This is a genomic window from Streptomyces bikiniensis (assembly GCF_000716625.1).
Classification (GTDB): domain Bacteria; phylum Actinomycetota; class Actinomycetes; order Streptomycetales; family Streptomycetaceae; genus Streptomyces; species Streptomyces bikiniensis.
The window spans coordinates 1-56,383 of the sequence record NZ_JNXJ01000025.1 but is presented as its reverse complement, the minus strand read 5'-3'; the positions used below and the strand labels follow the sequence as shown (position 1 = coordinate 56,383).

51 protein-coding genes and 4 pseudogenes (1 of these 55 cut by a window edge) are annotated in these 56,383 nt (G+C 72.4%); 33 read left to right on the top strand and 22 right to left on the bottom strand.

Annotated elements, in window-relative coordinates; all coding sequences use genetic code 11:
• From OO47_RS20645 to OO47_RS34045, 3 genes are all read left to right on the top strand, one after another.
• A protein-coding gene (locus OO47_RS20645; RefSeq protein ID WP_199812319.1) for a hypothetical protein crosses the window boundary here: on the top strand, positions 1 to 711 show its 3' portion. Its footprint begins 51 nt before the window's first position; the window shows 711 of its 762 coding nt (coding positions 52-762); its start codon lies off the left edge, out of view; it ends in the stop codon at positions 709 to 711.
• A gap of 256 nt (positions 712 to 967) precedes the next feature.
• Entirely contained in the window at positions 968 to 1,099 is a 132-nt protein-coding gene (locus tag OO47_RS38490; RefSeq protein ID WP_267883712.1) for a hypothetical protein, read from the top strand.
• Positions 1,100 to 1,367: 268 nt separating this feature from the next.
• Entirely contained in the window at positions 1,368 to 1,733 is a 366-nt protein-coding gene (locus OO47_RS34045; protein WP_051716269.1) for a hypothetical protein, read from the top strand.
• Positions 1,734 to 1,937: 204 nt separating this feature from the next.
• On the opposite strand, the gene OO47_RS36925 is transcribed toward OO47_RS34045, so the two are convergent.
• Complete coding sequence (locus OO47_RS36925; protein ID WP_158708679.1) at positions 1,938 to 2,111, bottom strand: hypothetical protein; 174 nt, start codon at positions 2,109 to 2,111, stop codon at positions 1,938 to 1,940.
• Between the two features lie 11 nt (positions 2,112 to 2,122).
• Entirely contained in the window at positions 2,123 to 3,409 is a 1,287-nt protein-coding gene (locus tag OO47_RS20635) for an NAD(P)H-dependent oxidoreductase (RefSeq protein ID WP_030220122.1), read from the bottom strand.
• Between the two features lie 474 nt (positions 3,410 to 3,883).
• Between OO47_RS20635 and OO47_RS20630 the strand changes: the two genes are divergently transcribed.
• From OO47_RS20630 to OO47_RS20605, 6 genes are all read left to right on the top strand, one after another.
• Entirely contained in the window at positions 3,884 to 5,644 is a 1,761-nt protein-coding gene (locus OO47_RS20630; protein WP_030220119.1) for an ABC transporter ATP-binding protein, read from the top strand.
• Positions 5,641 to 7,383, top strand: a complete 1,743-nt coding sequence (locus tag OO47_RS20625) for an ABC transporter ATP-binding protein (protein WP_030220116.1) — start codon at positions 5,641 to 5,643, stop codon at positions 7,381 to 7,383. Before OO47_RS20630 ends, OO47_RS20625 begins: the two co-directional genes overlap by 4 nt.
• A 179-nt stretch (positions 7,384 to 7,562) precedes the next feature.
• Positions 7,563 to 8,213 (top strand): SAM-dependent methyltransferase, encoded by a 651-nt coding sequence (locus OO47_RS20620; RefSeq protein ID WP_234323251.1) that lies wholly within the window; start codon positions 7,563 to 7,565, stop codon positions 8,211 to 8,213.
• A gap of 131 nt (positions 8,214 to 8,344) precedes the next feature.
• Positions 8,345 to 9,055, top strand: a complete 711-nt coding sequence (locus OO47_RS20615; RefSeq protein WP_030220110.1) for a hypothetical protein — start codon at positions 8,345 to 8,347, stop codon at positions 9,053 to 9,055.
• Positions 9,055 to 10,047, top strand: a complete 993-nt coding sequence (locus OO47_RS20610; protein WP_030220107.1) for an ATP--scyllo-inosamine phosphotransferase — start codon at positions 9,055 to 9,057, stop codon at positions 10,045 to 10,047. The genes OO47_RS20615 and OO47_RS20610 overlap by 1 nt, the downstream gene beginning before the upstream one ends.
• A gap of 37 nt (positions 10,048 to 10,084) precedes the next feature.
• A complete protein-coding gene (locus OO47_RS20605) occupies positions 10,085 to 10,729 on the top strand; it encodes an HAD family hydrolase (RefSeq protein ID WP_030220104.1) in 645 nt (214 codons plus the stop codon).
• Positions 10,730 to 10,763: 34 nt separating this feature from the next.
• Here OO47_RS20605 and OO47_RS20600 read toward each other — a convergent pair whose 3' ends face one another.
• Entirely contained in the window at positions 10,764 to 12,038 is a 1,275-nt protein-coding gene (locus OO47_RS20600) for a DegT/DnrJ/EryC1/StrS aminotransferase family protein (protein ID WP_030220101.1), read from the bottom strand.
• 233 nt (positions 12,039 to 12,271) lie between these two features.
• On the opposite strand from OO47_RS20600, the gene OO47_RS20595 reads away from it, so the two are divergent.
• Together OO47_RS20595 and OO47_RS20590 are read left to right on the top strand one after the other, a co-directional pair.
• Complete coding sequence (locus OO47_RS20595; protein WP_033209761.1) at positions 12,272 to 13,804, top strand: GMC family oxidoreductase; 1,533 nt, start codon at positions 12,272 to 12,274, stop codon at positions 13,802 to 13,804.
• A gap of 90 nt (positions 13,805 to 13,894) precedes the next feature.
• Positions 13,895 to 15,130 carry a DegT/DnrJ/EryC1/StrS aminotransferase family protein gene (locus tag OO47_RS20590; RefSeq protein ID WP_030220095.1) on the top strand — a complete coding sequence of 412 codons (1,236 nt, stop codon included), beginning with the start codon at positions 13,895 to 13,897 and terminating at the stop codon, positions 15,128 to 15,130.
• 29 nt (positions 15,131 to 15,159) lie between these two features.
• Here the strand turns inward: OO47_RS20590 and OO47_RS20585 are convergent, their stop codons facing one another.
• Entirely contained in the window at positions 15,160 to 15,948 is a 789-nt protein-coding gene (locus OO47_RS20585; protein ID WP_030220093.1) for an inositol monophosphatase family protein, read from the bottom strand.
• Positions 15,949 to 16,161: 213 nt separating this feature from the next.
• On the opposite strand from OO47_RS20585, the gene OO47_RS20580 reads away from it, so the two are divergent.
• From OO47_RS20580 to OO47_RS20570, 3 genes are all read left to right on the top strand, one after another.
• Positions 16,162 to 17,004 (top strand): phosphotransferase, encoded by an 843-nt coding sequence (locus tag OO47_RS20580; RefSeq protein ID WP_234323246.1) that lies wholly within the window; start codon positions 16,162 to 16,164, stop codon positions 17,002 to 17,004.
• Positions 17,005 to 17,067: 63 nt separating this feature from the next.
• Complete coding sequence (locus OO47_RS20575) at positions 17,068 to 18,111, top strand: hypothetical protein (protein ID WP_030220089.1); 1,044 nt, start codon at positions 17,068 to 17,070, stop codon at positions 18,109 to 18,111.
• 53 nt (positions 18,112 to 18,164) lie between these two features.
• The gene (locus OO47_RS20570) at positions 18,165 to 18,767 is read left to right on the top strand and encodes a dTDP-4-dehydrorhamnose 3,5-epimerase family protein (RefSeq protein ID WP_030220084.1); all 603 of its coding nucleotides are present in this window, start codon (positions 18,165 to 18,167) and stop codon (positions 18,765 to 18,767) included.
• Positions 18,768 to 18,844: 77 nt separating this feature from the next.
• On the opposite strand, the gene rfbD is transcribed toward OO47_RS20570, so the two are convergent.
• The 3 genes from rfbD to OO47_RS20555 all read right to left on the bottom strand — a co-directional run bounded on the left by rfbD (position 18,845) and on the right by OO47_RS20555 (position 21,953).
• Positions 18,845 to 19,759, bottom strand: a complete 915-nt coding sequence (rfbD, locus tag OO47_RS20565; protein WP_030220081.1) for a dTDP-4-dehydrorhamnose reductase — start codon at positions 19,757 to 19,759, stop codon at positions 18,845 to 18,847.
• Positions 19,760 to 19,846: 87 nt separating this feature from the next.
• Positions 19,847 to 20,833, bottom strand: a complete 987-nt coding sequence (gene rfbB, locus OO47_RS20560) for a dTDP-glucose 4,6-dehydratase (RefSeq protein WP_030220078.1) — start codon at positions 20,831 to 20,833, stop codon at positions 19,847 to 19,849.
• 52 nt (positions 20,834 to 20,885) lie between these two features.
• Positions 20,886 to 21,953 carry a glucose-1-phosphate thymidylyltransferase gene (locus OO47_RS20555; protein WP_030220075.1) on the bottom strand — a complete coding sequence of 356 codons (1,068 nt, stop codon included), beginning with the start codon at positions 21,951 to 21,953 and terminating at the stop codon, positions 20,886 to 20,888.
• A 611-nt stretch (positions 21,954 to 22,564) separates the two neighbouring features.
• On the opposite strand from OO47_RS20555, the gene OO47_RS38485 reads away from it, so the two are divergent.
• The 11 genes from OO47_RS38485 to OO47_RS20500 all read left to right on the top strand — a co-directional run bounded on the left by OO47_RS38485 (position 22,565) and on the right by OO47_RS20500 (position 35,296).
• On the top strand, positions 22,565 to 23,467 hold the full coding sequence (locus tag OO47_RS38485) for a streptomycin biosynthesis protein (protein WP_456114901.1): 903 nt from the start codon (positions 22,565 to 22,567) through the stop codon (positions 23,465 to 23,467).
• A gap of 106 nt (positions 23,468 to 23,573) precedes the next feature.
• The gene (locus OO47_RS20545; protein WP_030220070.1) at positions 23,574 to 24,497 is read left to right on the top strand and encodes an aminoglycoside phosphotransferase family protein; all 924 of its coding nucleotides are present in this window, start codon (positions 23,574 to 23,576) and stop codon (positions 24,495 to 24,497) included.
• A gap of 533 nt (positions 24,498 to 25,030) precedes the next feature.
• Entirely contained in the window at positions 25,031 to 26,077 is a 1,047-nt protein-coding gene (locus tag OO47_RS20540) for an inosamine-phosphate amidinotransferase (RefSeq protein ID WP_030220066.1), read from the top strand.
• Positions 26,078 to 26,117: 40 nt separating this feature from the next.
• Entirely contained in the window at positions 26,118 to 26,963 is an 846-nt protein-coding gene (locus tag OO47_RS20535) for a glycosyltransferase (protein WP_030220064.1), read from the top strand.
• 9 nt (positions 26,964 to 26,972) lie between these two features.
• Positions 26,973 to 27,572 carry a streptomycin biosynthesis protein StrG gene (locus OO47_RS20530; protein WP_030220061.1) on the top strand — a complete coding sequence of 200 codons (600 nt, stop codon included), beginning with the start codon at positions 26,973 to 26,975 and terminating at the stop codon, positions 27,570 to 27,572.
• A 40-nt stretch (positions 27,573 to 27,612) separates the two neighbouring features.
• A complete protein-coding gene (locus OO47_RS20525) occupies positions 27,613 to 28,770 on the top strand; it encodes a dTDP-dihydrostreptose--streptidine-6-phosphate dihydrostreptosyltransferase (RefSeq protein WP_030220058.1) in 1,158 nt (385 codons plus the stop codon).
• Between the two features lie 67 nt (positions 28,771 to 28,837).
• A complete protein-coding gene (locus OO47_RS20520) occupies positions 28,838 to 29,884 on the top strand; it encodes a Gfo/Idh/MocA family protein (protein WP_030220055.1) in 1,047 nt (348 codons plus the stop codon).
• Positions 29,881 to 31,299, top strand: coding sequence for an alkaline phosphatase (locus OO47_RS20515; RefSeq protein WP_030220053.1), 1,419 nt, complete (start codon positions 29,881 to 29,883; stop codon positions 31,297 to 31,299). Before OO47_RS20520 ends, OO47_RS20515 begins: the two co-directional genes overlap by 4 nt.
• Positions 31,300 to 31,369: 70 nt before the next feature.
• Entirely contained in the window at positions 31,370 to 32,512 is a 1,143-nt protein-coding gene (locus OO47_RS20510; RefSeq protein ID WP_030220050.1) for a DegT/DnrJ/EryC1/StrS family aminotransferase, read from the top strand.
• A gap of 150 nt (positions 32,513 to 32,662) precedes the next feature.
• Entirely contained in the window at positions 32,663 to 33,616 is a 954-nt protein-coding gene (locus OO47_RS20505) for an aldo/keto reductase (protein ID WP_030220046.1), read from the top strand.
• Positions 33,617 to 33,619: 3 nt separating this feature from the next.
• Positions 33,620 to 35,296 (top strand): glycosyltransferase family 39 protein, encoded by a 1,677-nt coding sequence (locus OO47_RS20500; protein WP_078489758.1) that lies wholly within the window; start codon positions 33,620 to 33,622, stop codon positions 35,294 to 35,296.
• A 650-nt stretch (positions 35,297 to 35,946) separates the two neighbouring features.
• On the opposite strand, the pseudogene OO47_RS37895 reads toward OO47_RS20500, so the two are convergent.
• The 4 genes and pseudogenes from OO47_RS37895 to OO47_RS20490 all read right to left on the bottom strand — a co-directional run.
• A pseudogene (locus tag OO47_RS37895) lies at positions 35,947 to 36,138 on the bottom strand (IS5/IS1182 family transposase); the annotation flags it as partial.
• 168 nt (positions 36,139 to 36,306) lie between these two features.
• A pseudogene (locus OO47_RS37325) lies at positions 36,307 to 36,393 on the bottom strand (transposase); the annotation flags it as partial.
• 798 nt (positions 36,394 to 37,191) lie between these two features.
• Complete coding sequence (locus tag OO47_RS20495) at positions 37,192 to 37,992, bottom strand: YqjF family protein (protein ID WP_106969427.1); 801 nt, start codon at positions 37,990 to 37,992, stop codon at positions 37,192 to 37,194.
• Between the two features lie 6 nt (positions 37,993 to 37,998).
• Entirely contained in the window at positions 37,999 to 38,700 is a 702-nt protein-coding gene (locus OO47_RS20490) for an SDR family NAD(P)-dependent oxidoreductase (protein WP_030220038.1), read from the bottom strand.
• Between the two features lie 66 nt (positions 38,701 to 38,766).
• Between OO47_RS20490 and OO47_RS20485 the strand changes: the two genes are divergently transcribed.
• The gene (locus tag OO47_RS20485; protein WP_030220035.1) at positions 38,767 to 38,991 is read left to right on the top strand and encodes a hypothetical protein; all 225 of its coding nucleotides are present in this window, start codon (positions 38,767 to 38,769) and stop codon (positions 38,989 to 38,991) included.
• 6 nt (positions 38,992 to 38,997) lie between these two features.
• Here OO47_RS20485 and OO47_RS33470 read toward each other — a convergent pair whose 3' ends face one another.
• The 5 genes from OO47_RS33470 to OO47_RS36915 all read right to left on the bottom strand — a co-directional run bounded on the left by OO47_RS33470 (position 38,998) and on the right by OO47_RS36915 (position 42,527).
• The gene (locus OO47_RS33470) at positions 38,998 to 39,255 is read right to left on the bottom strand and encodes a hypothetical protein (protein WP_234323245.1); all 258 of its coding nucleotides are present in this window, start codon (positions 39,253 to 39,255) and stop codon (positions 38,998 to 39,000) included.
• Positions 39,256 to 39,473: 218 nt separating this feature from the next.
• Entirely contained in the window at positions 39,474 to 40,214 is a 741-nt protein-coding gene (locus OO47_RS33465) for a helix-turn-helix domain-containing protein (protein ID WP_234323244.1), read from the bottom strand.
• 112 nt (positions 40,215 to 40,326) lie between these two features.
• Positions 40,327 to 41,100: a TIGR03943 family putative permease subunit gene (locus OO47_RS20470; protein ID WP_030220032.1), complete on the bottom strand. Its 774-nt coding sequence runs from the start codon at positions 41,098 to 41,100 to the stop codon at positions 40,327 to 40,329.
• Complete coding sequence (locus tag OO47_RS20465) at positions 41,097 to 42,143, bottom strand: permease (RefSeq protein WP_407696328.1); 1,047 nt, start codon at positions 42,141 to 42,143, stop codon at positions 41,097 to 41,099. Before OO47_RS20465 ends, OO47_RS20470 begins: the two co-directional genes overlap by 4 nt.
• A 231-nt stretch (positions 42,144 to 42,374) precedes the next feature.
• On the bottom strand, positions 42,375 to 42,527 hold the full coding sequence (locus tag OO47_RS36915) for a hypothetical protein (protein ID WP_158708677.1): 153 nt from the start codon (positions 42,525 to 42,527) through the stop codon (positions 42,375 to 42,377).
• A gap of 158 nt (positions 42,528 to 42,685) precedes the next feature.
• Between OO47_RS36915 and OO47_RS35235 the strand changes: the two are divergent.
• A pseudogene (locus tag OO47_RS35235) lies at positions 42,686 to 43,063 on the top strand (helix-turn-helix domain-containing protein); the annotation flags it as partial.
• A 581-nt stretch (positions 43,064 to 43,644) separates the two neighbouring features.
• Positions 43,645 to 45,048, top strand: a complete 1,404-nt coding sequence (locus OO47_RS20450; RefSeq protein ID WP_030220024.1) for an aspartate ammonia-lyase — start codon at positions 43,645 to 43,647, stop codon at positions 45,046 to 45,048.
• Between the two features lie 113 nt (positions 45,049 to 45,161).
• Here the strand turns inward: OO47_RS20450 and OO47_RS20445 are convergent, their stop codons facing one another.
• Positions 45,162 to 46,595 carry a pre-peptidase C-terminal domain-containing protein gene (locus OO47_RS20445; protein ID WP_234323243.1) on the bottom strand — a complete coding sequence of 478 codons (1,434 nt, stop codon included), beginning with the start codon at positions 46,593 to 46,595 and terminating at the stop codon, positions 45,162 to 45,164.
• A gap of 306 nt (positions 46,596 to 46,901) precedes the next feature.
• Between OO47_RS20445 and OO47_RS20440 the strand changes: the two genes are divergently transcribed.
• The 5 genes from OO47_RS20440 (at position 46,902) to OO47_RS20420 (ending at position 52,176) form a co-directional block, all read left to right on the top strand.
• Positions 46,902 to 47,843, top strand: coding sequence for an ABC transporter substrate-binding protein (locus OO47_RS20440; protein ID WP_030220018.1), 942 nt, complete (start codon positions 46,902 to 46,904; stop codon positions 47,841 to 47,843).
• 2 nt (positions 47,844 to 47,845) lie between these two features.
• Positions 47,846 to 48,811, top strand: a complete 966-nt coding sequence (locus tag OO47_RS20435) for an amino acid ABC transporter permease (RefSeq protein ID WP_033209744.1) — start codon at positions 47,846 to 47,848, stop codon at positions 48,809 to 48,811.
• Positions 48,808 to 49,572, top strand: coding sequence for an amino acid ABC transporter ATP-binding protein (locus OO47_RS20430; protein ID WP_030220014.1), 765 nt, complete (start codon positions 48,808 to 48,810; stop codon positions 49,570 to 49,572). The genes OO47_RS20435 and OO47_RS20430 overlap by 4 nt, the downstream gene beginning before the upstream one ends.
• On the top strand, positions 49,569 to 50,786 hold the full coding sequence (locus OO47_RS20425) for a M20 family metallopeptidase (RefSeq protein WP_030220012.1): 1,218 nt from the start codon (positions 49,569 to 49,571) through the stop codon (positions 50,784 to 50,786). Before OO47_RS20430 ends, OO47_RS20425 begins: the two co-directional genes overlap by 4 nt.
• Before the next feature lie 100 nt (positions 50,787 to 50,886).
• A complete protein-coding gene (locus OO47_RS20420) occupies positions 50,887 to 52,176 on the top strand; it encodes a cyanophycinase (protein WP_030220010.1) in 1,290 nt (429 codons plus the stop codon).
• A gap of 81 nt (positions 52,177 to 52,257) precedes the next feature.
• On the opposite strand, the gene OO47_RS20415 is transcribed toward OO47_RS20420, so the two are convergent.
• The 5 genes and pseudogenes from OO47_RS20415 to OO47_RS20395 all read right to left on the bottom strand — a co-directional run.
• Positions 52,258 to 53,136 (bottom strand): MurR/RpiR family transcriptional regulator, encoded by an 879-nt coding sequence (locus OO47_RS20415; RefSeq protein WP_030220009.1) that lies wholly within the window; start codon positions 53,134 to 53,136, stop codon positions 52,258 to 52,260.
• 243 nt (positions 53,137 to 53,379) lie between these two features.
• Positions 53,380 to 54,246 (bottom strand): S1 family peptidase, encoded by an 867-nt coding sequence (locus tag OO47_RS20410; RefSeq protein ID WP_051736400.1) that lies wholly within the window; start codon positions 54,244 to 54,246, stop codon positions 53,380 to 53,382.
• Positions 54,247 to 55,056: 810 nt separating this feature from the next.
• Positions 55,057 to 55,797 (bottom strand): peptidoglycan recognition protein family protein, encoded by a 741-nt coding sequence (locus tag OO47_RS20405; protein ID WP_030220003.1) that lies wholly within the window; start codon positions 55,795 to 55,797, stop codon positions 55,057 to 55,059.
• Complete coding sequence (locus tag OO47_RS20400) at positions 55,797 to 56,042, bottom strand: hypothetical protein (protein ID WP_030220000.1); 246 nt, start codon at positions 56,040 to 56,042, stop codon at positions 55,797 to 55,799. The genes OO47_RS20405 and OO47_RS20400 overlap by 1 nt, the downstream gene beginning before the upstream one ends.
• A gap of 83 nt (positions 56,043 to 56,125) precedes the next feature.
• Positions 56,126 to 56,383, bottom strand: a pseudogene (locus tag OO47_RS20395) (hypothetical protein); the annotation flags it as partial.

Sequence of the window (56,383 nt, the reverse complement as noted above, 5' to 3'; positions counted from 1 at the left end):
GCCGCGGTGACCAACCACCTCTCCATGCACCAGGAGCGCCGGCATCTGCGGGCGGCGGTCATGCAGCAGGTACTCCGCGTCACCGCCGTGCGCGAGGGGGTGTACGACGTCGTGCCGGGTCGGAGGGGAAGCCCGCCGCGGCACCCGGCCGGAGGGTCGAGAACGCTCGCCGCGGCCCGGCTCGGCGTCATGGCGGTCCTGGAGGACGGCCGCGACGCCGAGCGGGCCCAGCAGGAAGCGGTCTCGGACCTCGTGGTGGCCGCGCTCTCAGCCGGTGTGCCCCGCAAGATCCTGGACTTCGCCGGCGGCGGCGAGGAGTACGCACTGCGGTGCGAGGTTGTCGCAGCGGTCGACCTGCGCCTGGGCGGGGTGCTCGGCGAACCGCTCGACGACCTCGTGACGCGCTGCGAGGAGTACCGGCAGGCAACGGCCCAGCTCCTCCTCCGGGCACTGTGGCACCCATGGCGGACGCGGCTGTGGATACGCGTCCGCCTGCGCGCCCTGCGCCGGGAGGCCGCCGCGCTGCACCGCGGCCAGGAGGAGGCGATGTCCGTCCTGGCCCGGCCGGAGCACCTCGCCGCTCTCGACGGGCGCCTCGGCGACCCCCCTCCGCACCAGGACCCGCCCCACACCGAGGAGCCGGGGGCACGGTATAGGCGAGGTCCGGTGGACGGACCGGCCGGGCCGTCCGGCCGGGAACGCGCCGGTTGACCGGTGCGATCCGGGGCGGGCGACGGCTGTACCGGGCCCCGCCCGCACCGTCCTCGGCACCGGGAACGGGCAGCTCCGTGGACTTCCTCAGCTCCATGCCCGCGAGGGGCACGCGCGCGACGCTGCCGGAACTCCGCCCGACCCCGGGCCCGCTGCGGCAGCGTTCCTCGCTGCAATCGCCCCCGCGCTGCACCGCCCGGCCGGTCACCAGGGCGCCCAAGTCCCCGAACCCGCCCCCGAAAAACGCACCGGGACCATGACCGAGCCCGGGAAGCTCTACGGGGTGCACCCTTCCACGATCCGCGCGCTGCGCTCCCGCGGCCTGGCCTGGGAAGCGATCGGCGCCGAGGTGGGCCCGTCGGTGAAGACGGTCCGCGCCCGCGCGTGAACACCGTGCTCCGTACTCCGCTCACCGCCTGAAGACGGTGCGTCTTCGCAGGTCGCGCGATCAGTCGGCCTTACGCGAGCGCAAGTGGGACGGCAGCGGGACGTTAGCGCGGAGGCCGAGCATGTTGATGCGCCAGGTACGTCAGCCCATTGACACCTCCCTGCCTGGCGCCACCGGCACCTTTCAGCAGACAGGGATGTGCATGCGTAGATTCAGAAGCGTTTTCGCGACGGTCGCGGCTCTGGCCGCTTTCGCGGGAGCGAGTGCCGTGGCGGCGCCGGCACAGGCGGCGACCTACTGCACGACCAAGGGACAGAAGTACTTCTGCGAGTACGGCATCTCGACCACGAAGTTCCTCAACGGAACGAAGGAGGAGTTCGTCGTCGGCCCCGACCACGCGGTGTGGACGAACTGGACCAACCCCGACGGCTCCTGGAACGGATGGGTCTCCATGGGCGGCTGGGTCAAAAGCCGCATCGAGGTCACCGCTCAGGAGCAGCCCAACTCCATCATCCAGATGTCGGCCATCGGCAAGGACGACGGCCTGTGGCTCCGGTTCCGCTACAGCAATGGTGTGTGGACGGACTGGCAGCCGACCTGCTGGGTCAACCCCAACGGCCACTTCTGCCCGTAACCGCCCTCGGCAAGCGACACCGGCTTGGAGCGCACGAGCCGACGAAACACCACCAGCGGCCCGGACACCCTGCGGCCGCGCGGAAGCCCGGGCTTGCCGGCTCCGGCTCCGGTCGTACCGCGGCGCACCCCCCGTCCACGGTTCGTGTCGTGCCCCACACCCGGGCGATCCTGGTGCTGGGCAGGCCGCTTCCCCGCCGCTGAGCTACGGCGCGGGGTCGTAGGGGACGACGGTGGTCTCGCAGGCCTCGGCGTACACCTTCAGCGCCTCGGCCCCGGTTCGTCGAGCGGGAACGCCGACCTGCGCCGGCAGGCGTTCCCGCGCGGGTTCGAGAACCTCCGGTGCCGTGCCGTGCCGAGCGCGATCGGGTCGGATCACGAGAAACGGGCTCAGGCCGCGAACAGTTTGTCCTGCTCGGCGCGCAGCACGTCGACGAGTCGATCCGGCGGCAGGATCACGTCCCCGTAGCCGAGCACGGTGTCCTTGGCGACGGCGTGGCGGAGCACGCACCCCTCGGAGATGCCCATCGGCAACAGGTCGTCGGCGCGTGTCACCGCGTGCGACTCGGCCACCCCGAAGGTGTCGTAGCCGCCTATCCCGTCCAGCACCGTGCCGGCGGGCAGGTCACGCTTGGCGGTGGCCACCACGTCGACCCGGGGGCCGGCGGGCGGGGTCAGCGCGGCGTCGCCGAAGTCGACGGCGCGCACCACGGTGTGCGGCACCTCGAAGTGACACAGGTGGTAGGGCGTGTAGAAGCTGTACAGCGGGCCGCGCCCGAGCTTGTACAGCTCCAGGTACGTGTGCTGCGCCGGGTCGTCGTGGGTCCCCAGCACGTACACGCCGGGCGCGGGCTTGGCGCCCACCACGTAGTCCACGATGCCGCCGAGCTCCCGCAGTTCGTCCACGTCGTACATCTCGACCAGCTGGTCCACGTGTCCGGTGTGGTCGCGCCCGTACATGCCGCGCTTGGGTACGGTGAAGCCGAAGGCGTTGGCCACGATCGCCTGTTCGAAGGAGACCTTCGTCCCGTCGGTGAAGCTGGTGATCATGTGGACGTTCTGCCCCCACCGGTCGGCGAACGGCTGCTGGGTCGTGGGGGTGCGGTACTCGTCCTGGAACCCCTTGACGTTGCCGGCCACCAGGGGAGTGACGCCCAGACTGCGCACGAAGCGCAGCAGATTGGCCTGCACCGCAGGCTGGTCGCCGTCGGCCCCGGTGAGCACCACTCCGGCCGCGCGGGCGCGGTGCGCCAGCAGCGGTCCGACCGTGCAGTCGAGTTCGGCGTTCATCGTCACCACCGGAAGACCGCGCTCGATGGCGGCGACGGTGATCCTGGCACCGAACTCCACCGCACCGGTGACGTCCACCAGGCAGTCGATGCCCTCCGCCTCGATCAGGGCGAACGCGTCCTCCGTGACGACCGGCCGTCCGGCGGCCACGGCCGCCGAGATCGCGTCCCGGCTCCCCGCCAGGACGGGCTTCAGACCCGCCTCCCGGTACGCGCGTTCCGCGTTGTCCGGGTTCCGGTTGGAGATGGCGGCCACCCGCATGCCGGGCACCGAGGTGGTGATGTGCCGCACCAGTCCCCGCCCCATGTAACCGGCGCCCACCATGCCGACCCGGATCGGCCGGCGCTCTTCCGCGCGACGGCGCAGCGCGGCGTCGACGATGATCATCGACGGCCCACCGGGGCTCCGGCCGACCGGGACCGACGCGGAGCCGGCGCCGTCGGGAGCCGGAACGGACGGCGGGAACGGGCGGACGGTGCGCGGTCGTCCTCCCACCGTTTCCGGCCCGGGAGTGCCGCACTCCTCGGCGAGGTGGCGTGAACCAGCATGGCGATCTCCGATGCCTGTCGGTGCGTCATGGATTTGCGAGGCTAGGTCGCTGGCACGAGGCCGGGCAACAGCCGTCCCGCCGACCGCTTACGCACGGCGCACCGGAAGACCTTCCGGGACGTGCGACGGGCTTTCCCTCGTGGTGGCCTCTTCCGGGCGGGTAGTAGAGGGGTTCCTCGCGGCGGAGAGCCCGCCGCCGGTGTGCCGCGGCTCCCGGGTTTCGACTGCGGACGATCGGCAGTCGAACAGGGGAACCGGTCTTTGCGGAGGAGGATTTGACGACCCGGCCGGAACGCTCGATATGTTCGCGCAATGCGCCCGCTTCCCGTCGCAGACCCGGGTCACCCCGACATCCGATCGGCCTTCAGGTACCTGCTCTGGCTCGCGGGCCGGATGGCCCGCCCCCTGAGCGCCGCGGCGTTCCTCGGCCTCCTGTGGCTCGGTTCGCAGGCGCTCGTGCCGGTCGTCATCCGCGAGGCCGTCGACGAGGGACTGGTCCCCGGCGACATGGGCACCGTCCTGGTGTGGTCCGCCGTGCTCCTCGGCCTCGGCCTGGTGCAGGCGGTGTCCGGCATGTTCCGCCGCCGACTGAGCATGCACAACGCGCTGTCCGCCGGTTTCCGCACGGTCCAGCTGGTGACCGCCCACGCGGACCGGCTCGGCGCCGGCCTCGAACGGCGCGTCGACGACGGGGAACTGGTCAGCGTCGGCACCTCGGACATGACCACCATCGGCAACGCCTTCGACGTCGTCGGCCGGGCCTTCGGCGCCGTCGTCTCGACGATCCTGGTGGCCGCGATACTCCTCGACCAGTCGCCCTGGCTCGGCCTCCTCCTGATCGTCCTCCTGCCCGCGATCATCCTCACCATGGGCTACACCCTGCGCCCCCTGCACCGCAGGCAGAGCGCCTACCGCGACCTCCAGGGCGAGCTGACTTCCCGGCTCACCGACGTGGTGACCGGACTGCGGGTCCTGCGCGGCGTCGGCGGCGAGACCTCCTTCGCCCGTTCCTACCGCGAGCGCTCGCAGCGCGTGCGCGCCGCCGGCTCCGAGGTGGCCGGGGCGGAGGCCCTGATCCGCGCCGCCCAGGTGCTGCTGCCCGGCCTGCTGGTCGGCGTCGTCACCTGGATCGGCGCCCGCGCCGCCCTGAACGGCACGGTCACGCCCGGCGAACTCGTCGCCTTCTACGCGTACGCCGCCTTCCTCGTCGAACCGCTCGCCATCTTCACCGACACCGCCGACCGTTTCGCCCGGGCCCATGTCGCCGCCCGCCGCGTGATCGCCGTACTGGCCCTGCCCACCACCTCCCCGGACGCCGGAGGGGGGGACACGCCGGTGCCCGTCGGCGCGCACGACCTGGTCGACGAGCACACCGGACTGGTCGTTCCCGCCGGCTCCTTCCTGGTGGTGGTGGCACCGCCGGCCGAGGGCGTGCGCCTGGCCGACCGCCTGGGCGGTTACGCCGGCGGGTCCGTCCGCTACGCCGGACTGCCGCTGCGGGAAATGCGCACCGAGCAGGTCCGCCGCCACATCCTCGTGGTCGACAACCGCTCCCGGCTCTTCCGCGGCAGCCTGCGCGACAACCTCGACCCGCACCGCGCCGCCGGGGACGACGACGTGCTCGCCGCGCTGCGGGTGGCGGCCGCCGAGGACGTCGTCGAGTCGCTGCCCGAAGGACTGGACGCCGCCGTCACCGCCGACGGGAGCCGGTTCTCGGGAGGCCAGCGGCAACGGCTCGTCCTCGCCCGCGCGGTGCTGGCCGACCCCGACGTCCTCGTCGTGGTCGACCCCACGTCGGCCGTCGACGCCCACACCGAGAACCGGGTGGGGCACCGGCTGCGCGCCGCCAGGGCGGGCCGCACCACCGTCCTGGTCAGCTCCAGCCCCCTGCTCCTCGAACGGGCCGAACGGGTCGCCTTCGTCCACGACGGTTCGGTCGTCGCCACCGGCAGCCACCGCGATCTGCTGGCCGCCGACCCCCGGTACCGCCTGGCCATCCAGCGCGAGACCGGCGAAGACCCCGCCGGGGACGCGTCCCCCACCGCCCCCTTCGCCCGCAGGAGTGCGGAATGAGCAGAGTCGCACTGCCGGTCGCCGACACGGCGGAAGTGCGCGCGCACGCCCGCGTCCTGGCGCGCGGCCATCGCCGCGACCTCACCTGGCTCCTGTCCCTGCACGGACTGGCCGCGGTGTGCGGGCTGGTCGCGCCCTGGCTGATCGGCCGGCTCATCGACGAGGTGGCCGAAGGAACCACGAGCGGCGCCGTCGACCTGCTCGCCCTCGGCCTGCTGGCCTCCCTGGTCGGCCAGGCCGTGCTCACCTACGCCGCGGTCCAGCGGTCCTGCCGGTTCGGCGAGAAGATCACCGCGGAGGTGCGGGAGGACTTCGTCGACCGGGTGGTGACGCTGCCGCTGTCCACCGTGGAGGACGCCGAGCCCGGCGATCTGATCACCCGTGCCTCACGCGACACCGACGCCCTCACCAACACCGTCCGCTACGCCGCGCCCGAGACCCTGATCGCCACGCTCACCTGCCTGTTCACCTTCGGCGCCCTGCTGCTCGTCGGCCCGCTCACCGCGCTGCCCAGCCTGCTCGTCGTCCCCCTGCTGTGGGCCGGCACCCGCTGGTACCTGCGCCGCTCCGGCGTGGCGTACCGCCGGCGCGCCGCCGGTTACGTGGCACTCGGCGACACCCTTGCCGAGACCGTGCCCGGCGCCCGCACCGCGGAGGCGTTCGGCCTCCGGGACCGGCGCCGCCGGGCGCTCGACCACGACCTGGGGGAGGCGTACCGCGCCGAGCACCGCACGATGTGGTTGCGCAGCTCCTGGTACCTGACGGTGGAGCTCAGCTACGCCGTCCCCCTGGTGGCCACGCTCGCCGTCGGCGGAGTGCTCTACACCGGCGGACTCGCCTCGCTGGGCCAGGTGGTCGCCGCCACCCTCTACGTACGACAGCTGATCTTTCCCCTGGACGACGTCCTGAGCTGGATGGACGAGCTCCAGATCGGTTCGGCCTCGCTGGCCCGGGTACTCGGCGTCAGCAAGCTGCCGGCGGACCGCGAGCCGACCGGCGCCCGGCCCTGCGGCCGGGACCTCAGCGTCCGGAACGTCAGCTTCTCCTACGTGCCGGGACGCACCGTCCTGCACGGTGTCGACCTGGACCTGGCGCCGGGCGAAAGACTCGCCGTCGTCGGTCCCTCCGGCTCCGGAAAGTCCACCCTCGGCAAACTGTTCGCGGGCATCTACCACCCCGGTTCCGGCACCGTCCGGGTCGGGGGCGTCCCCCTGGTCGAGCTGAGCACCGCGGAGCTGCGCCGCCGCATCGCCCTGGTCACCCAGGAGCACCACATCTTCCGCGGCACTCTGCGCGAGAACCTCACCCTCGCCCGGCCGGGCGCCGACGACGCCGAGGCGCGCCGCGCCCTGGAGGTGGTCGGAGCCGGCGACTGGGCGGCGGCGCTCCCGAGCGGCCTGGACACCCCGGTCGGCTCCACCGGGCACCCGCTCACCGCCGCACAGGCCCAACAGGTCGCCCTGGCCCGGCTGGTGCTCGCCGACCCGCACACCCTGGTGCTCGACGAGGCCACCGCGCTGCTCGACCCGGCCACGGCACGGCACGCCGAGAGGGCCCTGGCCGCCGTGCTGGGGGACCGGACCGTCATCGCCATCGCGCACCGACTGCACACCGCCGAGGACGCCGACCGGATCGCCGTCGTCGAGAAGGGCCGCGTCACCGAACTGGGCAGCCACCACGCTCTGCTGGCCGCCGACGGCGCCTATGCCGCCCTGTGGCGCGCCTGGCACGGCGAATGAAATCGATCCGCCCGCACGGCCATTGAAATCATTGCGGCACACGCGGCTGCGGTCCTAGCCTGAGCGATATGAATCCAAGGAAGCCGCACGTCGATTGGGACAGCCTTTTCGGCGACGATTACGATTACTTCGACCTTCCCGACCTCACTCCGGAGCTGAGCGGGACCGAGGCGTCGAGCATGGTCGAACTCGGTGGATTCCAGCCGGGATCGCGTCTTCTGGACGCGCCGTGCGGACACGGCCGGCACGCCAACGTACTGGCCTCGCGGGGCTTCCGGGTGGTCGGTGTCGACCGCGACGAACGATTTCTCCAGATGGCCCGCGACGAGAGCGAGAAAATGGGGGTCGAGGTCGATTACCGGCACGTCGACCTGCGCGAGATGTCCTTCGAGGAAGAATTCGACGCCGCCGTTTCCTGGTACAGTTCCTTCGGCTACTTCGACGACGAGACGGACCGGGACATCCTCCGGCGCTACCGTCGCGCACTCCGGCCCGGCGGCCGTTTCCTGCTCGACATGCATTCCCCGTACCGACACATCCCGAGCGTGCTGGCCAACCACGACATGCACGTCGACGTCCTGCGCCGCGGACAGGACCTCGCGGTCGACATCCAGGAACTGGACGCCGAGGCGAGCCGCTACTACGCGGAGAAGATCACCATCCGGGACGGGAAGGTGGAGCGGGCCCGCTACAGCGTCCGCATGTTCACGGCCCCCGAGATCCTGGAGTGGTTCCGTACCGCCGGCTTCTCCCACGCACGCGTCATGAACGAGACGGGCGGCCCCTTCACCGTCAGCAGCCGCCGCCTGGTGGTGCTCGGCACCGCCTGAGCCCGCCCCGCCCCACCCTCCTGCCTCGTCCCGGCCCGGCGCGCGGACCACCCGCTCCGGCGGGCGCCGCGCGCGCCGAGCCGCTTCCCGAGACGACCCACCGTGACCGCCATTCGCAAAAGAGGGTTCCCGTGGACACCGACACCGACACCGACACCGACACCGACACCGTCCGTCCCACCGTGCCGATCGGCCCGCTGCGCACCTCCGGTCCCGACATCGACGTCGACGCCCTGCGCGCCCACTACGCCTCGTACCGATGCGCCCAGATACCGCAGGTCACCGACGTCACCGCGCTCAAGGCGGCGGCCCTCTCGGCGTACCGGCAGCTGGGCGACGAACCCCTGGTCGACGCTCAGGAGCACAGCTCCGACGGCGGTTCGCTCGGCTACGGCTTCCGGTTCCAGCGCCTCGACGCCAAATCCGACTCGCCGAGCCACTCCGCACGCGTCACGGCCGTCTTCCGCGACCTCGGCCTGCTCGACTGGGCCGAGCACGCGGCACGGCAGCTGCTGCCCGTCGTCGACACCATCACCGGCCGTTCGCTGCGCTACGAGCGGGTGTTCCTCCTGGCCTACCGCGAGGGCGACTACATCGGCCCGCACGGTGCCGAGCAGGACACCGACCTCGACCGGTTCAACCTCCAGTTCCCGCTCTGTTACGACACCGTCGGCGCCATGCGCATCCTGCGCGGGGGCTACTTGGAGCCGATGTACGACCGGGAGGGCGACGCCCGGCTGCTCGGCCCCCGCATGTGGCACGAGGTGCCGCCGCTGCTCCGGATGCCCGGGGGACGGGACCCGCTGCGCCTGGTCGTCTCGCTGCGGCTGATGGCCCGCTGATGACCGGCGTCACGACCGCCGCCGAGCGCGCGGCGCGCGCCGCGGAGGTCGCCGCCGTGGCCGAGGAGGTCTTCCGGAGCCAGGGGGTGGACTTCCGGTCCGCCCGCCGCACGTCCGGCCGGACCAACGCCACCTGGCTCGGCGGCGGGCTCGCCGTACGGGTCGCGGGATCCAGTGCGGCCCGGGACCTGGTGCGCGAGACGCGGTTGGCCGCCCTGCTGCCCCCCGAAGTGGGCTATCCGGCGGTCCTCGCGTCCGGCACGACCCGCGGCTTCGAGTGGGTGGTCACCCGGGAGATCGAAGCCGTCTGCCTGGACGACGCCTGGGCCGGCCTGGACGGGCAGCGGCGCGCGGCCGCGACACGGCGGTTGTGGGAGCGGGCCCGGGCGGCCCACCGGGTCGACCCGGCGGCCGCCGCGCCCCTGGCCCGCTCCCACAACCCTTTCTACGCGCGGTCCCCGGACGAGGCCGACGCCGCCCTCGGGCGGCTGCACGCCGCGGGAGTGCTCACGGCCGGGGAGCGGAGGCGGCTGTCCGCCGCCCTGGAGCGGCACTGGGCGGCCCTGCCCGCGGCCGCCCCTGTGCTCAACCACGGCGACCTCTCCCCGGTGAACGCCCTGTGGGACGGCACCGACGTGGTGTCCCTGCTGGACTTCGAGTTCGCGGTCCTCGCCCCCGTGCACCTGGACCTCAACGAACTGGTCAAGACGGCCTTCGCGCCCCCGGCGCCGGGCACCGGGACCACGGAGGGGGAACGCGCCGACCGCGGGCTGCTCCAGGAGACGGTGGCCGAACTGGCCGCCCCGTTCCTGCGCACCGACGCCGACGCCGCCCTGCTGATCGGCCACTCGATCCAGCTGGAGACCTGGGGCCTGGAGCGCGAGCTGGCCAAGCCCCGCCGCAAGGACCACCGGGACTGGGAGCCGTACCGGATGCTCGTCGCCTGTGCGCGCGGCGACGGCGGCTACTACGAGCCCCTGCTGGGGCGTTGAGTCCGGGGGCCCGAGGGCCCCGGGGAGAGGCGGGACGATGATACGGACGCTGTTCGTGGACGCAGGCGGCGTGCTGTACAACAACGTCAACGAGGAGACGGACTTCCTCGACCGGGTCGCCGACCGCTACGGCGTGGACCGAGGGGAACTCGCTCGGCGCGTGGAGGAGTCCGCGCCCCGGTACGAGAGCGGCGCGAGCCACGTGCACCGGGTGATCGCGCGGCTCGTCGCCGGAGGGAGCGGCTCCCGGGCCGGAACGCCCGCGGAGGGACGCTGGATGGACCGCGCGTACCTCGACAGCGTCCGCCCCCACCGGGACAGCTTCCGCGTCCTGCGGGAACTGCGGGAGCGGCGGCCGGAGGTGCGGCTGGTCCTCACCAACAACGAGGCCGAGCACTGGGACCGGCTGAAGGACGAGGCGTACGGGCACTTCGCGCTGTTCGACACGCTGTGCTCCTCCTGGCGCACGGGTCGGGTGAAACCGGCGCCCTCCTTCTTCACCGAGGCCTTGCGCGCCTGCCGTGCGGCGGCTGCCGAGACCCTGCTCGTCGACGACCGCGCCACGGTGCTGCGGGTGGGGAACGGACTGGGCATGCGGACCCTGCACGTGTCCGTCCCGGAGGTCTTCGCGGATCGGCTCGGAGCGGCGGTGGGCGGTGACGTGCTGCCGTCCGAGCCGTGAGGGCCTCCCTCGGGAGGCCCCGGTGGGGCCGGCTTCAGCGGGAGATGTCCCGGACGTTGTCCAGTACCTTCCGGAACGCCCGTGCGATGTCGTCGATGGCGTCGAGCGGGGCGAGGAGCACCTCGTGGCCGAAGCTCACCACGCTGTCGTGCAGGCGTTTGGCGACCGGAAGGTCGAACCGCGCCGGATTCACCTGCTCCAGGTAGTGCGCGTCGGTGGCGAACCGCCGGCGCGAGGCCGGCCGGTGCAGCGGGTTGTCGTTCAGGGGCCGGTGCGTCCGCATCACGGCGAAGCCCAGCTCGGCGGTGAGTGCGCCGGCTATCCGGTCCACCGGCGCCACGGCCAGCACTTCGTCGGGCAGCCGCACCATGAAGCGGTAGTAGGCGCGGCCGGTGGTCCCGGGGGAGGTCTCCTGGACCGTCAGGCCCATCTCGTCCAGGCGGCTCTCGAGATGCTCCGCGGCCCGTATCCGATGGGTGTTCTGCCCGTCCAGCAGGGCCAGTTGGTCCAGCAGCACCGCCGCGTGGAACTCCGACAGGCAGGCGTTGCTGCCCATCAGCCGGCCGGTCTCCTCCAGCTCCATCTCGCCCACCCCGACCGGTTCGGGCCGCAGCACCCGCCCGTCCGCGCGCAGGTGCTCCGCCCGGTTCGCGACGTCCGCGTCGTCGGTCACCAGTGCGCCGCCCTCGCCGCAGGTCAGCAGCTTGCTGCCCTGCATGCTGAAGACCCCCGCGGTGCCGAACGCGCCCACGGGCCAGTCACCGTAGCTGGCGCCGTGCGCGTGCGCGCAGTCCTCGATCAGCGGCAGGCCGTGCCGCTGGGCGATGTCGATGAGCGAGTCCAGATCGGCCACGGCCGAGTAGGCGTGCACCACGGTGATGGCCCTGGTCCGCCCGGTGATCGCCGCCTCCACGGCCGCCGGGTCCAGGCAGTACGTCTGCGGGTCGACGTCCACCAGCACGGGAACGGCGTTGATGCCCAGCACGGCCGACGCCGACGCCACCCACGTGAGGCCGGGCACGATCACCTCGTCGCCGGCGCCGACTCCGCACGCCTCCAGGGCGATGGCCAGCGCGGCGGTTCCGGTGGCCACCGGCACGCACAACGCCGAACGGCAGTAGTTCGCGAAAGCCTCCGCGAATTGCCGTTCGTAGGATTGCCGGCCCTGATAGGCGCAGCTGATGGTCCAGCGCCCGCTCGTCAATACGTCTTCGAGACTTTTCAGAGCCCGCTCGCCGGGCTGTGGCCAACGCGGCCACTCCCGGTCCGTGAGACGCGGTCCACCGGCGATAGCCAATGCATTTGCCATGCTTGCCCTCGCTTTCGAGAATTCGACGGATGGGGAGAGAAATTTACGCACCTCCGTCCGCCGTACGCCACAGTGGGGAGACTGCCTCCGAACGGTCCCACACCCCCGTCCCGTTCGACTGAGGAAAGCGAGCACTCGAACGTATCGGTACGCTGCGGCTGGCCGGACGGCTGAATACCCGGTCAGCTCTTCGCGACCAAAGGCGGGGAAAGCATCAGGTGGAGGAGTCAGAGATGTCCGGTAATCCCCGGAAGCGGTACGACGGCACCGGCACCGGCACCCACCGGGCGGGCGGGGCGTCCTCCTCCGGCCCCGTTCCCCGGCACGCCCGGACCGTGATCGTCGGCGGCGGACTCGCGGGCGTCGAACTCGCCACCGCGCTGGCCGGCCACGGTGCCGAGGACGTCCTGTTGCTGGAGGCGGGGCCCGGCGAGGACTTGGCCCACATTCACATGACGCACTCCCAGACGCACGCCACCGAGCTGGTGTTCGCTCCGGAGCGCGACCCCCACTTCCACCGGTCGTGGCGGTCCGAGGCGCCCCCGCACTACACCGGCATCTCCGGGCTCCGCCGCAGGCTGGGCGGCCGTTCCCTGTACTGGCACGGCGTGGTGCTGCCCCTGGAGGACTGGGCCCTGCACCCGTCGGACTGGCCCGCCGAGGTCGTCACCGCCCTGACCGCCGGCACCGCCGGCGAGCCCTCCTGGTACGACCGGGTCACCGCGGACCTGACCGCGTGGAGCGGCGGCCGGCTGTGGGACGCCGCGCAACCCGGCTGCGCCGTGTTCGGCGGCCAGGAGTTCCTCCCGCTGCCCCGCGCCTGCCGGCGCCTGCCCGGCACCGACCGCTGGGAGGCGTACACCGCGCTCGACGCCTGGCGCGGACCCGACGGCCGGCCGGCCCCGCCCCCCGGTGTCTCGGTCCGCTGCGACACGGAGGTGCTCGCGGTGGACGTGCGCGCCGGACGGGCCCGGGGCGTCCTGGTGCGCGCCGCCGACGGGACCACGGCCACGGTCGCCGCGGACACCGTGGTGCTGTGCGCGGCCACCGTGGAGAGCACCCGGCTCGCCGCGCACGCCCTCGCCACCGCGGGTGCCCTGCGCACCCCGCGGCTCGGCGGCCTGGCCGACCACCTCGTGCAGGGCTTCACGGTCCGGCTGCCGGCCGGCCCGCTGCCCGTGCCCGGCTCGTACCACGTGCCGAGCGACCCGGCGCTCCGCTCCTACCTGCGGATGGACGTGCACCCCGACGGACCCGGTCGGGCGCTCCTGGACGTACGGATCACCGGGGAGCAGCTGCCCAACCAGGAGAGCGTCGTGGAGTGCCGGCCCTCCGGGGGCGCCTCGTGGCGGGCGCACGTCCGGACCGCGCTGTTGCCCGAGGACCGCAAGGTGATCGGCGCGCAGCGCGACCTGCTGCGCGACTTCTGGACGACGGTCGCCCGTGAACTGGGCCTGCCCGCGGCCCCGTTGGTGTTCACCGACTTCGGCGACGCCGACCGCGACAACACCCGGGTGCTGCCCGACCGGACCCGGAGCCAGCCGGAGAGCCGGCCCGAGACGTGGACGAGCCTGCTCGGCACCGAGGACCACGAGGGCGGCAGCCTGCCGCTCGGCCGGCTGCTCGACGCCGACCACGCCTTCCCCGCGCTGCCCGGCCTCCACGCCGCCGGCCCGGCCGTCTTTCCCCGGCTGGGCGCCGCCAACCCGTCCCTGACCACCATCGCGCTCTCCCGCCGGCTCGCCGGACTGCTCGCCGGCGCCTGACGCCCCTCCGCGCCCGCCCGACGGCCCGCCCCGCACCGCCGTCCGCGCGACACTCCCCGAGACCACCGATCCCACCCAGGAGGTACCACCGTGCCGGGACCCGGATACCGTTTCTTCGGCGACGAGGAACGCGCCAACGTCATGGCCGTGCTCGACCGCTGGTACGCCGACCGCGAGGCGTTCGACGACCCCGGCGAGAGGGAGTGGGTCCGCCGCTTCGAACAGGCGGCGGCCGAACGGTTCGGCGCCGCCCACTGCCTCGGCGTCAACAGCGGCACCTCCGCGCTGGTCGCCGCCCTCGTGGGACTCGGCGTCGGACCCGGCGACGAGGTCGTCGTGCCCGGCTACATGTTCGTCGCCTCGATCGCCGCCGTGCTGCACTGCGGCGCCGACGTGGTGCTCGCCGAGGTCGACGAGTCGCTCACCCTCGATCCGGCCGACGTGCGCGCCAGGATCACCCCCCGCACCCGGGCGATCATGCCCGTGCACATGCTGGGCGCGCCCTCGGACATGGCCGCGCTGCGCGCCCTCGCCGACGAGCACGGACTGCACCTCCTGGAGGACTGCGCGCAGAGCGCGGGCGGTACCTACCGCGGCCGTCCGCTCGGCACCCTGGGGGACGTCGGCACCTTCTCCCTCAATCACTACAAGGTGATCACCTCGCTGCAGGGCGGATTCCTGCTCACCGACGACCCCGCGGTCTTCCAGCGGGCCTACTCCTTCCACGACCAGGGCTGGTTCCCCTACCGCCGGGACCACGGGGAGGGCGACCTGCTGCTCGGCATGAACCTGGGACTCGGCGAACTGCACGCCGCCGTGGCGCTCGCCCAGCTCGACAAGCTGGACCTGATCCTCGACCGCGTGCGGGACGTGAAGCGCCGGCTGACCGAGGCGATCGGCGAACTGCCCGGAGTGCGACCGAGGACCTCCCACGATCCGGCGGGGGAGTGCGGCACGACCGCCGTGTACGTCTTCGACGACGCCGCGCACGCGCAGGACGTGGCGGACCGGCTGCGCACCCGGACGCTCCTGGACTCGCCGACGCACTACTACGGCGGGCTGCCCGCGCTCACCGCGTTCGGCCGCGGCGACCGTTCCGTCGTGCCGTCCCGCGCCCCCGGGGGACGTCCGGCCGCGCACCCCTTCGAAGCCGGTGCGCTCCCCCGCACCGACAGCGTCCTCGGCCGCTCCGTCGCCCTCGCCACCGGCGTCTCCGACGGCTACCTCGGCCCCGGGTTCGGCGTCCACCCCGGATCCTCGCAGGCGGAGATCGACCGCGCGGCGGAGGCGTTCCGCCGCGCGGTCAAGGGCGAGGCCCCGGCCTGACCCCGGCCGGTCCGGCGGCCCCGCGGGGGTCAGGCCGTGCCGCCGGGCCCGGCGGCGTCCCGCACCAGCCCGGTCAGCTCGTCCGCAACGCCCGGCGCCGCGTACACCAGCCAGCGCCCGTCCAGCCGGCCGCCGCCGCACAGGTCGTCCACGCAGCCGCCGGCCTCCGCCACCAGGAGGGCGGCCGGCGCCCGGTCCCAGACGTGCCCGCCCTCGTCGACCAGCCCCTCGGCCCGGCCCTCCAGCAGATCGGCGACCAGACACACCGAGGAGTCGATCCACCTCATCCGGTCGCGCACCGGCTCGACGGGGGAGCCCGGCATGAGGAAGCCGCCCACCCGGGCCGCCGAGAGCGGTCCGGTCGTCTCCGGCACGCGCAGCGGACGCGACGCCGACAAGGGCCCGCCGCGGGCGGACGCGAACGCGCCGCGGCCGCGCTCCGCCCACCACCGGACGCCCTCGGTCGGACGGCTCAGGACGGCGACCCGGAGCTCCCCCTCCACCTCCAGGGCCACATGGGTGCCCCAGTCCCGCCGCCCGGCCAGGAAGGGGATCGTGCCGTCGATGGGGTCCAGTATCCAGCGGCGCCGCGACCCCGTTCCGAGCGTGCCGCTCTCCTCGCTCAGCACCGCGTCGTCCGGCCGTTCCTCCGCCAGCACCGCCAGCATGGCCTCCTCCACCGCGAGATCGGCCTCGCTCACCGGGCTGCCGTCCTCCTTGCGCCGTGCGACCGGCCGTCGCCCGAAGAATTCCAGTGCCAATGCGTCCGCCAGATCGGCGAGCCGGTGCGCGAGCCGTACGTCGCTGTCATTCACCATCGGTCCACCATAGCCACGGGACCCGCCCACGCGGACGTCCTGTCTTTCCGTAATTCATTGGTCAACCGGGTTGAACGTCCGGCGGGAAAAGCCGCACGGCGGCCCGCGGTGTTAGCCTCTGGCATGCTCTTGGAGAACACGCTCGTGGAACGCCGGAGCCTTCTCCGGCTTGTCGAGGAAAACTTCCGCAACTTCCTTCCCGATGACCGGGAATTGCCCGAGATCGAGTTCTTCCCGCTCGGTGAGGACAGCTGGTCGTACCGCTGCGGACCCCTCTGGATCAGTGTCCGCCGCGATCTGGACGGCCATTTCCCCGCAGCGTACGAGGTGCCGCTCCTGCTGCGCGAGAGCGGAAAGGACTACGTCCTCGCCCCGCTCCCCGGGCGGGACGGCCGGATCGTCCACCGGGTCGCAGGCCTTCCCGTCGTGGTGTTTCCCTACGTCGAGCGCGCCGTCGCCGCCCCCACGCCCCCCACCGCCGGTCAACTCGACCTGCTGGCGGCCAGGTTGCGGGAGGTGCATGCCTTCGACCCGCCCGCCTCCCGGGCCGTCGGCATACCCGTCGAGGACTTCCGCCTCCCTTTCGAGAACGACCTCGACAAGGCGCTCCAGGCGGCTCTGGGCGGCGGAGCGGGCGAGTGCGGGCCCTACGGCGGCCGGCTGGCCGACCTGGTGGCGCGACGGCGGGACCACCTCGCCGCGCTGCGCGAGGAGGCCGCCCGCGTGGCCGACCGGTGCACCGCCCTGTGGCGCGGCGAACGCCCCGCCCTCACCCACGGCGACCCCAGCACGACGAACGTCCTGTTCGGGCGGGGCGTGGACATCATCGACTGGGGCGGGGCGATGTGGGCTCCGCCGGAGCGCGACTGGGCCGCCCTGACCAGGGTGTTCGGCACCGCCCCCGAGGGACGCGCGGTCTTCCTGCGGTTCTACGAACTGCGCTGGGTGCTCGCCGAGATCGCCGAGTACGCCGGCCGCTTCACCGGCCCCCACACCGGTGACGCCGACGACAACGCCATGTGGGGCCGGCTGACGCGCTACCTCCCGCCCGCCTGACCCGCGGGCCGCGGCCCACCGCCTCCCCACACCATCGTGACCGACTCGTACCGAAGGACCGCCGTGAGCCTGGTCAGCGTTCACAACGAATGGGATCCGCTGGAAGAGGTCGTCGTAGGCACCGTCCGCGGTGCCCGGGCGCCGGTCGCCGTCGGGCACGCCGGACGCACCGAAGGAGCCGCGGGCGCGTGCCACGGTCGGCGACGGGACGCCGCCCCGGTGCTCTGGCCGGACCGGGTCCTCAAGGAGACGGAAGAGGAACTGGAAGAGCTGTGCGAGGAGTTGCGCGGTCTCGGCGTGACGGTCCGCCGTCCCCGGACCCGTGACCGCGCGGCATGCGCGGACGTGCTCGGCCGGACGGACGACGGCCGCCGCCCCCGGGCCGGGCTGCTCACCGTCGGTGACACCGTCATCGAGACCCCGACGGCCCCGCGCGCGCGGTTCCCGGAACCCTTCGCCCACCGGGAGCTGCTGACCGAGTACCTCGTCAGCGGCAGCAGATGGATCTCCGCGCCCGAGCCCCGCCTCACCGGCGCGATGTACGACCCCGGCGCCCCGCCCGGCGAGCGGCTGCGCGAACTGGAGCCGGTGTTCGACCCGGCCAACGTGCTGCGGCTCGGCACCGACCTGCTGTACCTGGTGTCCGACAGCGGCAACGAACTCGGGGCCCGCTGGCTCCAGTCGGCCGTGGGCGGGACCTACACCGTGCACCCCTGCCGCGGGCTGCACGCCCCCACCCCCCTCGACCTCACCCTGCTCCCGCTCCGCCCGGGCCTGCTCCTCACCAACCCGTCCCGGGTGACCGGCGGCAACCTGCCGGCCGTGCTGCGCTCCTGGCGGCGGATCGAGTGCCCCGAACCCGCCGGACCCGGCGGCGCGGGGGACGCGCCGCACCGCTCGACGTGGACCGGCACGGGTCTGCTGGTGGTCAGGCCGGGCCTGGTCGTCGTGGACGGCCGGCAGCGGGAGCTGATGCGCGTGCTGGAGCGGCACGGCGTTGACGTGCTGCCGCTGCGGCTGACCCACTCCCGGCTCCTCGCCGGCGGGTTCCACGGGCTCGTCCTCGACGTCCGCAGGACCGGGGCGTTGGAGACCTACCGCTTCTGACCGTCGGCCCTCCCGTCCCACGTCCCCCACCGAAACCCCGCAAGGAGGCGCGGATGCGTCCGCTGAGTGTGCAAGGTGCCTGGCTGTCGGAGACCCGTGCGTTCACCGACGACCGGGGCGAGTTCCAGGAGCTCTACAGCGGCCGGGCGCTGGGCGACGCGCTCGGTTACGACCCCGGCGTCGCACAGGCCAACCGCTCCGTCTCGCGACGGGGCGTGCTGCGGGGGGTGCACTTCGCGCAGATGCCGCCCAGCCAGGCGAAGTACGTCACCTGTCTCGGCGGCGCCGTCCTGGACGTGGTGGTGGACATCCGCGTCGGCTCGCCCACCTACCGCCGCTGGGAGGCGGTCAGGCTCGACGACCCGCACCGCAGCCTGTACATCGAGGCCGGGCTCGGCCACGCGTTCCTGGCGCTCACCGATGCCGCCGTCGTCGTCTACCTCACCTCGCGCGGCTACGCCCCCGGACGGGAGCACGGGGTGCACCCGCTCGATCCCGCCCTCGGCATCGCCTGGCCCGAGGACGTCGAGCCGGTGCTCTCGGAGAAGGACCGCACGGCCCCGGGGCTCGACGAGATGGAGCGGCGGGGGCTGCTCCCGTCCTACGACGACTGCGTCGCCTTCCACCGCTCCCTGCGCGGACCCGCCGCGGACTGACCGCACGCGCGACGGCCCACCGGCGAACCCGTGCCGGTGGGCCGTCGCGCGTCCTGGGGGACCCGGGAGCCGGCGGCTCAGGACCGGGGCAGCGCCGAGCGTCCCACCGCCCCGCGCAGCGAGGGGAACGCCTCCGTCAGCGCGGCGTCCCAGCCCCGCAGCGGCTCCATCCCCGCCGCCCGCCAGCGGGAGTGGTCCAGCACGCTGTACCCCGGCCGGCCGGCCGGGCGGGCCAGCGCACGGCTGGTGGTGGGCCGCACCCGGTCGGGGTCGGCGCCGAGCAGCCGGAACGTCTCGCGGGCCAGGGCGTACCAGGTGGTGCGGCCCGAGTTGGTCGCGTGGTACACCCCGGCGGGCGCCGTGCCCGCCAGCGCCGCCGTGCCGAGCGCCGCCAGCCGACCGGCCACGTCCGCGGTCCAGGTCGGCTGGCCGTGCTGGTCGTCCACGACCAGCACGGTGTCCTGCTCGGCTTCCAGCCGCATCATCGTCGTCACGAAGTTGGATCCGCCCGCCCCGTACAGCCAGGCCGTGCGGACCACGTAACCGGCCTCCGGCAGGAGGTCCAGCACCGCCTGCTCCCCGGCCCGCTTCGTGACCCCGTACACGGTGGCGGGACCGGTGGGGTCGTCCTCCCGGTACGGCCGCTTCGCCGTACCGGCGAACACGTAGTCGGTGGAGAGCTGGAGCAGCACGGCCCCCAGGGCCCGGCAGGCCCGGGCGATGTGGAGCGGCCCGGTGCCGTTCACAGCCATCGCGCGCGACGGCTCCGCCTCCGCCGCGTCGACCGCGGTCCACGCCGCGCAGTTGACCACCACCGCCGGGCGGTGGTGGTCGAGCGCGGCCCGCACGGCTCCCTCGTCGGTGATGTCCAGGACGTGGCGGTCGAGTGCGGTGACCGGGGTTCCCCGGTGCTGCAACAGGGAGGTGAGATCGCGCCCCAGCATGCCGGACGCACCGGTGACGAGCCACCGCGGGCGGGGGTACGGGGGCATGGTGTCGGTCTCCGAGGGGTGCGTGCCGGGCGTCGGGAAGGGCGGAGCGGTCCGTCCGGGGCGGTCCGGCCGGGAGCGGCCGGACACCTAGGACGGCGAGCGGGCCGGGAGAAGCGGCTCCCACCAGGAACGGTGGTTCCGGTACCAGGCGACCGTGGCGGCCAGTCCGGCGGCCAGGGGGGTGACGGGCCGGAAGCCCAGCTCCTTTTGTACCCGAGTGGAGTCGACGGAGTAACGCCGGTCGTGCCCCTTGCGGTCCTCGACGTGCTCCACCCGGCTCCAGTCGGCCCCGCAGGCCTCCAGCAACAACCCCACCAGCTCCCGGTTGCTCAGGGTGGTGCCGCCGCCGATGTTGTAGACGCGGCCGGCCCGGCCCCGGGTGCGCACCGCCTCGATCCCCCGTACGTGGTCGTCGACGTGCAGCCATTCGCGCACGTGCAGCCCGTCCCCGTAAAGGGGCACCCGGTGCCCGTCCATCAGCAGGGTGACGAACCGGGGGACGAGCTTCTCGGGGAACTGGTGGGGACCGTAGTTGTTGGAACAGCGGGTCACCCGCACGTCCAGACCGTGGCTGACGTGGTGGGCCAGGGCCAGCAGGTCGGCGGAGGCCTTGGAGGCGGAGTAGGGGCTGTTGGGGCGCAGCGGCTCGTCCTCGGTCCACGAGCCGTGCTCGACGGAGCCGTAGACCTCGTCCGTGGACACCTGGACGAAGGGCGCCGCCCCGTGCCGACGCGCCGCGTCCAGCAGGACCTGGGTGCCGTGCACATTGGTCCGCACGAAGGCGGAGGCGTCCAGCAGCGAACGGTCGACGTGGGACTCGGCCGCGAAGTGCACGACCTGGTGCTGCCCCGCCATCACCCGGTCGACCAGGTTCGCGTCGCAGATGTCGCCGTGCACGAACCGGTAGCGGGGATGGTCGCGCACGGCGGCCAGGTTGGCCGGGTTGCCCGCGTAGGTCAGTGCGTCCAGCACGGTCACCACCACGTCGGGAGGCCCGTCGGGCCCGAGCAGGGTGCGGACGTAGTGGGAGCCGATGAAACCGGCCCCTCCGGTGACGAGCAGATGTGTGGTCATGGCAACGGACTCCGCTTTCCGGGTCGGACGGTCGGTACGAGGGGGTGGCGCGTCACGAGGAGATCTGGGCCTTGCTGTGGTCGCCCAGCACGAGCCGGTGGGCGTGCGGCACCGGCGGTGCGGACGTCACCTGCACGTGCCGGCCGATGAGGGACGCCTCGATGCGCCGCACGCCGGAGATCGAGGCACCGCGCAGCACGATGGAGAACTCCACCTCGCTGTCCTCGACCACGCAGTCCTCGGCGATGGAGGTGAACGGTCCCACGTAGGACCCGCTCACGATCGTGCCCGCGCCGATCACCGCGGGGCCGACCACCCGGGAGTTGCGCACCTCGGCGCCCCCCTCGACCTGGACGCGGCCGATGAGGTCGCTGTGTTCGTCCACCAGCCCGTCGCAGCGCGCCTCGGCCTCCTCCAGGACGAGCCGGTTCACCTCCAGCATGTCGGCCACGTTGCCCGTGTCCTTCCAGTAGCCCGTGATCTCGGTGGAGCGCACGTCCCGGCCGGCCTCGATCAGCCACTGCACCGCGTCGGTGATCTCCAGCTCCCCGCGCCAGGAAGGCTTGATGGCCCGCACGGCCTCGTGGATGGCGGGGGAGAAGAAGTACACCCCGACCAGCGCGAGGTCGCTCTTGGGACGGACCGGCTTCTCCTCCAGCCCGCGCACCCGCCCCGAGGCGTCCAGCTCGGCGACCCCGAAGGAGCAGGGGTCGGACACGTGGGTGAGCAGCAGGTGCGCGTCCGGCCGGACTGCCCGGAAGTCTCGGACCGGGCCCTCGATGCCGTCCACCACGAAGTTGTCGCCGAGGTACATGACGAAGTCGTCCGCGCCCAGGTAGTCACGGGCGACCAGTACGGCGTGCGCGAGCCCCAGCGGTTCCGGCTGCGGGATGTACGTCACGTCGAGACCGAATTTCGATCCGTCCCCCACGGCGTCGGTTATTTCACCGAACGTGTCGCCGACGACGATGCCGACATCGGTGATCCCTGCCGCCGCGATGGCCTCCAGTCCGTAGAAAAGGACCGGCTTGTTGGCGACGGGCACCAATTGTTTCGCGGAGGTGTGCGTGATGGGCCTGAGGCGAGTGCCGGATCCGCCGGCCAGTACGAGCGCTTTCATGTCGTTCTCCCTGCGTGGTCATGGAGGCACGGGTTTCGGGATCTGTCGAGGGAAAGGGGCCTTCGCCGGACTGCGGCAAGAAACGTTCGGTGATCTGGCGCGTTTTCTGCCGCCCCGTCGTCCCGTGGCGTCAGAAGTGTGTTGTTCGGATGCGTGATCGGCCGTCCGGAGTGTCTGAAAAACGAGGTGGGGAGCGTGCGGATCCCTTGGTATGGACCGGTCCGGCGTCTCCCGCGCCCCCGGTCCACCCCGTGAGGAAGGGGCGCGCAGCCCGACCGCCCACCCGCATGGGGGGTCGAGTATCGGCCGCTTTGCCAAACTTTACTCAGGCGGTCATGGATGCTAAGCATATGCCGGGTAAAAGATCGAAGGAGTCATCCCGCGTCACCGTGAATGCCTTGGCGACTGAAGGATGGGTAATGGAGCCCGTTTTAGGGAAAAATCTTGTCGAAGCCTGCGAACAGCCTGGCGGGTACGAGAGTGTGTCAGACGAGTACAGCATGCGATTATCCGACGTAGTCATGGTGTCCATCGGTTCCCTGCAGGTTTCCGACTCGCCACGGAGTGCCGGTGAGGACGCCGAACACATTCGTACCCTCGCAGAATCCGGAGTGGAACTTCCGCCCATCGTGGTGATGTCCTCGACGAAACGCGTCATCGACGGCATGCACCGGCTCAGAGCGGCCGAACTGCGCGGCGCCGCCGAGATCGCGGTCCGGTACTTCGAAGGGGAGGAGAAGGAGGCGTTCGTCCTCGCCGTCACCTCCAACATCGCCCACGGGTTGCCGCTCTCCCTCGACGACCGCAAGGCCGCCGCGGCCCGCATCCTGCGCACCCACCCCCTGTGGTCCGACCGGGCCATCGGGCGGGCGACCGGCCTCTCCGCCAAGACCGTGGGGACCCTGCGGTCCTGTTCGACCGAGGGGGTTCCTCAGTCGAACGTCCGGATAGGCCGCGACGGACGGTCCCGGCCGCTGGACCCCACCGAAGGGCGACGGCTGGCGGGCCGGCTGATCCAGGAGAACCCGTCGGCGCCGCTGCGCCAGATCGCGGCCAAGGCCGGAGTGTCCCTGGGCACCGCCTCCGACGTCCGCAAGCGTCTCCGGCGCGGCGAGAGCCCGCTGCCCGGACGCGACCGCCGACGGGAGGACGCGGCGGACGCCGAGCCGTCACCGGCACGCACCGACCGGACCGAGGAGAGCCGGCCGTCACGGGCCCTGTTGCTGCGCCACCTCAGCCGTGATCCCTCCATACGGTTGACGGAGGACGGCCGGGTGCTGCTGCGCTGGCTCAACGTCGTGGCCGTGCGCAGCCAGGACTGGGCCCGGCTGCTCGGCAACGTGCCGCCGCACCGCGTCAAGGTCATCGCCGAACTCGCCCGTGGCTGCGCCGACACGTGGCGGCAGGTGGCCGAACACCTGGAGAAGATCGAGGTCGACCTGACGGACGACCGCGTCACGGACGGCGAAATTCCCGGCCCGGTGCACCGGGCCGGACTACGGTCGGGTGCCTGAGCACCCATCGTCCGACCCCTCCCCGCACGGCCGCCCCGGGCCGGCGGAACCCGCTCGGGTTCCGCCGGCCCGGGGCGGGAATTCCACTCCCGAAGGAAAACCCCGCATGAAATCGCCGGAAGACATCGACGTCCCCGACGCCCTGATCACGTCGTACACGAAGAACGGCGGTGAGGCGGAAAGGGCCTGGATCGCCGCCCTGCCCGCGCTGGTCGCGGAACTCCTCGACCGGTGGCGACTGGAACGGGACGGCACCCCCGGCTCCGGCGAGGCCTCGCTGGTGGTGCCGGTGCGGCGCGAGGACGGCGGCAGGGCCGCGCTGAAGCTCCAGATGCCCCGCGAGGAGACGACCGCCGCGCTGATCGGACTGCGGGCCTGGAAGGGCGACGGCATCGTGCGGCTGCTCGACCACGACCCGGAGAGCAGCGCCATGCTGCTGGAGCGCCTGGACGCCTCGCGCACCCTCGCGTCCGTCGACGACGACGACACGGCCATGGGCACCCTGGCCGGCCTGATGGCCCGGCTGCACGCCGCCCCGGCGCCCGAAGGCCTGCGCCGCCTCGACGACATCGCACGCGCCATGCTGGCGGACGTGCCGGAGGCCGTCGTCTCGCTGTCGGACCCGGACGACCAGAGGCGGTTGCACGCCTGGGCCTCGGCCGTCGCCGAGCTGGTGGACGAGCCCGGCGACCGGCTCCTGCACTGGGACCTGCACTACGAGAACGTGCTGGCCGCCGAGCGCGAACCATGGCTCGCCATCGACCCCGAACCCCTGGTGGGCGACCCGGGCTTCGACCTGTGGCCGGCCCTGGACACCGGCTGGGAGAAGATCGAGGCCACCGGGGACGCCCCCCGGATCGTACGGCGGCGCTTCGACCTGCTGACCGAGGCCCTGGAACTGGACCGCGAGCGCGCGGCCGGCTGGACCCTCGGCCGGCTGCTGCAGAACACGCTCTGGGACGTGGAGGACGGGCGGACCGCCATCGACCCCTCCCAGATCGCCGTGGCCGAGGCACTGCCGCGCGGCTGAACCCCTCCGCCTCCCCCCACACACCACTGCGAGCGCGGTGCCCCCCACACGGGCGGACGCCGCGCTCGCGGTGCCCCTTTCCCCGCGCCCGGTCCGCCGACCGGGCGCCCTTCGTCGTACGAGGGCTCCGCGGGCGCCGCCCCGCGAGCGCGCTCCGCCGTACGGAAGCCGCCGGCAACAGCGCCCCAGGCGACGCATTCGCCGATCGAGACCTCGGTGTTAGCCTTCAGTCGATCCGGTGATCGGGAACGGTCCGGATTCGGAACGACGGAGCCACATCCCGTGCGGCGCCCCCCGATCAGGGCGTTCCCGGGCAGGGACAGGACACGCGCGGACCCGCTCGTCACCTCCGCGCACAGCGGTGCTCCACCGGCCGCCCCTCGCGTTTCACCGGGACACGACCCGCCCTCAGGGCCGCCCGGTGCCTGCTCCACAGCCGTACGCCACGCGTCCCGCCCGCCGGCTCCGTGCCCCGAGCACCCGGCCGGCCCGCGATCCCGCCGACGTCACGCCCACTCACCCCAAGGAGCGCCATGAGCCTCGTCGACGTGCACAACGAATGGGACCCCCTGGAGGAGATCATCATCGGTACGGCGGTGGGCGCACGGGTCCCCCGGGCCGACCGCAGCGTCTTCGCGGTGGAGTACGCGGGGGACTACGACAGCCAGGACCAGATCCCCTCCGGCGCCTACCCGGACCGCGTGCTGAAGGAGACGGAGGAGGAACTCCACGTCCTGGCCGAGGAACTGACCAAGCTCGGCGTCACGGTCCGCCGTCCCGCGGCACGCGACAACGCGGCCCTGATCAGGACCCCCGACTGGGAGACGGACGGCTTCCACGACTACTGCCCGCGCGACGGCCTGCTGACCGTCGGCGACACCGTCATCGAGACGCCGATGGCGCTGCGCGCCCGCTTCCTGGAGTCGCTCGCCTACAAGGACATCCTGCTGGACTACTTCGCCAGCGGTGCCCGGTGGCTGTCGGCCCCCAAGCCCCGGCTGACCGACGCGTCCTACGATCCACAGGCACCGGCCGGTGAGCGCCTGACCGACGTGGAGCCGGTGTTCGACGCCGCCAACGTGCTGCGCTTCGGCACCGACCTGCTCTACCTGGTGTCCGACAGCGGCAACGAACTCGGCGCCAAGTGGCTCCAGTCGGCGGTCGGCGACACCTACACGGTGCACCCCTGCCGGGGGCTGTACGCGTCCACCCACGTGGACTCCACCATCGTGCCGCTGCGGCCCGGCCTCGTGCTGACCAACCCCTCGCGGGTGAACGACGGGAACATGCCGGACTTCCTGCGGTCGTGGGAGACCATCACCTGCCCGGAGCTGGTGGACATCGGCTTCACCGGCGACAAGCCGCACTGCTCGGTGTGGATCGGCATGAACCTGCTGGTGGTGCGACCCGACCTGGCCGTGGTGGACCGCCGGCAGACCGAGTTGATCAAGCTGCTGGAGAAGCACGGGACGGACGTGCTGCCGCTCCAGCTCACCCACTCGCGCACCCTCGGCGGCGGCTTCCACTGCGCCACGCTCGACGTCCGCCGCACCGGCTCGCTGGAGACCTACCGGTTCTGATGTCCCGCCACGTCCGCTACCGCCAAGGAAGGTTGACCACGTGATCGGTTACGGCGTCTGCGTAGGCCCGGGCAATCTGTTCGAGCGCATCTGCCTGCCGGGTATCGAGCGGGTCCGCACACCGGGCAGCCCGGTGTTCACCATGCGCAACCAGCGTTCACTGTTCTCGGCGTACAACGCCATGTTCGACCAGGCGGCCGCCAACTCCGACATCACCGGGCTGGTGATGCTCCACGACGACGTCGAGCTGCGGAAGAACCCGGCCGAGGTGGCACAGCCGGTCTTCGAGGACGACTCCGTCGGGATGCTCGGCTCGGTCGGCGGCTCCGACACCGTCTCGCTGGCCTGGTGGAACGAGAAGGAGACCCGGCGCGGCCGGGTCACCGACTACGACAAGGTCCACGACTACGGGTCGGACCGCTACGAGGTCCACGCCGTGGACGACGTCATCCTGTGCGTCAACCGCTGGACCATCGAGAACATCCGCTTCCCCGAGGGGCACTACCGCGGTTTCGAGGGGCTCGGCGTCATTCTCGCCACCCTGATCCGCGCCGCCGGCAAGCGCGTGATCGTCCAGGACCTCCAGGACGTCATGCACCACAACGACGGACGCGGTTTCAACGGTCTGAAGGACTGGCGCCACAACGAACTGCGCTGGCATCGCGAGTTCTTCGACCTCAGTCCGCTCGAACGGGTGGGCAACCACCTGGAGCGGCTCACCATCCCCACCATCCCCCTGCGGCTCGCCGCCCGCCGGCTGGCGGTGCGCGCGGCCGGCCGGGCCCACGAGGTCAGCGACGGGGAGACGGGCGACCCCGTGATCGACGAACTGGTCGGCGGCTGGTACCGGCGGTGCAAGCGCCTGCGCGGCCGCATGCAGGTGTGAGGAGAAAAAATGGCCAAGTACACACGGCTCCGCTACGACGTGACCCGGATCCCCCTCGCCGACCTCGTGCGCGAGGTGCTGAAGGTGGACGACCTGGAGGGCCTGGCGGCCAGTGAGTGGCTCGCCACCCGGGAGACCGACCAGAGCACGCCGTACCACAAGCAGTTCTACGACAACTTCGACATCGTCTCGCCCGTGTACCGCACGCTGGCACGGCACCTGCTCGGCGACACGGTCGACGACGTCTACCTCCAGCGGGTGCCCACCTTCCGCGTGCACCTGCGCAACTCCGTCGCCGTGGGCTCCTGGCACCGCGACCGCGACTTCGGGCACGACCCGGCGGAGGTCAACTACTGGGTGCCGGTCACCCGGGCCTTCGGCAACAACACGCTGTGGATCGACAACGAGCCGGTGCACGCCGAGTACGGCGAGGTCATCGTCTTCGACGGCGCCAACTCCTGGCACGGCAACGTCGTCAACGACACCGAGATCAGCCGGGTCAGCATCGACTTCCGCACGCTGCCCCGGTCCGCGTACCAGCCCAGCGGGAAGAAGTCCGTGTCCTTCGGACTGCCCTTCCTGCTCGGCCAGTACTGGGACGTCGTCTGAACCCCGGCCGGCTCCCGCGCCACGACGAAATGGCCCCGACATGGTGATGACCTCCGATCCGATCGGGAACCCCCCGGGCGACACACGCCCGGGGGAGTCCCTGACACACCTCGACCACCGCTTCCGGGAGTTCCTGGCCGGGCTCCCGGACGACCGCCCCCCGTGGTTCTGCTTCTTCTCCTCCGGCCTGCTGCACGTCGTCCACCACTTCCTGCGCTTCGTCCCCGAGCGGCTGAACTGCGTCTTCGTGTGCTCCGCGCTCAGCGCCGAGGAGATCGCGCTGCGCGACCGCATGAGCGGCGGCCTGCCCGTCTTCGACATGGACGACCGGGTCGGCAGCCACGAGATCTTCGAGCTCCTGCTGCGCAACACGGACCGGCCGTTCGGCATCGTCGACGTCGACTGCTTCGTCACCGACACCGACTGGTTCGACCGCTGCACGGACGGACTGGAACCGGGCGTGGCGGTCAGCGGCCCCCTCAGCTACGGCCCCATCCCCCTGGCCGCACCGCCCTTCCTGGCCCTGGACCCCCGGGTCCGTCCCGACATCGAGCGCGCCATCGGCGGCCCCGTCACACCCGCCGCCTACGCGTACGTCCCCCCGGGGCCGGAGAAGGAGATCGACGGCGCGACGGTGCGGCTCATCGAGCCGCACCACGAGCGGGCCCTGGCCCGGGTGATGGCCCTGGAGGGTCCCCGGCTGCCCTTCCCGCAGGGCGGGGTGGTGGACGTCCTCGACGACGGCAGGGAGGTGCGCAGCCACGAGCGCCATCACCACCTCCACAACGGCAACGAGGTGATCCGCGTCGTCTTCGACGGGCTGATGTTCTACCAGCTGATGGCCCTGGCCGCGGGCCTGCGGATCGCCCACTTCCACCAGTTCCCGGGCACCAAGGTCTTCGCCCCCCAACTGGTCCACGCCGGCGGCATCTCCTACTGGCATCGGCTGCGGCCCAGCGAGATCGCCGCGGGCATCCACGAGCTGCCCTGGTCGGCGCACGTCGACGCCCTGCTCCTGGAGGACTTCAACAAACGGCCGGACGCCCCCTCGGGCTACCGGACCCGCAGCACCCGGCTCGCCGCCAGTCTGCGCCAGTCCAAGGCCGACCTGGCGGGGCTGCGCGAGGAGCTGCGCACCAAGCTCACCTCCTCCGGCGTGGACGTGACCGACCCCCGCTGGGCCGCCGTACTCGACTGACGCAGGACCACCTACCGGCACCGGCACCCCCCGGGGGGGCGCCGACGGGCTGTTACGGAGACTTTCGATGAGAGTGGGAATCGTCGGGGCCGGCCGCATGGGCCGGCTGCACGCCCGTACGCTCCTGGAGCTTCCCGAACCACCGGAACTGGTGGTCCACGACGTCGACCCCGACGGCGCCCACCGGCTGGCCCGTGCCCTTGCGGAGGAGACCGGGGCCCGCGTGACGGTGCGGCGGACGCTCGCCGAGGTCGTCGCCGGCGTGGACGCGCTGGTCGTGGCCACCCCGGCGACACAGCGGCGCGACCCGCTGCTGGCCGCGGCACGGGCGGGGGTGCCGGTGTTCTGCGAGAAGCCGCTCACCGCCGACGTGGCCGAGGCCCGCGAGCTGGCCGGCGCTCTCGCCCGCGCTCGACTGCACGTCGGCTTCCAGCGGCGCTGCGACCCCGCCTACCGGGCACTGCGCGAGCGGATCGTCTCGGGCCGGCTCGGCCGCGTCCTGCTGGTGCGGTGCACCGCCTTCGACCACCACCCGCCGGCCGGCGCGTACGAACGGACGGCCGGCGACATCTTCACCGACTGCCTCATCCACGACATCGACGCCGTGCACTGGCTGACCGGACAGCCCACCGTGGCCGTGCAGGCCGACGGGGCACGGCTGCTGGGCGGCGCCGGGTACGACGTGGCCACGGCCGCCCTGACCCTCGCCGACGGCGCCCGCGCGGTGCTCACCGCGTCCCGGCTCGACCCGCACGGGTACGACCACCGGGTCGAGGTGCTGGGCACCGAGGGCTCGTACGCGGTCGGGTTCGACGCGCGGACCCCGCTGCGCCTGCTCGGCCAGGACGGCACGGGCCGCCCGCCCGCACCCGGCGGACACCCCCCGTACCAGGACTTCACCGACCGCTTCGCGACCGCCTACCGGCAGGAGATCCATGACTTCACCGACATGGTGACGCGAGGCGCCCCCAGCCCCTGTACCGCCGAGGAGGCACTGCGCGCGCAGGAAGTGGCCGCGGCCGCCGGCCGTGCCGCCGCGACCGGCACCCGTGTCGTCCTGGACCCGGCACCGGCCACCGGCGCGGCCACGCCCGTGGGGGGCCGGGCCGGATGAGCCGCACGCCCACCCACCGGGGACGCCACCGGGGGCGACGCGGCGCCGCCGTGGCCGCGGCCCTGCTGGTCCTCGTCACCCTGCCCGCCGCCTCCACCGCCGACGGGCCCGGCGCAGCGCACCGGGACCGCGCGGCGGCGGACGACGCCCGAGGCCGCACAGCGGCGCAGACCGTCCCGGGCCGGGCACCGGCGGACAACGTCATCCTGCTCATCGGCGACGGCATGGGCGACGCGGAGATCACCGCGGCACGCGACTACTCCGTCGGCGCGGCCGGCCGGCTGGCCCTGGACACACTGGCCACCACGGGGCGGCGCACCACCTTCTCCGTGGACGAGCGGGGCCGGCCGGTCTACGTCACCGATTCCGCCGCCGGCGCCACCGCCTGGGCGACGGGCCGGCGGACCGTCAACGGACGGGTCTCCAAGACCCCGGGCACCAACCGGCCGCTGCCCACGCTGCTGGAGAAGGCCCGCCGCCACGGTTACGCGACGGGCAGCGTCACCACCGCCTCGGTCGCCGACGCGACCCCCGCCGCCCTGACGGCCCACGTCACGGACCGGTCCTGCAAGGGCCCCGCCGACATGGCCGAGTGCCCGGCGGACACCCGGGCGGCCGGCGGCGCCGGCTCCGTCGTGGAGCAGACGGTCGCCGCCCGCCCCGACGTCCTCCTCGGCGGCGGCGCCGACCACTTCGCACAGACCGTCAGGGACGGCCCGTACCGTGGCCGTACGGTGCTGGAACAGGCCCGCGCCGCCGGCTACCAGGTGGTGCGCGACCGGGCGGAACTGACGGCGGCCCGCACCGACCGGCCCGTGCTCGGGCTGTTCGCGCCCGACTACCTGCCCGTGGAATGGACCGGGACACCGGCCGCGCCCGGTGGCACCGCGCCCCAGCGGTGCGCCGTCCACAACCCGGCCCGGCCCGCCGGCACACCCACTTTGGCCGAGTCCACCCGCGCAGCGCTCGACCAGCTGACGGCCCGCCGCGACCGGGCCACCGGCAAGGGCTTCTTCCTCCAGGTCGAAGGCGCCTCGATCGACGACCGGGCGCACGAGGCCGACCCCTGCGGGCAGATCGGCGAGACCGTGGCGTTCGACAGGGCGGTCGCGGTCGCCCTCGCGTACGCCGGGCGCCACCCCCGCACCCTCGTGATCGTCACCGCCGACCACGGCCACGCGACCCAGATCCTGCCCGAGGACGCCCGGCCGCCCGGCCTGTCCAGCACCCTCGTCACCGACGAGGGCGGCCGGATGCTCCTCGGGTACGCCACCGCCGGATCCGGCGGGACGCAGGAGCACACCGGGGTCACCGTGCCGGTCGCCGCCCGCGGTCCGCTCGCGCACCGGGTGCTCGGCCTCCGCGAGAACACCGAACTGTTCGGCACCGTGTGCGCGGCGCTCGGACTGCGATGAACCACGGCCGTGCCCGACGGCCCCCTGGACCATTCCCGACCGTTCCCCTTCCGAACCGAAAGGTCACACCTTGAGCTCCTTCCAGGAATTACCGCGGTGGCCCCAGCTGACGGACGACGACATCGAGGCGGCGGTGGCGGCCCTGCGCTCCAACCGCCTGGTGGGGCAGGGCAACAGCACCGTCCAGGAATTCGAGGCGGCCCTGGCCGCCGGCCAGCGCGTGGAGCACGCGGTCGCGGTGTCCACCGGCACGGCGGCCGTGCACCTCGCGCTGCACGTCCTGGACGTCGGGCCCGGCGACGAGGTCATCGTGCCCGCCCACACCTTCATCGGCTCGGCGAGCCCCGTCGTGTACCTCGGCGCCCGCCCGGTCTTCGCCGACGTCACACCGGACACCCACTGCCTGGACCCGGACTCGGTGAAGTCGCTGATCACCGACCGGACCAAAGCCATCGTGGTCGTCCACATCAACGGCGTCGCCGCCGACATGGCCGCCCTGACCGCCGTCGCCGCCGAGGCGGGCGTCCCGGTCGTCGAGGACGCGGCGCAGGCGCTGGGCACCGAGATCGGTGGCCGTCCCATCGGCGGCTTCGGCGACCTCGCCTGCGTCAGCCTCTTCGAGCAGAAGGTGATCACGTCGGGTGGCGAGGGCGGCGCCGTGCTCACCGACAACCCGGACCACGCGGAGCGGCTGCGCCGCCTGCGCAGCCACGGCGAGGGCCCCATCGAGGGCCGCCCCGGCATGATCTGGGCACACGAGGTGGGCTACAACTACCGCCTCACCTCGGTCCAGGCAGCCATCGGCCTGGCCCAGCACAAGCGGCTCGGCGAGATGGTCGAGGCCCGCCGTCGCAACGCCGCCCGCCTCTCGGAGCGGCTGGCCGGTGTCGAGGGCCTGGAACTGCCGGTGGAGCCGGAGGGCACCACCCACGCGTTCTGGAAGTACGCGGTGCGCGTGGCGCCGGGCGGCGGCCGCCGCCCGGCCGGGGAGATCGCGGCCGACCTCCGCTCGCGAGGCGTCCCGGTGCTGCTGCGCTACCCGTTCCCGCTGCACAAGCAGCCCGCGTTCGCCGGACACGAGGGGACCTCCCTGCCCGTCGCCGAACGGCTGTCCCAGGAACTGCTGGCGCTGCCGTCCCACCCGGGGCTCACCGAGGGGCACCTGGACCACGTTGCCGACGAGGTCCGCCGGGCCGTCGCCGTCACGGCGTGACCCGCACCCCGTCCGACGCACCGGCCGCGCGCGTCACGGCGTGACCCGCGTCCCGTCCGCCGACGGTCCCACGGGCGCCGCACCGGCCGCGTACCCGCGCGGTGCGGCGCCCGCCGCCTCCCGACGACTCCGACACACCAGGAGAGCCACATGACCACCACCCCCCGGCCCGCCTCCGCGCCGCCCCCCGGCCCCGAGGGTCCGCCGCTGCTCCTCGGCACCTCCGCCTTCGGCCAGAACGAACGCGGCTTCCCCGTCTACGACGCCTACTGGGAGGGCGGCGGCCGCGCCTTCGACACCGCCTGGCTCTACGGCCACGCCTACGGCCCCGGCTGCTGCGAACGCACCTTCGGCGCCTGGGCACGGTCGCGCGGCGTCGAGAAGGACGTCTGGGTGCTGGCCAAGGGCGCGCACACCCCGGAGTGCGTGCCCGACCGCGTCGAACCCCAACTGACCGAGAGCTTCGAGCGCATGGGCCGCGACGACGCCGCGCTCTACATGCTCCACCGCGACAACACCGACGTCCCCGTGGGGGAGTTCGTCACCGTCCTCGCCGACCTCGTGGACCGCGGCCTCATCGGCGCGTACGGCATGTCCAACTGGACCCTCGAACGGGTCGTCGAGGCCGTCGCCTACGCCCGCGCGCACGGCCTGCCGCTGCCCGCCGGCATCAGCAACCAGTACAGCCTGATCAACATGGTCCACCCCATCTACCCGGGCACCGTGACCTCCAACGACCCCGCCTGGCGGGACTGGCTCGCCGAAGGGGCCGTCCGGCTGTACCCCTGGGCCAGCCAGGGCCGCGGCGCGCACGCGCTCGCCGACCCCGGCGAGCTGCGCACCGGTGCGCTCGCCGAAAGCTGGTACAGCGAGACCAACGCCGCCCGGGTCCACCGCGCCCGCCTCCTCGCCCGGCGCACGGGGATCTCCGCCACCGGCATCGCCCTCGCCTGGACCCTCTCCCAGCCCTTTCCGGTCGTCGCCCTCATCGGGCCCCGGTCGCCCGAGGAGGTCCGCGACTCCCTGGCCGCCGCGGCCCACCGGCTCACCGACGCCGAGCGCGACTGGCTGGAGACCGGCGAGGGCGACCTCCCGGACCGCTGACCCATGGCGACCACCCCCACACGCGCCCGCCCCCGTGCACGGCCGCCCGCACCGGCCCCGCGAACCCCGCCGGCATGGGCACCGGTCCTCGGCATCGCGGCCGGCACCGCGGCGGTGCTCCTCCTGCTCGCCGACCGCCACGGCTACGACGGCGACGAGCTGTACTTCATCGCGGCCGGCCGCCACCTCGACTGGGGGTACGCCGACCAGCCGCCCGGTGTGCCGCTGCTGGCGCTGCTGGCCGACACCCTCGCCCCCGGCTCGTTGCGCGTGCTGCGGCTTCCGGCGATCGTCGCCACCGGGGCGGGGACCGTCCTGGCCGCGCTGCTGGCCCGGGAGCTGGGCGGGGACCGGCGGGCGCAGTGGCTGACCGCGGCCGCCCACGCCCTGGCCCTCGGCGCGCTCGGGCGGTTGCTGTCCACGGCCGCCCTCGACATTCCGCTGTGGACACTGCTGACGTGGCTGGTGGTGCGCTGGGTGCGACTGCGCCGGGAGGGCGTGACGCGCGACCGGCTGCTGTTCGCCGCGGGGGCCGTCGTCGTGGTGGCGATGCAGATCAAGTTCCAGATCGTGGTGTTCTGTCTGGCCCTGCTGGTGGCGGTGCTGCTGTGCGGGCCGCGCGGGCTCTTCGGCCGGCCGTCGCTCTGGGCGGGCGCGGGGCTTGCGGCCCTGTCGGTCGTGCCGGCGCTGGTGTGGCAGCACCGGCACGGCTGGCCGCAGTTGCGGATGGGTGAGGTGATCGCCGCGGAGGTCGCCCAGCGGGACGGGCAGGCGGTCAACCTGGCGCTGATGGTCCTGGGCCTGGGGCCGGTCCTGGGGATGGTGCTCGGCCTGTACGGACTCTGGCGGCTGCTCATGGACCGGGAGCCGGCCGGCTTCCGCTTCCTCGCCGTGGCCGCGCTGCTGGCGACCGGGTTCGTCGTGCTGACCGGCGGCCGCGCCTACTACATCCACGGCGTGTTCCCGGTGCTGTGGGCGGCGGGCGCCGTCGGCTTCCAGCGGTGGCGGGCGGCACGGAAGGCGACGGCCGACCGGCGCGCGGGCTGGGCGGTGTACCCCGTGATCGCCGTATCGGCCGTGTGGCCGCTGCTGGACCTCCCGCTCCGGCCGCCGGAGTCGTACATCGACGAGGCGCCGCACCGCTTCGACAAGCGCTCCGAGATCGGCTGGCCACAGCTCGCCGACCAGGTCGGCGCCCTGTACCACCGCCTGCCCGACGGGACCCGGGCCCGCGTGGTGCTGATGTCCGACGACTACTGGGTCGCCTCCGCCCTCGCCCACTTCGGCCCCGCCCGGGGCCTGCCACCGGTCCACAGCGGTTCCCGCGGCTACTGGTTCTTCGGCGCACCCCCCGCCGACCGCACCGTCGTCCTCCACGTCGGCCACCCCGATCCGGCACTCCGCGCCCATTTCGGCGTGGTCCGTCAGGTCGCCACCGTCGACAACGGGCTGGGCATCGCCACCGAGTACCAGGGCCGTCCGATTTATTTCCTCAGCCGCCCGAAGGAGCCCTGGACCCGCATCTGGCCCGAGCTCCAGCACCTGGACCCGCACCGCCCGCGCATCACCGCCGGTCACGCCTCGTGTCCGCACCGGCCTGGAGCCGTCGTACGCCCGCAACAGGGGGCGTCCCGGGCACCCTGCTCCGGCTGTCGCGCGAGTACGACGGCGTCCGGGTGACCGACGCGTGCTCACTGCGGAGTGCCGCTGCGCGCGACCTGATGGCGGACGCCATGTCCAGCGCGCGCGCACCGTCAGGGTTACGGGCAGTCGCCGGAAGTCCATGACCCGTTCTCCACCGCGCCGCAGCGGCGACACCGACCCGGGCCGGGCGACGCCCGAGGCCGTCGCCACGCAGGTGGAAGGTGCCGCAGCGGTTCTGCGGCGGTAGTCGGTGTCGGCAGGCGGCTTCACCGCCCGGGCCCACCAGAACGGGGTCGGACCCCGAACCGGTGAGATGCCACGACTCGTGGCGGGGGTCCGGGCCGATGCCGAGTCGAGTGCCGTCACAACGCCGTCGGACGCGCGATCTTCGGTGATCCGGAAGGGCTGCGCAGCAGCTTTGGCGATCTTGTTGGCAGTTGTCGGTGCTGTGGCAGAGAGGCAACCCGGGGGCAGCCAGGGGCGGGGCCGTGCCCGGATCGGTTCCACGGGTGTCCGAAGGCAGGGCAGTGGCCGACCAGCAGCACCGAGGCGCCGCCGGCGGCCCAGCCCAGGGAGTGAGGTCGGGAGGTGAACTTCCACGGTCTGTCGGAGAAGATCCCGGAGAGCCAGCCGTCGAAGAAGGCGCCCCCGGTCCCAGTGCCGACAGTGAGCCTCTTCCCACCTCGCGCTGACGCGTGGTGAAGGACAAGAACAGGCTGGACGATCGCGGTGATGCGGGTGGTGCTGCAGCGGAGCTTCCGCAGAAGCCACCAGCCCTTCGGAGTGGTCACGGCCTGCTCACCAAGGCAGCGGATCTTGGCGTGTGTGCTGTTGTGCCGACGCTGCCACCGCTCGAGGCGACGGCCTCGGAACGGGACAGGACGGGTACACAAGCACGCGAAGCTCCTGGTGGGGCACGGTGGATCTTGGTCGTGACACCTCCTACCAGGAGCTTCGTCGCACTCCAGAGCTGCCCGGGCAACGAACACCGCCGCCAGGTCGGAAACAGCTCGGTACTTCGCGCCCTCGCCGCCGTCGCCGGCTCACAGCCCGAGAATGTCCCGGCGGCCCTCGACGGTGACGGCCAAGGCGACGCAGACGGGCCGGTTGGCGACGGCGCCGTCACGGATCCGGGTTCTGTCGACGATTTTGTGATCCGGATGGTTGAGCGGGGCGTCCCGGCTGTTCGTGATCATGCATCGCGTGCTCTCGTGATGTGCTTCTGGAGTTGTTTCCATATCTGTCCGCGCTTGTGATCGAGGAGGTCGAGCGGCAACCGGACGAGGTGGTGCTGCGAACGCGGGTGCGGGCAAGGACCGCGGACTGCCCTTGCGGTCAGAGCTCGGTGCGGGCGCACAGCCGGTACGTACGCAGGCTGAGGGATGTCGCCGTGGGCGGGACCGGGGTCGTGACCGAGTTGTGCGTTCGCCGCTTTCGCTGCGAGAACCCAGGCTGTCCGGCGGTGACCTTCGTTGAGCAGATCGTGGGGCTGACCACCCCGCACAGCCGCTGCACTCCGCTCCTGCGCGGGGAGCTGACGCAGATCGGGCCGGCTCTCGCCGGCCGGGCGGGATCCCGACTGGCGTCCGCGGTCGGCCTCATCATAGGCAGGGACGCGCTCCTGCGGCTGGTCAGAGCCCTGTCCGAGCCGGAAGTCGGCAAGGTGGAGGTCCTCGGCGTTGACGATTTCGCCTTCCGCGAGAGCCGCCACTGCGGCACGGTCCTCGTCGACATGGCCACCCACCGACCAGTGCGTCTTTGCGATGGCCGCGAGAGCGGGGGCCCGGCTGCGTGGTTGCGCGACCGCCCCGAACCTGTGGGCTCTGGCCGCAGCCGTACGCGCACGGGGGCCGCGGTGGTCGGCGGCGGAGCTGCTGACCGCGATGGACCGGCAGGTGCCCGGCGGATGACCGCGACCCCCGCTGTGGTCGTCAGAACGGCCCACCGGAGCCGGACAGTACCTCCGGCGGTCCGAACCGCACCGGGAGACCGGGGGAGTAGAGCACACTGACGGGCTCCCCGCGCTGGCGGGACACTCCCGCGGCGGACGTGAGGCCGTCGTCCCAGCCCAGCAGGGAGCACGTGCGGAACGACCAGGCCGGGTGGGCGTTGGGCAGGTAGTAGGTGCGCCCCAGGAACCGCTCGTGCAGGCCCCACCGGCAGGTGAGGAACTGCTCCAGTGGACCGGCTGCCGCCGGCGTTCCCGCCACCTCCACCCAGACCCGGGCCCCCGCGCCCGCCGGTCCGCGCCGCTCGGTGGTGTACAGCAGCCGGTCCTCGAACCAGCGCCTGCGGATGCGGGACCACCGGTACGGCAGTCCGAACGCGGCACGGGCCGTGAGCACCGGCAGCAGCCTGTCGCAGTCGAGGGAGCGGAAGACCACCCCGCGCCGGCCCAGCGCGTCGCGGCTGTACAGGCGGACGTTGACCTCGTCGAACGTGCCGAGGAAGGGCAGCGGCGGGGTGCGGCCGAAGGCGAGGTCCTGCATCCGGAAGAAGACCAGGCCGACATAGGTGCGGCCCTCGTGCAGGTCGGGCACGGTTCCGGGCGGCAGGAGCGGCGCCACCTCGGCGGGGTCGGCGGGCCAGTGCAGGAAGACCAGGTCGTGCCAGCGCTGCCGGAACAGCACGTGCCGCACCGGCCGGGGAGAAAGGAAGGTCAGGACCTCGGCCGAGCGGGAGGACCACGCGGGACGGGCCGGCAGCTCGGAGGGGAGACGTCTCCTGCGCATGCCGCGCTACCGGACCACGTCGAGCGCCGCGCCGGCACGCGGGCGCACGTAGACGGCCCCCGTCGACAGTGCCTCGACGATCGCGTCCACGGCCCGCTCGACCGGTATCCCCCGCGACAGCGGCGGCGCCTGACCGGCGACGGCACGGCCGGCGAACCCTGTGTCCATGTGGGGCAGTCCGATCTCCAGGACGGTCACGCCCGTGCGCCGCTGCTCCCGCCGGACGGCCGCCAGCCAGGTGGCCAGTGCGGCCTTGGCCGCCGCGTAGTCCGCCATCCCTGCCGGTGCCGCCTCGGCGACCGTCCCGGTGACGGCCGCGAGCACCCCGCCCTCGCGGACGTGGGCCGTGGCGGCGCGCAGGAACGCCATGGGCGCCAGCGCGTTGACGGCCGCCAGGTGCTCGCCGACCGCGTCGCCGACCTCCCGCACCGGCCCGAAGGCGGCGACGCCGACGCACACCACGACACCGTCCAGGCCGCCCAGCTCGTGGGCTGCCCAGTCGACGGTCCGGGCGCAGGAGTCGAGGTCCCAGGCCTCGAACGTCCGGGAGGGAGCACCCGCGCAGGCCGCCGCCACACGGGTGAGCGCGTGCGGATCGCGGCCGGCGAGGGCCGTACGGGCACCCAGGGAGTGCAGTCGCAGGGCGAGCGCCCCACCGATCTCCCCGGTCGCCCCCGGCACCAGGATCCGCGCACCTCTCAGTTGCATACGTCGCCTCCGGACCGCTCGTCGAGCTGTGACTCAGAAGTACTTCCGCCGTGGATCACCGACCGGATGCGGTGGGGGGGAGCGGCGGGCCGCCGGGGGCCCGCGCGGGCCGCCGAACTGGTCCCGTCGCCCACCCCCGGCGACCTCGCCGCCGCCGCGGCGGCGCAGCAGGAGGCGTACGAGGCGGCCGCGAGGACGGAGAGCGCCGAGGAGGCCACCACCATCCTCAAGACCGGCCTCGGGGATCAACAAGACCGGCCTCGGGATCAACGGAACCGTGGTTATCGGTGAGAACGATCATGGTGCGGTCGGCGCGAGTGCGCTGACGCGATTCTTGTACTCGCGGCGGGCCTTGCGCCGGGCCGGGACGGCCGGGGCACCCTGGGTTCCGTCGAGCGGTTGGCAGCGGTCGAGGAGCCGGCGGTGCACGGTGGGGACGGCGGTGACGCGCAGGGTGCAACCCTGGCCGCGCCGTACGGTGACTCCCTGGTCGAGCGCGGTGCGCTCGGCGGGCTCCGGCTCGGTGGTGCGGAGGTGGTCGGCGATGCCCGGCATGTCGGGGGGTGACCGGCAGCTCCGGGGCGGGCGCGCCCTCCTCGGCGGCGCGGTCGGGAGGCAGATCGGCGACGGCGGTTCGGGTCGCGCCACGGCTGACCCGGTGGTCGCGGGCGTCAGAGATCACCATCGGATTCGATGGGATTCGTGCCGCCGCGGACCCCCGGATTGCACGGTTCATCGGACACGGCTGCCCCTGTCGTCAAACGATGGCGAGCTCAAGCGGTCAGCGCATCAATGCTGTTCAGGAGGTCAGCGTAGATCTCTGGATCTTGCGGTCCTCGACCTCGGTGGGGCGGGCGGTGATGCACACCATGCCGCGGATGATGCCCCGGCCGGTGGGCCGTCGGGCGGCGCATGGGCCTGCCTGACCGCAGCCGCTGGGTGAGGCTGCGGTCGATCGCCTGGCGCCGGCGAGGGTCGTAGAGCGAGAGGTAGATCGCTTCGTGCGAAATCTGCATGGAGGCGTCACCAGGGAACTGCCGCCGCAGCCATCCTGCGATCTGTTCGGGTGACCAGCACAGGGCCGGCTTGGCTTCCACCAAGGTGCGCAGAGCGGGCCGCTGGACGAGCATGGCCTGCTTGGGGCGTTGCCCAGGTGCGTAGGCGGCCGCATCGGCCGACGCGGCTCGGCAGCGGTCCCGGCCGCCGTTGCGGGCGATCTCGCGTAAGACGGTCGAAGGAGATCGGCCCAGCCGCTTGGCCGGCTGCCGGGCCGACTTCCCGGCGGCGATGCCGCGGGATGTCTCCTCGCGCTCGCTGCCACTCAGATGCCGCTCCGAACGTGTCTGCGGGGCGAGGCGGACGCCGCCGCTCTGGTACGGGAACCGGCGGGCGCTCTGCATCGGTGCGCCGAGCGCCCGCGCGATCAAGCTGAACGACTGCCCCTCGCGCCGGCGTCTCCAGATCTCGTCCTCCTGTGTCGGCGAAAACTCGCAGTCACGCACCTGTGCCTCCACGGTCACATGATCATCCGAAGGCGGTGCGTTGATCACTTGAGGGTGCCGCCCCGAGCATGCCCCGTGAACACACCACCCCGCCGACGAACCTCAAGATCCCCGACAGAGTCGCTCAGTAGGAGGAAAGAGGCAGTGGAAGGGCGTCCATATATCCATTGGACGGACGGTCGACCTTGTTGACGGTGCGGGCGTCGAGCGCGACCGCGGCGGAACTTGTCCCCAGGGTTCCCTCCGCGTGCCAGGTACCCACGACGGTCACCCACGTGTCGGCGGGCGGGGCCTTGATCCCGTGGATCCGCACTTTGACCGCCTGGGCGTCGGCCGAGCAGCAGCTGACCAGGAGCCGGGTCAGGTCCCAGCCCTCGCCCCGTTCGACGGGCGTGGCGAATCCGGTCATTTGGATGCTGCGTCCTTTAAGGGTCTGCTCGGGGTCCTGCCGGACGCGGCTGGTGAAGTCGCCGAGGGTCAGCGGAAGGGGCGAGAGTGCGGGGAGCGGTTCGAAGACGTCCTGCTGCACGACCGGCTTGGATGCCTGGCGGGAGGCGGTGTAGGCACCGAGGGCCGGCGGGGCGTAGAAGAGCATGCTCAGCGCGGGCAGGAGGAGCAGCCAGGCCGTCCGGGGCACACCGGAGTGGTCGTTGCAGTGGCTGTCGTGCTCCTCGTAGTCCTCGCGTACGCGATGATCAGCCTCGTCCCGGGACGAGGCCTGCTTGCGGTGTGACCAGGCGTCGGCCGCGCCGAGCAGGAGCAGCAGGACCCCCGATGCGATCAGCATCGGACGCATCCAGTCCTTGACGTACCTCAGATAGAGGTCGGTGAAGAGCGAGATGTGCAGCAGGCCGGTGCCGCTGAGGACGAGGAGGACCGACTGCGGGGAGCGCTTCACAGCAGTATTCCTCCGACGAGCGTGCTGCACAGGATGGCGACGACCGCCGTCGCGGCGGAGAAGCGCAGGGCGAAGGCGCGGCCGAACGTGCCCGCCTGGAGTGCGATCAGCTTGAGGTCGACCATCGGTCCGACCACCATGAACGTCAGCCGTGCGACGGGCGAGAATCCGGTGAACGAGGCCGCGAGGAACGCGTCGGCCTCCGAGCACACCGACAGCAGGATGGCGAGCGCGGCCAGGAACAGCACGGACAGCCAGGGTGAACCGGAGAACGTGTCGAGTACGGAGTCGGGGACGGCGACGTTGAAGGTGGCCGCGGCCATGGCCCCGACGACGACGAAGCCGCCCGCGTGCAGGAAGTCGTGCTGGAAGCCGAGCCGGAACTCCGTCCGGCGGCTGTGCCCGGGCCGGTGCCCGGTGTGACGCACGGTCGGTCGCAGCCACTTCTCCCGTCCCAGCGCGAGCCACAGCCAGCCCATCACGACGGCCGTGGCAAGCGAGGCGAGCAGCCGGGCCACGACCATGGACGGGCTGTCGGGGAAGGCGATGACCGTCGTGGTCAGGACGACCGGGTTGACGGCCGGAGCCGACAGCAGGAAGGCGAAGGCGGCGGCCGGCGTGACACCGCGGCCGATCAGGCTGTTGGCGACGGGGATCGAGGCGCATTCGCAGCCGGGCAGCACGACTCCGGCCGCTCCGGCCACCGGGACGGCGAGCGCGGGCCTGCGGGGCAGCGCCCGGTCGAACACCCTCGCCGGCACGAACGCGTTGATCGCGCCGGATAGGGCCGTTCCCAGCAGCAGGAACGGCAACGCCTGTATGGAGATGGACAGGAAGACGTTCCGCCAGGCCTGCACGGCCGGTTCGTCGCCCCACAGGCCGATGGCGACGACCAGCGTCCCGGGGAGCACCGCCGCTCCGAGAAGGAACAGTGACACGAACAAGGGCGAGCCACGGCCGGACACCTCGTCGGTGGTCGAAGCAGCCACGTCATCCGCCACGCCCCCGCACGAGCCCCCTGACTGTGAAGCTATCTTCTGCATCCCGCTCCGATGGTCCGATGTTCGGACCGAAAGATACCCGTCGCCCGGCCCGCACCACCATGTATGCCGACCTCCGATCCCAGCGCATCGACCCCGAGGACCGGCCCAAGGAGGAGCCCGTGATCCCGCTGACCATCGACGACGTGAACGGCCTGGACGACGAGACCGGCGCGAACGCCGTCCTCGGAGCTCATCTCCGCTACGCCGCCCAGCACCCTGACCACGTCGGCATCAGCCCGCACGTCCCTCGAACTCCTGGAACTGCACTACCTCCTTGCCTTCCGCAACCACTTCCGCCCGCTGCTCGCCGCCGAGCAGACCGCCCGTTACGAGCGTGACCGCACCCGCCACCTCCGTAGAGGTGCTCTGGGAAGCACTGTCCATCGCCACGGCTTGGCACGCCGCCCACCACGCCCAGTTGTTCTGCCCCGGGAGGTCGTGGACGGGTGATGCAGGTCTCGGCTGAGGGATCTTGAAATGGGCGAGGGCCTTCCGGCCTGGTGTGGATTGCGACATCTGCACCGACGACCAGAAAGGCGCTCGTGCCCCACCGTAATGCACCCCTTACCGAGACCGGACGCCTGCGCCTGGCCCGTTGCCTGGTCGGGGACGGCTGGCCGCTGCGCCGGGCCGCCGAACGCTTCCAGGTCTCACCCACAACCGCCCAGCGGTGGGTTGGCCGCTACCGGCTGCTGGGCGAGGCTGGGACGACCGACCGCTCGTCACGACCGCACCACAGCCCCCGCCGGACGCCGACCCGAACCGACCGCCGGATCATCAAGGTCCGGTTCACGCGGAGGTGGGGACCGGCCCGCGTCGCGCACCTGCTGGGCCTGGTGCTCTCAACCGTGCACCGGGTCCTGAACAGGTTCGGCCTGGCCCGCCTGTCCCACCTGGACCGGGCCACCGGCCGGACCGTACCTTCCCCGGCTGGCCGCACTCCTACAATCACCACCGCGGACACACCGCGCTCGCAGGCAGACCACTCGCCAGCCGCGTCCCCAACCTCACAGGGCAATACAACCAGGCATCCTTTCACCTGTACGAACACGACGCCTGCGGCCGCCAGTTCGAGCGCCCGTGCCGTGTCGTCGCCCGCCGTCCCCTCCCGGACGGTGCGCTGATCAGCCCTCCGGACGGCACCTGGGACGCCATCGCCCCCGAACTCGGCCCCCACAGCCGTGCCGCCGCCCCCGGCGCCCGCCTGCCCCGCCCCGGTGGCCGGACCCCGCCCCGGGCGCCACAGCACTTCGCCGTCGACCTGCGCGAGTGTTCGTCCTGGGCGTCTCCGGCCGACCCCATGAGGGCATATCGGACCACACCGGTGAAAGCCTCGTCCGAGGTGCCCGCACTGGGGACCTGTTGCGGCTCGGTGTCATGACCGGCACACCCTGGCCGGTAACGGGTGATTCTTTAAGTCTCTTGCATCTCCAATCTGTAATGTATGATACTTCACGGTGGGCGGCGCGTGAGTCGCCCGTACCGACAGCGAGGGACGGACATGCGACGCGAAGAGCGCGATCTCATTGGCGTGCGAGAAGTGCCGGAAGACGTGTACTGGGGCATCCACACCCTGCGCGCGCTGGAGAACTTCCCCCTCACGGGCATTCCGCTCTCGTCGCACCCCGAACTCGTCGTCGCGCTGGCCGCGGTGAAGGAAGCGGCCGCGCTGGCCCACAGGGAGCTGGGCACCCTTCCCGGGGAACGGGCCGGGGCCGTCGTGGCGGCGTGCCGCGAGATCCGCGCGGGCCGCCTCCACGACCAGTTCGTCGTGGACGTCTTCCAGGGCGGTGCGGGCACCTCGGCGAACATGAACGCCAACGAGGTCGTCGCCAACCGGGCACTCGAAATCCTGGGACACCCGCGCGGACGCTACGAGCACCTCCATCCCAACGACGACGTGAACCGCTCCCAGAGCACCAACGACGCGTATCCCACGGCGGCCAAACTGGCGGTGTACGCCTCCGCGGGCCGACTGCTCGACGCGATGACCGTACTGCGCGACGCCTTCGGCGACCGGGGCGGGCGCTTCGCGAAGACGGTGAAGCTCGGGCGCACCCAGCTCCAGGACGCGGTGCCGATGACGCTGGGCCGGGAATTCGACGCGTTCGCCCTCACCGTGCGGGACGACGCCGAGCTCATCGGCCTGGCCGCCGCCTCCCTCCTGGAGGTGAACCTGGGGGGCACGGCGATCGGCACCGGGCTCAACGCGGACGAGGGCTTCGCCCGGCTGGCCGTGACCCACCTCGAAACCGTCGCGTCCGTGCCGGTCCGGCCCGCCCGCGACCTGGTGGAGAGCGCGCAGGGCATCGGCGGATTCGTCCGTCTTTCCGGCTCCCTCCGTCAGTTCGCCGTACGGCTGTCCAAGATCTGCAACGACCTCAGGTTGCTCGCCTCGGGCCCCGGGGCGGGCCTCGGCGAGATCCGGCTGCCGGAGCTCCAGGCCGGGTCCAGCATCATGCCGGGCAAGGTGAATCCGGTGATGCCCGAGGCCGTGAACCAGGTCTGCTTCGACGTCATCGGCGCGGACGCCGCGGTCTGCGCGGCGGCCCAGGCGGGACAGCTCCAGCTGAACGCCTTCGAGCCCCTGATGGTCCACCACCTGCTCAACTCGGCGAACCGGCTCGCCGCCGCCTGCCGGCTCCTGGCCGAGCGCTGCGTCACCGGCATCGAGGCCGACGAGGAGCGGCTGCGCGCCCTGGTGGAGCGGAGCGCCGGCCTCGCCACCGCCCTGAACCCGGTCATCGGCTACCAGCGGTCCACGTCCCTGGCGCGGGAGTGCCGCGAGTCGGGGATTCCCGTCCGGGAACTGGCGGCCCGCGACGGGCTGCTCACCGACGGCGAACTCGACGAGCTGCTCGACCCGTGGCGCCTCGCCCGCCCGTGTCAGGGCCCGACGACGTGACCTCCCGGCCGGGCTGAGCCCGGCCGGGAGGTCACGTGCGGCACGTCATGCGCGACGGGGGTTGACCGTGGCGCCCGGGCGCGCGTGCGAGGGCCCCACGGTGGGGGAGGGGGTCAGCTTCTGGTGAGGGTGCAGGCGTAGGTGGCCGTGCCGGAGCCGCTGTAGGCTTCCACGTCGAGGTAGTAGGTGCCCGTTCCGGTCGCGGTCCTGGTGAACGAAAGGGACTCGTCGGTGCCCGCCCCGTCGTTCACGGACCGGGTCAGGGTGCTGCCGTTCGCGTCGAGCCAGTACGCGTCGGCGTCGTAGGCGGTGGGCACGGCGCAGTTCACCGAGACGGTCTGGCCGGCCGCCACGGAGACCTTGAAGTAGTCGCGGTCGCTGGTCGACTTCATGCTGCCCGTGAGGGTGCCGGGCGAGGCGAGAGCGGTGGCGTCGTCGGCCGTGTCGCGCGTGTCGTTGGGCTCGCTCTCCGCGACCGTGGACCCGTCGCCGCCCTGGGTGCCGCAGTCGGTCAGGGGCGTCCCGTCGTAGAGGTGGGCGTCGGTCACGCCGTTCGTGACGCTCCGCAGGTAGTAGCCGCAGGTGGGGCGGTTCTTGAAGTCGAAGGTGGAGCCCGGCGTCAGGCGCCAGATCTTGAAGCCGCTGTAGGTGAGCGGCTTCCTGTCGACGGCCTGCTCCGGCTGGTGGTCGGCGAGGACGACATAGGCGTCCTTGCCGTACTGCGTCGCCATGCCGTTGCGGTCGAGGAACAGGGAGCCGCCCCCTTCCTCCACGCCCACGCCCCAGGCGGCTCCTCCCGGTGCGAGGCCGTCCTTCACGGCGCGCGCCAGGAAGGACATGGTGCGGCCCATGCGGTCGCGGGTCACGAAGTGGGAGTCGTTGATGACGCCGCCGTAGTTCGCCCACGTGAACATGCCGGTGGTGAAGCTGACGTACCGGTCGTAGGGGTTGGCGAGCGCTTCCGCGCTGGTGACGCTGCCGTTGCAGGCGTCGTAGACGATGGGGCTGTTGATGTGGTGGCCTGCGCTGCCCCCGCCGGAGCCGCCGCCCTTGGCGACGACCGCCTCGACGGAGGCCTCCAGGGCGGTGCCCTTCCAGGCGGTGTAGCGGCACTGGTCGCCGCCGGCGAAGTAGACGAACTCGGCGTTGCGGACGTCGGTGTTCATCTGGCTGTTGTTGCCGTCGGACGCCGTCGTCAGCGTCCATGTCGTACAGGAGTTCACGCCGGTCAGCCCCGTGATCGTGTCGCACTCCGGGGTCCTACTGCCCGACGTCGGCGCCGACCCGGCCAGGACGACCACGTCGAGGCTCCCGGTGCCGCCGCGGATCTCGTCGATGGCCCGGGTCATCGAGGCCGTCACGATGCCGCCGGCTCCGTTCATCGTGAACGCCGGACCGTTCCACGTGCTGCGGCTGACGTCGGAAGCGCTGCCGAGCCGTGTGCGTTCGGCCGCCGCCTGCGCCGGCTGATGCGCCATCAGTACGGAGGCCGTCGTGGCGAGGACGACGGCGGCCGCCGCGGGGGCCCTGAAGGGGCGGTGTGTCATGTGCACTCCTGAAAAGGGGCTGACTCGATGCCGCGGCCGTCGGACGAGGGCTGCGGGATTGGTAGCGGAACATACAAGTAATGGCCTTACTGGGGAAGATGTAAGTCCGGAACGGCGCCCGGCCGCCGAGAATGAGCCGCAGATGTGCGTCATAGCGCCCAAATCACCCCAGAAACATGGCCAGATCTCTCGTTACATGAACGTAATGATCCTTACATCTAGTCATTCGGCGGGTTCATCTGTAACTTCGCAGCAGTGCGGGCGGTCAGACTCCGTCGGCAGATAACCACCGAGAGGTTCCAGGCGATGAACGCTCTTATCGCACGCCCCGCGGCCGCCGCCGCCGTCGCGGCGACCATACTCCTGTCCCTGTCCGCCTGCGGCGGTGACGAGCCCCCCGCCCCGTCGGCCAAGACCGTCATCGGCGGCACGGAGATCGTGAAGGACCAGAAGCTGCACGACCTGCTCCCCGAGAAGATCAAGAAGGCCGGCGAGGTGCGCGTCGCGACGGACGTGCCGTACCCGCCCTTCGAGATGTACGTGAAGGAGGGCGAGACCGAGCTGACCGGTCTGGACTACGACCTCGGCCAGGCCCTGGGCGCCAAGCTCGGCGTGACCTTCGCCTTCTCCCCCCAGAAGTTCGACGGCATCGTCCCCGCCATCCAGGCCGGCAAGTTCGACGTGGCGATGTCCGCCATCACGGACAACAAGGAGCGCCAGAAGGTGGTCGACTTCGTCGACTACTCCCAGTCCGGCTCCGGCATCCTCGTCGGCGACGGCAACCCGGCGAAGGTGACCACCCTCGACGACCTGTGCGGACGGAAGGTCGCCGTCCAGGCCGCCACCAACCAGCTCGACCTGCTCAAGTCCCACCAGGCCGCCTGTTCCGGCGCGGGCAAGGGCAAGATCGACATCCAGACCTTCCCCAAGGACTCCGACGCCCAGCTCGCCCTGCGCTCGGGCAAGGTGATCGCCCAGGTGCTGACCAAGCCCGCCGCCGGCTGGGTCGCCAAGACGGCCGACAGCGGCAAGGCCTTCGACCTCGTCGAGGATCCGGCGGCCCCGGGCGGCTACAACGCCTCGCCCAACGGCATCGCGGTCAGCAAGCAGCTGCCCGAGCTGACGGACGCCATCCAGAAGGCGCTGCAGTCCCTCATCGACGACGGCACCCTGACCAAGATCTACAACAAGTACGGCGTCCCGTCCATCGCGGTGAAGGAAGCCACCAAGAACGCGGCGGTGGACTAAAGATGGCCGGCACGACCAAGGTCCCGCAGAGCACCACCGCCACGGACCGGCCCCCCACCGGGGAACTCGAGATCGTCCCCGTCCGCAACTACGCGCGCTGGATCGCGGCCGTCGCCTCGGTCCTCGCCCTCGTCGGACTGATCGGCTCCCTCGCCAAGAACGACAACCTGCACTGGGACGTCGTCGGCGACTACCTCTTCGCCGACCTCATCTTCGACGGCCTGGCGACGACCCTCTGGCTCACCGCCGCCGCCATGCTCCTCGGCCTGGCGCTCGGCACGCTGATCGCCGTCATGCGGCTCTCGTCCAGCCCCGTGCTGTACGGACTCGCCAACGCGTTCGTCTGGGTCTTCCGCGGCACCCCGCTGCTCGTCCAGATCATCTTCTGGGGCTACGCCGCCGCGCTCTACAAGTACGTCAAGATCGGCGTCCCCTTCACCGACATCACGTTCTTCCAGGCCGAGACCAACTCCCTCCTGACACCGGCGATCGCCGCCCTGCTCGCCCTCGGCCTCAACGAGGCGGCCTACGCCTCGGAGATCGTCCGGGCCGGCATCCAGTCCGTCGACCCCGGCCAGGCGGAGGCCGCCCACTCACTGGGCATGCGGCCCGCGCTCACCATGCGCCGCATCGTCCTGCCCCAGGCCATGCGCGTGATCATCCCGCCGATGGGCAACGAGACGATCAACATGCTCAAGATGACCGCCCTCGTATCGGTCATCTCCGCCCACGACCTGATGTCCAACATCCAGGACGTGTACGCCCAGAACTACCAGGTCATCCCCATGCTGGTCGTCGCCAGCCTCTGGTACCTGGCCCTCGTCACCCTCCTCAGCGTGCCCCAGGCGTGGCTGGAACGGCGCTACGGCCGCGGCACCACCCGCGCCGGACACGTCTCGCCCCTCCGTCGCCTCCTCGGCGGAACGGTGGAGCGGCTCGGCAAGAACAGCAAGGAGCAGAACCGATGAGCACCCCCATGGTGCGCGCCGAAGGCGTACGCAAGCACTTCGGGAGCCTGGAGGTCCTCAAGGGCATCGACCTCACCGTGGAACGCGGCCAGGTCTGCTGTCTCCTCGGCCCCTCCGGATCCGGGAAGTCCACCTTCCTGCGCTGCATCAACCACCTGGAGCGGGTGGACGGCGGCAGGCTCACCGTCGACGGCGAGCTCGTCGGCTACCGCCAGCAGGGAGACAAGCTGTACGAGCTCCGCGAGCGCGAGGTCGCCGACCGCCGCCGGGACATCGGCATGGTCTTCCAGCGCTTCAACCTCTTCCCGCACATGACCGCCGTCGAGAACGTCATGGAGGCCCCCGTCAAGGTCGCGGGCGTCTCCCGCGCCGACGCCCGGGAGCACGCCCACGCCCTCCTCGACCAGGTCGGTCTCGGCGACCGCGGGCACCACTATCCCGCCGAGCTGTCCGGTGGACAGCAGCAGCGCGTCGCGATCGCCCGCGCGCTCGCCATGAAGCCCAAACTGATGCTCTTCGACGAGCCGACCTCCGCCCTGGACCCCGAGCTCGTCGGTGACGTCCTCGACGTCATGCGGCAGCTCGCCGCGGACGGCATGACCATGGTCGTCGTCACCCACGAGATCGGCTTCGCCCGAGAGGTCGGCGACACCGCCGTCTTCATGGACGAGGGCGTCGTCGTAGAGGCGGGCGACCCCCGCCGGGTGCTCGTCGACCCGGAGCAGGAGCGCACCCGCGCCTTCCTGTCCAAGGTCCTGTGAGCGCCCCCGCCCGCCGCCAGGAGGTGCTCGACGACCTCCTGGACCTGGCCCGCGCCCGCCGCGCCGACTACCTGCGCGACCTGGAGGAGCTCGTCTCCGTCGACTCCGGCTCCTACAGCGCCGACGGCGTCAACGAAGTCGCCGACTGGATCGAGCGCAGGCTCGAACGGATCGGCTTCACCGTGGAACGCGTCCGCCTCCCGTCGACGCCCGACGGACACCGGACCGGCGACGCCCTCGTCGGCCGCCGACGCGGCACGCTGCCCGAGGCCGAGGGCGGCCGCAGGATCCTCCTCGCCGGCCACATGGACACCGTCTTCGAGAACGGCACCGCCGCCGCACGCCCCTTCCGGATCGACGGCTCCACGGCGTACGGCCCCGGCGTCAGCGACGACAAGGGCGGCCTGCTCGCCGGACTCACGGCCCTGGAGATCCTCGGCGACCTCGGCGTCGACGCGTACGACGAGTTGGTCCTGCTCGCCACCCCCGACGAAGAGATCGGCTCGCCCGCCAGCCGGCCGCTGATCGAGGCGACGGCCGCCGGGGCGCACTTCGGACTCGGCCTCGAATGCGCCCGGGAGAACGGCGATCTCGTCATCGCCCGCAAGGGCGTCGCCGACTTCCGTCTCACCGTCACCGGACGGGCGGCGCACGCCGGCATCGAACCCGAGCGCGGTGCCAACGCCGCCCTCGCCGCCGCCCACCTGACCGTCGCCCTCCAGGCCCTCAACGGCCACTGGGACGACGTCACCGTCAACGTCGGCGTCGTCCGGGCCGGAACCCGCGCCAACATCGTCTGTCCCCGGGCGGAACTGCGCATCGAGGTGCGCGCCGCCACGACGGCCGACATCCAGCGCGTCACCCGGGCCATCCGCGAAGCCGCCGACCAGCCCGGCGTCCCCGGTGTCACCGTCGAGGTCGAGCAACTCGACCTGTGCCCGCCGATGGAGGACACCCCCGCCTCCCGGCGGATGTTCGACCACGCGCGCGCCGCCGCCCGGACGGCCGGCATCGAGCTGGGCGCCGCCGCCACCGGCGGCGTGGGGGACGCCAACCTCATCGCCGGTGCGGGCATCCCCGTCCTCGACGGCCTGGGCCCGGTCGGCGGCGCCGACCACACGCCCCAGGAATGGCTCGACGTCACCTCCGTCCCGCAGCGCGTCGCCCTCCTCGCCGACCTGATCGCCTCCCTGGGCAGGGCCGGCACCACCTGAACGACGCCGGCGCCTCCGGAGGCGCCCCCCACGGGCCCCGGCCACGCGCCCCCGCCCCTCGCACAGTCCCGCCACCCGTCCGACCCTCAACGGAGGCACCATGCGCGTCCCTTCCGCACCCGCACGCCGCACCGTCCTCGCCGGCGCCCTCGCCGTCTCCCTCCTCTCGGTCTCCTCGTCCGCCCTCGCCGACGCCCCGAAGGCCCGCACCCAGGCGGGTTCCCTCGTCCTGATCGGCGGAGCCCTCAAGGAGAGCAACACCCAGGTCTACGGCGAGATCATCAAGCGGGCCGGCGGCCCCGGCGCCCGCATCGGGATCATCACGGCCGCCTCCGTGCCCGAGAGCCAGGACCCGCACGCGGACGACCCCGAGCGGTGCAGCAACTCCGCCTGCAACGGCGCGTACTACGCGGATGTGTTCAAGCGGCACGGAGCCGCCGACGCCCAGTGGATCCCTCTCGACACCGACCACGTCGCCAACGCCGACTCCGACGCCGTCGTCGCCCAGGTCGAGTCCATGACCGGCTTCTTCTTCGGCGGCGGCGACCAGTACCGCTACGTCACCACCCTGCTGCGCGGCGACGCGCACCGGGACTCCAAGGTCCTGGCCGCCATCCGCGCCAAGCTCGCCCGGGGCGCCGTCGTCGCCGGGTCCTCCGCCGGAGCCCAGATCGCCTCCGGCCCCGACATGGTCACCGGCGGCGAGTCCTACGAGGGGCTCAGGGACGGCAGCGCCCCCGGCTACTTCGACGACCCGACCCGCCTCGGGTACCTCCCCGAGGGCGGCTTCGGCTTCCTCCGCTCGGGGCTCGTCGACACCCACACCGGCGCCTACGGACGCGAGGGCCGGGCGCTGCGCCTCGCCTCCGACACCGGCCACGACCGCGTCTACGCCCTGGAGGAGAACACCGCCCTCGTGGTCGACCGGCCCGGCAGCTCACGTGAGCACCTCAGCGTCCTCGGACCGAACGGCGTCGCCGTCCTGGACCTGCGCGACGCCCGCGCGCGCGACTCGGCGGACGGCTGGTCCCTCCGCCGGGCCCGGTACAGCTACCTCACGGACGGAGACCAGTACGACGCGCGCACCTGGGCGCCGCGCGTCCACCCGTCCAAGCAGCCCCTGAAGCCCGTCGGTACGGCACCCGTCCCGGTCAACGCCGACGTCTTCTTCTCCGCGGCCAACCCCGACGGCGTTCCGTACGGCTTCCGGACCACCGCGCGGGCGCTCGCCTCGACGCGCGCGCAGAGCAGCGCGACCGCGACCACGTTCGAGAGCGGGCCGCGGTTCACGGTGACGTTCACCAAGGCGCTCGGCTTCGCCGCCTTCACCGGCGACGGCACCGACGCCCGTACGCTCCTCTCCCTGCGCATCGACATCGCGCCGCGCTGACCGGCCGGACGACAAGGAGCCGGCCCCGTCCCGGGGCCGGCTCCTTTCGCGTCATCGAGCGGACCGCGGGGCGCGGGCCGCTCACAGCAGGCCGGTGCGCCGGGCGACCCTCTCCGCTTCCTTCATGCGCTCGTGGCCGCTGCCGCCGATCCGGTCGAGGACTGCGGCGACGAGGGCCTCGACGACCGCCAGGGCCGGGACCAGACTGTCGTACGGGGAGTGCGAGGAGACCTGCGTGATGAGCACGACGTCCGCGTGGGCGGCGGCGGGCGAGAGCCACGGGTCGGTGAACACGACGACCTTGCCGCCCCGTTCCCGGGCCAGTTCGGCGATCAGCGTCTTGTCGGCCTCGTAACGCCGGTAGTCGAAAAGGACGGTGACGTCGCGTCGGGCGAGCTGCGTGAGGAAGGAGGTCCGCTCCACGTCCTTGTGCGGCAGGAAGCTCACCTGGTCGCGGAACTGCATCAGGTGCAGGCCCAGGTACTCGGCCATCAGGTGCGTGAAGCGCCCGCCCGCCACGTGCACGCGACGGCGGGGGTCGGCGAGAAGGCCGACGGCGTCCTCGAACTCGTGGGCGGCGACCTCGTCGAAGGTCCGGGCGACGGCCTGCCGCACGAGCGAGGAGCGCTTGCCGAGCTGAGTGGCGGCGGCCTCCTGCGGAGCCTCCGCCCCCTCGTGCTTCGACGTGTCGGCGACCGCGTAGAGCGTGATCGGCGAGGCGTTGCGGGCGTCGAGCTCGGACCGGAGGGCGGCCTGGAGGTCGGGAAAGCCCCGGTAACCGAGCCGGGAGGCGCACCGCAGCACCGTGGGTGCCGAGACGCCCGCCCGCTCGGCGATCGTGGCGACCGTCTCGAAGACCGCGGACGGATACCCCGCCAGCAGCACCCGCGCGACCTTGCGCTCCGCGGGACTCAGCTCTCCGAGCCGACTGCGGATCTCGTCGGCCAGCGTGGGGCTCATGGCGTTCCCTTCTGCGGCGTGGGACCGCCGGGGCGCAAGGCGGCCGCCGAGGCCGCGTCCTCCGGCTTGCCACGTTTCAGATCAGCGAGTTTCAGGGATCGAATGTACCGCCCATTACGGAATCTGCCCAGTCCGGGGCGAAGGTGCGACGGAGCGCTCACGGCGACGTCCCGCGCGGTGGCGCACCGCGCGGGACGTCGACGGCCGAAGAGCGGGCCGGGCGGGGGCCTGCCCCCGCTGCGGTCAGAAGACGCTGACCCCGTAGGCGCTCAGTGCCTCGGTGACGGGCTGGAAGAACGTGGTGCCGCCGGAGGAGCAGTTGCCGCTGCCGCCCGAGGTGAGGCCGAGGGCGGTGGTGCCGGAGAACAGGGCGCCGCCGCTGTCGCCGGGCTCGGCGCAGACGTTGGTCTGGATGAGCCCGTAGACGATGTCGCCGCCGCCGTAGTTGACGGTGGCGTTCAGGCCGGTGACCGTGCCGCTGCGCAGGCCGGTGGTGCTGCCGCTGCGCTGGACGGACTGGCCGACGTAGGCGTTCCCGGCGCCGGTGATGTCGCGGTAGCTGCCGTTGTAGAGGTAGACGCGCCCGTCGGCCGCGGAGGCGTTGGAGTGCCGGATGATCCCGTAGTCGTTGTTGGGGAAGCTGGTGCCCGTCCGGGACCCGAGCACGGTGGTCTGGGAGGAGTTCGTGTACCAGGTGCTGCCGTTGTTGGTGCAGTGTCCGGCGGTCAGCGCGTAGTACGTGGAGCCGCTGCGGACGTTGAAGCCGAGGGAGCAGCGGCCGCCGCCGCCGTAGATGGCCTGTCCGCCGGCGATCAGCTTGGTGATCCTGCCGTTGGTCCGCTCGATCTTGAGGTTCTTGGCGTTGGCTCCGGCGGCCTTGGCCAGGGCCGCGATCTCGCCCTGGGAGACGGTGCTGTCGACGCTGACGACGATCTTGCCGGTCTTCTGGTCGGTGTACCAGGCGGAGCCCGCCACGTCGGCCCGCAGGACCGCGTCGCTGGTGGCTTCCAGGGCCGCTGCGGAGGCGCGCGGGGCGTCGAGCTGCTGTGCGGACGAGGACGGGGCCGCCAGGGCGGAGGCGGCCACGAGGGCACCGGCCACGGCGAGCATGCGCGTGGCGTGGGCGAGCTTTTCGCGGCGCAACGAACGGGACACTGTTTCCTCCGGTGGGGGAAGGGGGGCCGCTGGGTGGGCGGCCATGTGGGGGCGGGCGGTGCGCGGCGACGGGTATTCGCCATGCACCTGCCAACTTGCACCCCAAATCCTTGGGGCACTCGCCCCTGGTGGCAAGGCGTCCTTTCGGCCACCTGCGGTCGTCCGGGAGTCCGATGCCGCACGTGGGGTCCCACGGGTCCGTGGCGATGGCCGGATTCTCGTTGACGGAGCGTCAGAAAGTTTCTGCAGCCGATTGCGGACCGGAGGGATCCAGCCCCCGTCCCGGTGGCGAGCCGTGGTGACGTTCCGGAGTCCACGCACGACGCGCGGCCGTGACGTCGCCCTCCGTGGGCCGCCGGTCGGCGCGCCCTCGCCCCTCGCGTCCGCTGCGTCCGTGCAAAGCGAGCAACGTGATGCGGGAGGGCCCGCAGATGCGCCGACCTGACGGCCGCCCGGGGCGGCCGCCCGGAGGGACGTCCGGTTCCCCACCCGCGGTTCGTGTTTCAACCGGTATGCGCCGTGGCCGGATCAGTGCGCCGGGGGCGGGTCATGTCGCGTACGGCTCCGTGGACGGCGCGCGCCGGTGCTCACCGGGCGGGTGCTCCCCGCGGAGGACGGAACCCGCTGATCGTGTGCGTTCCGTACGAACGCGGGACCGCCCGGTCGACCACCGCCCGCGCCGCCGCGTCCCCTCGGGGACGACGTGACGGTGTCCCGCACGGAACCACCGTGCGGGACACCGTCACCCCGCTGACGTGCGCGGCCCTACGCGAACGTCGCTCTCCACGTGGCGGGGCCGACGAGGCCGTCCACCGCCAGGCCCCTCCTCGACTGGAAGCTGCGACAGGCCGCGTCGGAGCCCGGACCGTACTGTCCGTCCACGGCGAGGTCGTAACCGTGCGCGCTGTTCATGCGGTACTGCCAGGTCGCCACGCTCGCGTGCACGGTGACCGGGGACTGCCGGAAGGTGACGCCCGGATGGGGCAGCGGGCCGCCCCCGGGGTTGACCTCGCCGCTGATGACCCGGGAGTACAGGTTCCCCGGGCAGCCGGTCGCGTGGTGGTCGCGGTGGCCGGTGATGGCCTGCGCGGCACCGCCGGACACCCGCAGCCGGTTGACCCCGTACCGGATGGCGTCGATCAGCCCGGCGGTGACGGGGTCGTAGTCGCTGCCGGTGCCGCCGGTCAGGGCGCAGACCGCGTACCAGTCGTCGTTGCCCTGGGTGGTGCCCTGGGCGGCGGTGCGGACGTTCTCGCCGCGCCCCTGGAAGAGGTAGCCGTGCACGCAGGCCAGGTGGCTGTAGGCGATGTCCGACCAGCCGTTGCCGTCCATGTGGTGGTTCTGGATGCCCCGCACCTGCGCGGCGCAGTCGGCGTGGCTGGCCTCGGCCACCTTGACGGCGTCGACGTGGTGGACGACCACGCCGCCCTGGGCCGGGGTGATGCTGCTGCTGACGCTCTTCGGGGCGCGGGCGCCCCACTGGGCGCGGGTGACGAACGTGGCCATCAGCTACGGCCTCCGCGTCCCGTGGCGCAGCCGACGGCGGCGTTCAGCGGTTCGGCGTGCGTGGTGCGGGCGGTGCCGGCGTCGTAGAGCGCGCCGGTCTCACGGGGGTTCGTCACGAACGGCCTTCCGCGGGTCGCCGTCGGCGCGGGTGCCGCCTGCGCGGCTCCGGAGGACAGGGCGGACAGGGCGAGTGCACCGCCGACGGCCGTCAGCAGCGCGGCGCGGCGGGAGACTTCGAGGGTCAACGTTCCTCCATGTGCGGTCAGGGGCTCACGTTTCCGGGCGCGGGGCTCCGCCCGCCCGGTGGGCCGGTCGGCCTCCTGCGACGTCAGCAGCCGCCGCAGTTGTAGAAGGTCACGTCCCAGTGGTTGCCCTCGTCGGCGTAGACGTTGCCCGCGCCGGACTTCCACTGCGGGGCCCCGTCGCCGCGCACGCCGATGTAGGTGAAGGTGTTCTTGATGTAGTTCCCGAGGCAGGTGTACTTGCTGAAGTCCAGCTTGTAGCCGTTCCAGTGGGAGTACGTGCCGCCCGCGTGCCCGGTCTCGGTGCCGCCGGTGATGTTGAGGGCGCAGCCGCTGGCGCTCCT

What these genes read in the sequence shown, in the direction of transcription:
- OO47_RS38490 (WP_267883712.1), top strand. Translation starts at nt 968, where the DNA reads ATGACCGAGCCCGGGAAGCTCTACGGGGTGCACCCTTCCACGATCCGC.
- OO47_RS20635 (WP_030220122.1), bottom strand. Translation starts at nt 3,409, where the DNA reads ATGATCATCGTCGACGCCGCGCTGCGCCGTCGCGCGGAAGAGCGCCGG.
- OO47_RS20630 (WP_030220119.1), top strand. Translation starts at nt 3,884, where the DNA reads ATGCGCCCGCTTCCCGTCGCAGACCCGGGTCACCCCGACATCCGATCG.
- OO47_RS20625 (WP_030220116.1), top strand. Translation starts at nt 5,641, where the DNA reads ATGAGCAGAGTCGCACTGCCGGTCGCCGACACGGCGGAAGTGCGCGCG.
- OO47_RS20620 (WP_234323251.1), top strand. Translation starts at nt 7,563, where the DNA reads ATGGTCGAACTCGGTGGATTCCAGCCGGGATCGCGTCTTCTGGACGCG.
- OO47_RS20610 (WP_030220107.1), top strand. Translation starts at nt 9,055, where the DNA reads ATGACCGGCGTCACGACCGCCGCCGAGCGCGCGGCGCGCGCCGCGGAG.
- OO47_RS20605 (WP_030220104.1), top strand. Translation starts at nt 10,085, where the DNA reads ATGATACGGACGCTGTTCGTGGACGCAGGCGGCGTGCTGTACAACAAC.
- OO47_RS20600 (WP_030220101.1), bottom strand. Translation starts at nt 12,038, where the DNA reads ATGGCAAATGCATTGGCTATCGCCGGTGGACCGCGTCTCACGGACCGG.
- OO47_RS20595 (WP_033209761.1), top strand. Translation starts at nt 12,272, where the DNA reads ATGTCCGGTAATCCCCGGAAGCGGTACGACGGCACCGGCACCGGCACC.
- OO47_RS20585 (WP_030220093.1), bottom strand. Translation starts at nt 15,948, where the DNA reads ATGGTGAATGACAGCGACGTACGGCTCGCGCACCGGCTCGCCGATCTG.
- OO47_RS20570 (WP_030220084.1), top strand. Translation starts at nt 18,165, where the DNA reads ATGCGTCCGCTGAGTGTGCAAGGTGCCTGGCTGTCGGAGACCCGTGCG.
- rfbD (WP_030220081.1), bottom strand. Translation starts at nt 19,759, where the DNA reads ATGCCCCCGTACCCCCGCCCGCGGTGGCTCGTCACCGGTGCGTCCGGC.
- rfbB (WP_030220078.1), bottom strand. Translation starts at nt 20,833, where the DNA reads ATGACCACACATCTGCTCGTCACCGGAGGGGCCGGTTTCATCGGCTCC.
- OO47_RS20555 (WP_030220075.1), bottom strand. Translation starts at nt 21,953, where the DNA reads ATGAAAGCGCTCGTACTGGCCGGCGGATCCGGCACTCGCCTCAGGCCC.
- OO47_RS20545 (WP_030220070.1), top strand. Translation starts at nt 23,574, where the DNA reads ATGAAATCGCCGGAAGACATCGACGTCCCCGACGCCCTGATCACGTCG.
- OO47_RS20540 (WP_030220066.1), top strand. Translation starts at nt 25,031, where the DNA reads ATGAGCCTCGTCGACGTGCACAACGAATGGGACCCCCTGGAGGAGATC.
- OO47_RS20530 (WP_030220061.1), top strand. Translation starts at nt 26,973, where the DNA reads ATGGCCAAGTACACACGGCTCCGCTACGACGTGACCCGGATCCCCCTC.
- OO47_RS20525 (WP_030220058.1), top strand. Translation starts at nt 27,613, where the DNA reads ATGGTGATGACCTCCGATCCGATCGGGAACCCCCCGGGCGACACACGC.
- OO47_RS20520 (WP_030220055.1), top strand. Translation starts at nt 28,838, where the DNA reads ATGAGAGTGGGAATCGTCGGGGCCGGCCGCATGGGCCGGCTGCACGCC.
- OO47_RS20515 (WP_030220053.1), top strand. Translation starts at nt 29,881, where the DNA reads ATGAGCCGCACGCCCACCCACCGGGGACGCCACCGGGGGCGACGCGGC.
- OO47_RS20505 (WP_030220046.1), top strand. Translation starts at nt 32,663, where the DNA reads ATGACCACCACCCCCCGGCCCGCCTCCGCGCCGCCCCCCGGCCCCGAG.
- OO47_RS20500 (WP_078489758.1), top strand. Translation starts at nt 33,620, where the DNA reads ATGGCGACCACCCCCACACGCGCCCGCCCCCGTGCACGGCCGCCCGCA.
- OO47_RS20495 (WP_106969427.1), bottom strand. Translation starts at nt 37,992, where the DNA reads ATGCGCAGGAGACGTCTCCCCTCCGAGCTGCCGGCCCGTCCCGCGTGG.
- OO47_RS20490 (WP_030220038.1), bottom strand. Translation starts at nt 38,700, where the DNA reads ATGCAACTGAGAGGTGCGCGGATCCTGGTGCCGGGGGCGACCGGGGAG.
- OO47_RS20485 (WP_030220035.1), top strand. Translation starts at nt 38,767, where the DNA reads ATGCGGTGGGGGGGAGCGGCGGGCCGCCGGGGGCCCGCGCGGGCCGCC.
- OO47_RS33470 (WP_234323245.1), bottom strand. Translation starts at nt 39,255, where the DNA reads ATGCCGGGCATCGCCGACCACCTCCGCACCACCGAGCCGGAGCCCGCC.
- OO47_RS20465 (WP_407696328.1), bottom strand. Translation starts at nt 42,143, where the DNA reads ATGCAGAAGATAGCTTCACAGTCAGGGGGCTCGTGCGGGGGCGTGGCG.
- OO47_RS36915 (WP_158708677.1), bottom strand. Translation starts at nt 42,527, where the DNA reads ATGGACAGTGCTTCCCAGAGCACCTCTACGGAGGTGGCGGGTGCGGTC.
- OO47_RS20450 (WP_030220024.1), top strand. Translation starts at nt 43,645, where the DNA reads ATGCGACGCGAAGAGCGCGATCTCATTGGCGTGCGAGAAGTGCCGGAA.
- OO47_RS20445 (WP_234323243.1), bottom strand. Translation starts at nt 46,595, where the DNA reads ATGACACACCGCCCCTTCAGGGCCCCCGCGGCGGCCGCCGTCGTCCTC.
- OO47_RS20440 (WP_030220018.1), top strand. Translation starts at nt 46,902, where the DNA reads ATGAACGCTCTTATCGCACGCCCCGCGGCCGCCGCCGCCGTCGCGGCG.
- OO47_RS20435 (WP_033209744.1), top strand. Translation starts at nt 47,846, where the DNA reads ATGGCCGGCACGACCAAGGTCCCGCAGAGCACCACCGCCACGGACCGG.
- OO47_RS20430 (WP_030220014.1), top strand. Translation starts at nt 48,808, where the DNA reads ATGAGCACCCCCATGGTGCGCGCCGAAGGCGTACGCAAGCACTTCGGG.
- OO47_RS20420 (WP_030220010.1), top strand. Translation starts at nt 50,887, where the DNA reads ATGCGCGTCCCTTCCGCACCCGCACGCCGCACCGTCCTCGCCGGCGCC.
- OO47_RS20415 (WP_030220009.1), bottom strand. Translation starts at nt 53,136, where the DNA reads ATGAGCCCCACGCTGGCCGACGAGATCCGCAGTCGGCTCGGAGAGCTG.
- OO47_RS20410 (WP_051736400.1), bottom strand. Translation starts at nt 54,246, where the DNA reads ATGCTCGCCGTGGCCGGTGCCCTCGTGGCCGCCTCCGCCCTGGCGGCC.
- OO47_RS20405 (WP_030220003.1), bottom strand. Translation starts at nt 55,797, where the DNA reads ATGGCCACGTTCGTCACCCGCGCCCAGTGGGGCGCCCGCGCCCCGAAG.